Source organism: Undibacterium sp. WLX3042 (genome assembly GCF_049544825.1).
Taxonomy (GTDB): domain Bacteria; phylum Pseudomonadota; class Gammaproteobacteria; order Burkholderiales; family Burkholderiaceae_D; genus Undibacterium.
In genome coordinates, this window is sequence record NZ_CP186698.1 from 2478799 (window position 1) to 2536469 (window position 57671).

Below are 57671 nucleotides of genomic sequence, written 5' to 3' on the forward strand. Positions count from 1 at the left end.
AAGTGCGGGAACTGATCGTATTTATGGAGTTGCATCTGGAGTTACTCGCACGTGAATTGTATCCGCAGGCTTTTTTTGGCGGACAGGTGTCGGAAGAAGTCAGGAACCGTGTGGAAAAGCAGCTGGCACGCCATATTTCTGCTTTTTCTCAACTGGCAAAATTTGATTCTTTTATCGCCGGCGATACTTTTACCATGGCCGATTGCGTCGCAATATGCCATCTGCCATTGGTCTCCATGGCGACGAAAATAATTTATGGACGTGATTTCCTCGCGGATTTGCCGGTCAAGGATTATCTGGCAAGAATCAGCGCCAGACCGCACATGCAGACCGTGAACGCCGACCGTAAAGCGAATCAGGCTTTGTTTGCGAGTAAGAAGAAATAGTCAGTAATCAAGCGGGGCAATAAAAAAAAGGAAGCCAATCTGGCTTCCTTTTTGATTTCAGCTCTTTAATCTCAGATTGCTCTGCGCATTTTTTGTACGGTGTAGGTTTTAACTTCTGCCGGCGGCACGACTAATTTCACAATCGCGAATGTACAGTTGTCTCCACGTGGTGCGCCACGGTCCCGGGCTTTTCTGATCAGTAATTCAGAGGCTTGTCTTGGTGAATTTGCGGCAACAGCCGCAGAAAGCTCTGCATCGTCGAAATAATGCCAGAGTCCATCAGAACATAACAAAAAGCTGTCGTTGGCTTTTAAGCCTTCGTACTGACCAAAAGTGATATACGGCGGAGTCGTGGTGGAACCCAGCACATTCGTCAGTATGTTCGACAGCTTATGGGTTTTCGCTTCTTCTGGAAGAATCTTTCCTTCTTCAACCAGTTGTTCTACATAAGAATGATCACGCGTTTTTTCGGCAAAATTCGGACCGCTGAAACGGTAAAGACGTGAGTCGCCGGCATGTGCCCAGATCGCTTGTTGCTGCGGTGTGATGACCATTGCAACGAAAGTGCTGTGTGGTTCTTTTTCAGATGAGACGGCAGACAGTTTAATAACGGTGTGCGCTTCGTTGAGTATGTTTTCGAGCAGGACACGAACATCATTACCCGGATAGAAATCATCAAATAATTGTTTAGCCGTACGGACTACCTGTTCTGCTGCAAGCGCACCGCCACTTTTCCCGCCCATGCCATCGGCGACCACAGCCATCATATAGCCTGGTGCATTGGCAGCGGCAAATAAGCCGACACGGTCTTGTTGTTCCTGGCGGTCACCGATATGTTGTCCGGTACCAGCTTCGATCTTATATTGGCTCATACGTCTCGGTAGATTACACTAACGGAAATCAGCTCGTGCTGATTTCCAAGAATTCATCCTATTTTACTTTAAGCTGAAGGCTATGAGCCATCCTGAACAAGTGCGGCAACGAATAATTGAGTTAGAACTAGAACATCGCGATCTCGATATGGTGATTAACACCTTGTCCACAGACCCCGCACATGACGAGCTGCAGTTGCGTCGCCTCAAAAAACGTAAATTACAGCTCAAAGACCATATTACTCTGCTTAAAATGCAAATGATGCCGGATGTGCCTGCCTGAGTTTTTTTGCCAATAATATTTCTGTTTTAGCTTCTGATTGCCTCATTTTGATTGAAAATACCCTTCCCAGTACGATAAATCCCGGCGTATCGCACGATGCCGAAGTAGAGCAGATTTTTGGTCCGACAGGGCCGCTCAGTACCAGCATCGCGGGCTACCGGCCTCGTCAGGCACAGACAGAAATGGCAAAGGCAGTTGCAGCGGCGATCGCCGGGCAGAGTACTTTGCTGGCAGAGGCGGGCACTGGTACAGGGAAAACCTATGCGTATCTAACGCCGGCTTTGCTGTGGGGTGGGAAAGTAATTGTTTCAACTGGTACAAAAAACTTACAAGATCAGTTGTTTTTACGTGACATTCCTATGATCAAAAAGGTCTTGCGGGCACCGGTTTCGGTCGCTTTGCTCAAAGGCCGGGCCAACTATCTGTGCCATTATCATCTGGAACGAACCTTGCAAAACGGGCGCCTGAGTTCGCGCGAAGATGTCGGCTACCTGCGCGACATCGCACGTTTCATTAAGACCACCAGTAGCGGTGATAAATCTGAACTGTCGCGTGTCCCTGAAAATGCCAGCGTATGGAGTCTGGTGACATCGACTAAAGATACCTGCATGGGATCAGAGTGTCAGTACTACCAGGATTGCTTCGTCATGAAAGCACGTAAGGAAGCGCAGCAGGCAGATGTGGTGGTAGTCAATCATCATTTGTTTTTCGCCGACGTCGCACTGAAAGACACCGGCATTGCTGAATTGCTGCCGTCGGCCAATACCGTGATTTTCGATGAAGCCCATCAGTTACCGGAAACCGCGACGCTGTTTTTTGGTGAAACCGTTTCTACGTCGCAGGTACTGGAGCTTTGCCGCGACGTTCTTGCTGAAGGCTTGTCACATGCCCGTGACGGTGCTGAATGGGCCAAGCTGGTGGCACCTGTTGAACGCGCGGCCCGCGATTTACGTCTCGCATTTCCGCAGGATATTGTGCGTCTTTCTATCGATCAGATCGCGCCATCGAGTCCGTTTTTTGAAACCCTGGATACGCTCAAAGCCACGATGAGCGACATGATCGCTGTACTGGAAAAACAGGCCGAACGCGCCGAAACGATAGAACAATGCCGCACCCGCGCGATCCTGCTGCAGGATCAGATCGATAACTGGAATGCTGAGCCGAAAGACAAGGAAAAAGCGGGTGACTACGTTTTATGGGTCGAAGCTTTTTCTGTCTCATTACAACTGCATCGCACTCCGCTGTCGATTGCGCCGATATTCAATAAGCAGCGTGAAGGTGTTCCGCGTGCCTGGATATTTACTTCCGCGACGATGGCGGTGAAAAATGATTTCAGCCATTTTGTCTCGCAAATGGGATTGTGGAATGAACCCGCACATACCTGGCCGAGCCCGTTTAATTATCAGGAACAGGGTTACTTGTATGTGCCGAACGGCATGCCTGAGCCAAATTCACGGGACTATGCAGAAGCGGTGGTCGAAGCGGCATTGCCGGTGATTGCTGCGGCAGGTGGTCGCACGTTTTTGTTATGCACCACGCTCAAAGCGGTGAAATTCAGTGCGGAACGCCTGAAAGAAGAATTTGAAAAACGCGGTTTGAATTTTCCCTTGTTTGTGCAGGGCGACGCTGGGCGAACCGAGTTACTCGATCGTTTCCGGGCTGCCGGGAATGGTGTGCTGATCGGCAGTCAGAGTTTCTGGGAAGGTGTGGACGTACGCGGTGAAGCGCTGTCATTGGTGATTATCGATAAATTGCCATTTTCCCCGCCGGATGATCCTGTACTGGCTGCCCGTATCACAGCGATGGAAAAGAAGGGGCTGAACGGTTTTGTGCATCACCAGTTACCTGAGGCGATTATTAATCTGAAGCAAGGGGCAGGGCGCCTGATACGCGATGAAACCGATCGCGGTGTGCTGATGATCTGCGACCCGCGACTGATTTCCAAACCTTATGGTCGACGCATCTGGCAAAGTCTGCCTTCGTTTGCGCGGACCCGTGCAGAGGCCGATGTGGTCAGCTTTTTTGAGAAACTGCACGTTGCCAGAACATCCACCGTAACACAGGGATAAAGCATTTCACCCGATATCATCGAACGAATTGAAAAGGATACGTCATGTTTCTGACTCTTTTGCTGGTCACTTTTGCAGTAGCCGTTGCCGTTGCTTTGCTCGTTTCCCGTATGTTCACGCAGCCGATAGACATGATACTGAAGCGTATCATCGCCGACGCAATCAGCGCTGCGTGGCTGAAATACATGAAATTTGCGATTCTGGTGGTCGGCATTTCTTCAGGCGTGCGAATTTACGAGCTCGAAAAATACATCGTGCCAGCGAGATTTGATAAGGAAAACAAACTGCTGGAACTGACTTCAGAACGCTGGATACTCGAAATTTACCGCACCATTATCGCCACCTTGCAGGGCATTGCGTGGATGCTGCTGTTATTCTTCGTTTGTGCGCTGATTGCATATGTGGTTGTCCGTGTCGCTGAAATGCGTCGACGCCAGGCCGACGGTGAGTCAACATAAATCTGCCATGTGAACACATGGCGCGTGACGTAAATAAAACAGGAATGAATAAGACGTAATGAAGGCGATAGTCGGGGCGGAAATCCGGGATCAGGACAGGTTTGCCGCATGGCTGCCAGTATTGCAGGCGTGGGCTGCGTGTCACGTTGAATTTGCGCAGCAAGTCGATGATGCGGCCTACTGGTACACCGAGCGCAGCAATGTCGGCATACTGGCGCAGGCAGCCTGGCGTTCAGGGCGAGTGGCGCTGGAAGAATATCAGGCCAGAAAATCCCGCCAGCACGGTCATGCAACCAAAGAGTGGCTGGGGCGCTGTGATTTGTGGATTTCAGATGCGCAGGGCGGCGAGCTGATCGAGGCGAAACAGGAATATCTGGCGCTGCGTTCACGGCAGGCTGTTTTTCTGGCGAATAAAGTTCTGGCGTCAGCAGTCAAAGATGCCAGTCATACTCTTAATGGCATAGACTCAGCGGCCTGCGGCGTCGCATTTTTACCGGTCTATTTGCGGGCAAGCTGTGCGCCGACAGCTGAGCGACTTGAGGCGGATATTTTTGCCCTGATCGCCGCTTTGCGCACATCGGAGGCAGGCATGATGGCGTGGAGCTTTCCAGCCGAAACCCGCGAATACCTTGGTGCCGATGGGCGCAATCTGATTCCGGGAATTATCTTGCTGGGTGCTGCTGCGCCAGCCTGAATCAATCAGGCGTCAAGCTGAAACCACCCTGAATATTCCGGAAAAAATGGATTTTCAGGGGAGTATCTGCGTTTTTAGCCTTCATGTCCTTATAAATAAAGGGCTTTAAAATATACTCCCCCAGTATTATTTTTCTCATATTTAGTCTTTATCGAGCCGCTGGCGTGTGTCACGTAGACGTTGGACAATTCAGACACTTCGCACGCTATGTCTGCTGACAGGCAAATTCAGTACTTCAGACAAAAAAAGCCGGGCATATTTTTATACCCGGCTTTTCATATTGAACTGTCGCTGCCGCTGTTATACGGCAGTGTGACAATCAGCTGACTGATTACCAGATCGACACGCGTTCTGCTGGCGGCAGATACATCTTGTCGCCTTCTTTGACGCCGAACGATTGATAGAACGGGGTCATATTACGCAGTGAACCATTGGCGCGGAATTCGCCAGGGGAGTGCGGATCGGTCTTGATACGGATGATCGCTTCCTGTTCGCGCAATTTGCCGCGCCAGACCTGACCAAAACCCATGAAGAAACGCTGGTTACCGGTTAAGCCGTTAATGACTGGCGCAGGTTTGCCGCCAAGCGATAACTGATAAGCTTTGTAGGCAATTGCCAGACCGGAATTGTCGGCAATATTTTCACCCAGCGTCAGTTCGCCATTGACGTTGTAGCCGGGAACCGGGCTGAATGCATTGTACTGTTTGACCAGTGCGGCTGTTTTCGCAGCGAACTTGACGTGATCTTCTTTTGTCCACCAGTCACGCAGATTACCCGCGCCGTCATATTGTGCACCCTGATCGTCGAAGCCGTGGCTGATTTCATGTCCGATAACGGTACCGATACCACCGTAGTTCACGGCATCGTCCGCTTTCGGATTGAAGAACGGTGGTTGCAGGATCGCAGCCGGGAAGACGATTTCATTCATCTCCGGGTTGTAATACGCATTCACGGTTTGCGGTGTCATGCCCCATTCGTCGCGGTCAATCGGTTTGCCGAGTTTATTGAGTTCGGTTTGTGCAGCGAAACTACGGATAGCACGCAGATTGCCGACCGCATCGCCTTTGGTGATGTGTAGCGCGGAGTAATCTTTCCACTTATTCGGATAGCCGATTTTAGGCATGAACGTTGCCAGTTTTGCCTGTGCTTCTTTCTTCGTTTCCGGGCTCATCCAGTCCAGCGTATCGATACTTTCCTTGTACGCTAACAACAGATTCGCGACCAGTTTTTCCATTTTCGCTTTGCTTTCAGCAGGGAAGTACTTGGCGACATACAGTTTGCCTAAGCTTTCACCCATGCCGGAATCGACCAGGCGAACACCGCGTTTCCAGCGGATTTCCTGTTCAGGAACACCGCGCAGTGTTTTTGAAAAAAACGCGAAATTCTCGTCGCTGTATTGCTTAGGCAACTGGCTGGCGACCGAGCTCAGCAAATGCCATTTGAAGTACGCCTTGATCGTGTCGAGCGATGTTTCCTGCAATACCTTGTTCATGCCAACCAGATAGCTGGGCTGGCTGACGATGACATAATCAATTTTGCCGGTGACGCCGAGTTCTTTCAGATAGGCATTCCAGTCGTAGCCTGCAGTGAGTTCATTGATTTTGCTGATCTCGACTTTATTGTAAGCCTTGATCGGATCGCGCAAATCGACTTTGGTCCATTGTACTTTCGCGAGTTCTGTTTCAAATGCGAGAATCGCCGCCGCATTTTTTGCTGCTTCTTTGTCGCCCGACATCGTCAGCATGGTTTCGATATGCTTCAGATATTTGCTGCGAGTATCTTTCAGCTTGGCGTCGTCGTCTTTCAGGTAGTAGTCACGGTCAGGTAAGGCCAGACCGGATTGAGCGATGTCGAGCACGTATTTGGTCGAATCTTTATTGTCCTGATGCACCTGAATATCGTAAGGCGCGGTGACGCTGATGCGATTGAGCCACGCCATCAGGACAGGAATTTGCTTTTTATCGGTCAGCGCATCGATTTTGGCAAAATCCGCCTGCAATGGCTTCAGACCAGCAGCTTCTATGCTTTTCGTATCCATGAAGCTGGCGTACAGATCGCTGATTTTCTGCGCATCTGATCCGCTGGCATTCTTGGCTTTTGCCAGCCCATCGATGATAGCGTGCAGACGTGGCACAACTGCTTCGCGCAAATCCATGAAAGCACCGGCAGAAGAACGGTCTGACGGGATCTGGGCATTTTTGAGCCAGGTGCCATTGACGTGACGGTAAAAGTCTTCTTGTGGTTTGACGGATTTGTCGTTGTACTGAACGTCAATACCCGATTGCAGTGGCGCGGCTTTGGCAGGTTCTGCCGCAGATGCACTGGCAGCCCCAGCGATCAGTAATGCAATGGCGCTCACAATCTGCGCTTTGAATGTTGGTGTTTTAATTGCTTGAGTTTTCACTTTTGGTGATCTCCTGTCGGTGGGTGGAACTAAAAATATCGTCGCCTGGAGGGCGGGATAGAACTGTGACAGATAAAACGCAAGTGGTCACGTTTACCGTCGGCGTTGCCTGTCGCTGACCCAGGCGCTTGCTCATTTCAAAGGACTGAGTATCTTCGTGAGCCGGTCCGGATGACTGTTGTCACGTATTAATGCCGGATATTTTAATCCTTCAAAATAATCGAACCTGACTGTGCGGTAGTAGTCGCCATGTCTGACGATCAGCTCAATGGCTTGCTTTTGCGATTTGGCATTGGTGATTGCTGATTTCAGTGCCTCTGCTTTATAGCTTTTGCCATTAACGGCGATGATCAGGCTGCCGCTCAGGATATTCGCTTTACCGGCAGGGCTGTTTAATAGCATGCGAGTGATTTTGCCGGTTTTATCCAGACTGAATCCGAGCGAATACAGAAAGTCACCATCCTGCGCATCTTCTGTTGCTTTTGCATACTCTGACGGTTTCTCGGTGTACACCAGTTTCCAGCCAGCCAGTTCCAGACTCGCAGTCGGTGTTTTGCTTTGTAAACCTTCGACACGCTCTTGCAGGAAATGCCCCCAGTCAAATGGCTGTATTTCATTGAGGGTGTTGATCACGTCGCTCAATTGATAAGCTAGCGGGCGTATGCTGCCATCATTGACGCCAAAAAACTTGCTGGCAAAATCATTCAGCGAGCGTTTTTCTTGCGAAAGTGCGCGTAACTGCGCATCAACTTCCAGCCAGAGTAATGCGCCTTCGCGGTAATAATCTTCATCCCGCTGAAAATCGCTCCAGGCCTGACTGCGGCGGCTCACAAACACGGGATTATTAGTCGTGTCCTGCAAATTGCGCCAGCTGCGCCCGCTCTGATGATCGTAATAAGCGGCCATGTTTGCCAGCACGTCGCGAATATGTTCCTGCTTCATCAATCCCGAACGCGCTGCCAATACATAGCCCCAGTACTGAGTCTGGCCCTCATACACCCACAACAAGCTATCCTGCATTGGTGTGTTGAAGTGCGGCGTCAGCAGATCTGCGGGGCGGCGGAATTTTCCGTTCCATGAATGGGTGTATTCATGCGCGAGCAAATCGCGGCCACTGGATTTTTTTGCCCAATCGCTGAAGTAACCCGGGCGCACGCCATTTTCGCTGGACTGGTGATGTTCAAGCCCTATGCCGGAAAATTCATCGCTGAGCGCCAGTAAAAAATCGTAATGGCGATAATGTTGTGAGCCGAACAGGATAGTCGCTTGCTGCACCAGCGCCTTATGCGCTGCGATTTGTTCGGGCGTGGCATTCAGTGATTCAGGTTTATCCGCCACCACATTCAGATGCACAGGTACTTTTGCGCCGGGATTGAGATCAAAACGTTTGAAATATTTCCCTGCAAATACGGGCGAATCAACCAGCTCCTCCAGCGTGACAGGCTTGAACTGAAACTCGTTTTGGCTTTGACTTGGGCTCAGGTTCTCACTTTTTTCTGCCAGCTTCAGTGCGCTGCCGAATTGAAATCCGGCTGGCAAAATCAGGGTAGGCTGAATCTGTATCTGGTCAGACGCTGCGCCCGCCGGATACAGAATCATGTTATTCCATTGCACACCGATAATTTCCGGCGTGATCGTAACGCGGCCGAATTTATCATCCGTCGGTGACAGGAACTGATATTCGGCTTTGAGCTGACTGACGCCTGCAGGAATTTGCAGATGAAACGCATACATATTCAATGGGTCACGTTTCCAGGCGATGGATTGCTGGTTGCCGCTGAAGTGCAGCCCTGCAAGCTGGTTCAAGGCTCCGTTTGTGCCATGTTTGCCTGGCAGCCATTCGGGGAAATATAGTGTTAGCGGGCCAGTTTGTACCGGAATACTGGCGCGGATGTTAAAAATTTTCCTGTCCAGATCGCTGGCATCAACGGTCAGTTGCACGATGCCCGGATAAGCTTTGTTGCCAGCAGATTTCCCTGTGCTGACCTGAGTCTTGTCGGTAGCAACGTTTTCTGTCGCAGCAAGAGCGCAATTCAATGTAAAGAAACCGCTGAGGAATAATCCGAATAAGGGGAGCAGTGCGGTCGCTGATGATAAAGGTTTGCTGGCGGGCAATCTCATGTAATTGTTTCTTTTCGTCTTTCAGGTCTTTGAGGATCTTTTTTGGTTTTTGATTTGGGTAATATTGGTTACCTATCAATACATGGACTGCGTAAATGAAAATTAGTTTCCAAAACTAAGTTACTATTTAATTGAAAATTAGTCAAAACACAGTCGAAACATAGTCAAAACTGAATTAAACCTGAAACGATAGAAACATGACTTATGTCGTCGATTTTCCTGCCGGTAGCGGTCCTTTTCCTGCAATCGTGATTGTCCCGGGATTGCGTTATGCCATGCACAGGGAGTTATTCAGCTTGCTGGCGGAGAAGGCGGTCGCAGCAGGATTTGCGGCAGGGCGTCTTAACTGGCGTTTCAACGGATCCGCTCGCCGGCCAGCCATCATTTGCACTACAGGATGAGTTGCAACAGCTAAAAGAAGTAATAGGGCAGTTACGGGCAGAGTCACGCATATTGTCAGCGCAAGTACATATCATTGGAAAATCATTTGGCAGCCTGATTGTCTGGCAGGCATTGTGCGACGACGTAGAATTAAACAGCGGCGTGCTGATCACGCCTTTGTTCGATGAAATGCAGGATGGTAAGCTGTGCGATGTCCGCGCCACATATTACCCGGGTCTGCTCGCAGAAACCCGCCCTTTGCAGATCGTTAGCGGCGACAAGGATCCTCATTGCACGGTTGCGAGCCTGCATCGTATTGTGGATCTGGCGGCAGCAAACTTCACTCTGAGGCTGCTGCGCGGTGATCATCTGCTGCAAATTCATACGCCGGATATGCAGTTGCTCCCAAATGCATCAGCAGAAAACTTGGCGCTGGCAGCAGATGCCGTCGTGCAGTTTTTGCTAAGTCAGCATTCAATATGCTCGACCAGCAACTGAACTCTGGTGACACCGTTGTATTCATTGGCATCGAGCCTGAATGCGACATGCACATGTTCGCTCAGATTGTCGGTATGACCAAACCAGATCGCGTCATAACGAACACCATTTTTCTCCAGCACCAGTTTTAAATGGCGTTCTTTCAGGATGCGTTGTGAGATCAGTTTAAAGTCATCGCAGAACACCGGTGGCGGAAAACCCTGACCCCAGACCTGACTGTCCATTAATGCGATAAAGTCGGTGCTGAAATAGGCTTCTTCGAGTGGGCCATCGGTTTCTATGATGCGTTCCAGCTGATGTTGTTGCAACCAGCTTTTTCCTACGGCTTCAAACGCTTGCTGGAATGCGGGTAAATCTTCATGGCGTAAGGTTAGCCCAGCCGCCATTGCGTGCCCGCCGAATTTTTGTATCAGCGTCGGGGCATGTTTCGAAACCAGATCAAGCGCGTCACGCAAGTGAAAGCCGGGAATGGAGCGGCCCGAACCTTTGATCAGGCCATCGTCACCCGGCGCGAAAGTAATCGTCGGACGATAAAACTTATCTTTGAGTCGCGAGGCGACAATGCCGATCACACCCTGATGCCAGCTTTCGTCAAAAACGGTAATCGTATGGCTGGTTGCAGGCTCAAACTGATCAAGATGCAGCATCGCGACGTCCTGCATGTCGCGTTCTATGTCTTTGCGTTCGGCATTGATGCTATTGAGTTCCTGAGCGATTTGCCACGCACGGCCTTCGTCGTCGGTGGTCAGGCATTCTATGCCCAGCGACATATCGGCAAGACGGCCAGCGGCATTTAAGCGCGGGCCAAGTGCAAAGCCCAGATCAAACGGGCTGGCGTTGCGAGGCTCGCGACCAGCGACCCGGAATAACGCTGCAATGCCCGCGCAAACACGTCCTGCTCGCATGCGTTTAAGTCCTTGCGCAACGAGAATACGATTATTCGCATCAAGCTGCACGACGTCGGCAACAGTGCCGAGGGCGACTAGATCGAGCAGGGTATCGAGCTTGGGCTGTTGTTGCTGGTCAAATACGCCGCGCTTGCGCAATTCTGCCCGCAGTGCGAGTAACACATAAAACATGACGCCGACCCCCGCCAGATGCTTACTGCTGAAATTGCAATCGGGTTGATTCGGATTGACGATGACTTCTGCATCGGGTAACCGCTCGCCGGGTAAATGATGATCGGTCACAAGGACGGCGATACCCTGCGCCTGCGCTGCGGCGACGCCGTCAACACTGGCGATGCCATTGTCAACGGTGACGATGATATCCGGTGATTTTTCGCGTATAGTCAGCGCGACGATTTCCGGTGTCAGGCCATAGCCGTACTCAAAACGATTCGGCACGATGTAATCCACATTCGCGCCCAGCATACGCAAGCCGCGAATGGCAACCGCACAGGCCGTTGCACCATCGCAGTCATAGTCGGCAACGATTACCAGCTTCTTACGTGCGGCGATCGCATCTGCCAGAAAAACCGCTGCTTTCTCTACCTGCAATAAGCCTGAAGGCGGCAACATGGCGCTTAATTCTGTGCTCAGCTCCGTTGCGCTGTGTACGCCACGCGCAGCATACAGACGTGCCAGTACCGGGTGCATGCCGCTTTGTCGCAGCATTTCCGATTCGCGCAGGGAGTAGGGGCGGGTGGTAATGCGGGTCATGTCGGCTTCAGTGTGAAAAGTGCTTGCAGGCTGGGTTTGATCCAGAATTTGCGTAGCGACCACGGCGTCAGCCGAAAGCTGGTTAGCCGATGTGCATCAGAGCAGAACAGCGTGACGCTGTCGAGCTGGCGGTTTTTTAATGTGGCGAGTACAGGCGCAAACCAGTCGCTTTCCAATGTCTGCATTTTCGTCAGCCATTGTCCCCAGTCACTGTTAATCGCGGATTCGCTTAACTGTTCAAGTAAGACGCATACAGTGTCTGTAGAGCTTGCATCTGAACCGGTAAGTAAGTCACCAAATGAATGCGCTGTATGTGTCAGTTTATTTTGCGTCATCAATGTGTCGGTACCACCAGACAGCCAGACTGAGTTGATGACTTTTTTACCCAGCGCTTCGCGCTCATCATTCAGCGTATGTGCGAACCACAGCATCTGAATTTCATTTTGCAGTTTGCGCCAGGCTCTCGCATGTTCGCCATCCGGCATCCAGATATCGACATTATGGCCGCAGGCCGCGTCAGCGCTGGCTGTTGTTAAGCCAGTCCAGTTATCCGCACGCAGGAACCATGTCAACGCATCGCCGTACAGTAACGTCATTCCCGCTTCCTCAGTCGCTGTTTTTGCAATGCCATATAAGACGCGCGACTCTTGTTCTGAGATGTCGAGTCGCCGCTGGTCAGTCAGAACAAGATGATCGCGGGCGATATGGATATGAACAGGTTGCAGTGTGAACCAACGTCCCTCAGTTGGTCGCAAACCCTTCTCCTGCATGCGGTTTAACGTGACTGACGGATCGCAGTCGTGTGCACCCTCCAGTTCGTCTGCCAGCAAATATTCATGCACCAGTGCTTTGGCAAACGGATCAATGTTTTTGACGGTGGAGCGTTTTGCAGAGGCAATCAGACGCGCCAGGGCAGGCGTCTGCATCGCTTTAATCAGATCGTTTTCCAGTCCGGACGGGGGAATGCTGAACGGCAATATCAGTTCTAAATTTTTCATAGCGCGTATTGTATGGCAAACTTCTGTCTGCCTTAATTCTTTGAAACGACATTTGCAGTGAAAAATCTCTCTTTTGAATGGCTGGTGGGGCTGCGCTACACGCGCGCCGGACGTCGCAGTGGTCGTAATAGTTTCATTTCCTTCATTTCCATGATCTCTATGTTCGGCATCGCACTCGGTGTTGCTGCGCTGATTATTGTGCTGTCGGTAATGAACGGATTTCAGAAAGAAGTCCGCGATCGTATGCTATCGGTGCTGTCGCATATTGAAGTCTTTGATGCCGCCGGTTCCATGCCGGACTGGAAAAATACCGCACTGCAGGCCCAGAAAAATTCTTCAGTAATTGCCAGTGCGCCGTATGTCGATGGGCAGGCGATGATTATCCGCGACGATGTGATGCGCGGCGTGATTCTTCGTGGCGTATTGCCTGATCAGGAACCTAAAGTGTCGGAAGTGGCGACGAAAATCAAAGTCGGAAGATGGGAAGATCTGAGACCCGGAGAATTTAATATCATTCTGGGTACGGCGCTGGCGAGCAGCCTGCATGTCAGGGTTGGCGATAAGGTGACGCTGGCGGCACCCGAAGGACAGATGACGCCTGCAGGCATGGTGCCGCGTCTGAAAGCATTTAATGTGGTCGGCATTTTTGATGCCGGACATTATGAATTTGATTCAGGCATGGGATTTATGCAGATCGAAGATGCACAGAAATTTTTCCGTCTGCCTGCACCTTCCGGTTTGCGTCTGCGTATCAAGGATATGTTAAAAGCGCCGCAGGTCGCGCTGGAATTGTCGCAAACCTTGACCGGTGATTTACTGATACGCGACTGGTCGCAACAGAACCGTAACTATTTTTCTGCAGTTAAAACAGAAAAAACGATGATGTTCATTATTCTGGCGCTGATTGTGGCGGTCGCTGCGTTTAATCTGGTGTCCACGCTGGTGATGACCGTTACCGACAAGCAGGCGGATATTGCGATTCTGCGAACCCTGGGGGCGTCGCCCGGATCGATTATGAAAATATTCATGATACAAGGCGGACTCGTTGGTCTGATCGGTACCGGTTTAGGTGTCGCGCTCGGCGTTCTGGTGGCCTTGAATATTGATGTGATTGTGCCCGCGATCGAACATTTGTTAGGCGTCAATTTCCTGCCGAAAGATTTGTATTTCATCAGTGCCTTGCCATCGGATCTGCGTTGGGCCGACGTCTGGCAAATCAGCAGCATGGCGGTTGTACTGGCGTTTGCCGCAACTATTTATCCCAGCTGGCGAGCAGCCTGCGTTAAACCGGCGGAGGCCTTGCGTTATGAGTAATTTCACAGACAAAGCGATTTTAAGTTGTACCCAGCTTGGCAAAACCTTTAATGAAGGCGCGGAAGCGGTCAAGGTATTGCAGGGAATTGATTTGACCGTCAATGCCGGTGAACGGGTGGCGATTATCGGTGCTTCTGGCTCAGGTAAATCGACGTTATTGCATCTGTTAGGCGGCCTCGATACGCCGACCACAGGTCAGGTTTGTCTTCTGGGTGAAGATCTCGCAAATCTGAGTGAATCTGTGCGTGGCGTGATGCGTAATCGTTCTTTAGGTTTTGTATATCAGTTCCATCATTTACTGCCGGAATTTTCTGCGCTCGATAACGTCGCCATGCCCTTGCTGATTCGGCGTATTCCACGTGCGGAGGCACGTCAACAGGCACAGGTGATGCTGAGCAAAGTCGGGCTGGAGCACAGAGTCACGCATGTGCCCGGTGAATTATCCGGTGGCGAGCGACAACGGGTTGCTCTGGCACGTGCGCTGGTGACTCAGCCAGCCTGTGTGCTGGCAGATGAACCTACGGGCAATCTCGACAGTGGTACCGCGCAACAAGTATTTGCACTGATGTTGGAATTATCCAGAACATTGGGTACCGCTTTTGTGATTGTGACCCATGACGCCGGGCTTGCCGGACGTTGCGATCGTGTGTTCCGTCTATCGGAACAGGGTCTGCAACAGCAATGAGACTGCTGAGTCTATGAAGCGGACGGCGACGCAGTTCAATAGCAAGTGCAAAAAAACGGGCATGGCTTGTTTGTTGGCACTGAGCTCATGGCCTGCGTTCGCGACCACGGAACTGGTGCTGCAATTAGAAACGTCACTCTCTAGGGATACGAATCCCTTCCGCTTTTATGACGATCAGGCCGGAGGTGGGCAAAAGCGGGAACAGATACAGCGACTGACCGAGGCTGTGAATGCAAGCGATATCCGCGCCGGAGCTATCATCCCTTTGCTATCTGATCAGACGCGCCTGACTCTCAGCGGCTCTCTCGGCAATCGACATTACAAGGAATACCGCCAGCTTGACCATCAACCCGGTGCGGCTGATGCTGTTTTCGATTGGCAGGCGGGGCAATCCCTTAGTGGCAGGGTGTATGCGGGTAAGGATCAACGCTTATTTCAGTACATCAATGGCAGCCTGACGGAGCGGGATATCGCGCATACGCGCCGTGCCGGTGCCGACGTCAGAATAAAATCAGATGACGACTGGATGCTTAGTGCGAGCCTGTTTCGGAATGCGCTGAACTACGATCTGGACCTGAACCAGTTATATAACTTTGACGAACGCGGTCAGCAACTAGGTTTGCGTTATATGTCGCCAACGGGTTCCAGTATCGAAGCGGGGACGCGTTTATCTGAGACCCGTTTTGCCGACAGAACGCCAGAGCAAGTGCGGGATCTGGATAAAAAATACAAAGAAACGGAGTTGTATCTGGATGGTGAGTGGCGCTATAGCATCAAGGCTATCACCAGCGCCCATCTGGGGCTGATACGTCGCCGCTATGATGTTCTGAATGAACGTGATACCCGCTTATTTAATGCGATCTGGCGTGGCACTTATCATTATTCAACGATGCTAAGGCTGGATTTGCAGCTATTCGACAGACCATTTACGATCGTTGATCCATCTATTCTGTATGTGGTCAGCAAAGGCGCCCGCGTTGATGCGTTGTGGAAGTGGTCGGATAAAACAAACGTCAATTTTTCAGCCTTGCTGCAGAATAGTGATCAGGAACTCATTCCCAGATTAGTCAGACCCGACAATAATTCGTCCCGCAAAGAGAAATTACAGCGCATCGGTATCGGCGCGAGTTACCAGTTTGAACGCGGTTTCCGGCTGTTATTTGATAGCTTTTACGAAAAAACGGACAGAGCTGCCGATGACATCAAACTCAGGCAGACCGTTGTCCGCTTGGGCTTAGAATATACATTTGAAAATCTTCCCGGCAGCGCTGCACGATTGGGTTTGCAGCGTTATCAACAATCTTTGAGCGCCACAGAACCGATACGCGAATGATGTCCCTGTATAAAAAAGCCAGCCGCTTTGCCGCACGCCATCTCGCCGGGCGCTGGATCAATTTAAGCAAGCAACAAGGTGTCGTCAGTTTTTCATTTGATGATGTACCAGCCAGCGCTTGCCATGCCGGCGCAGAAATTCTCGAGCGCTATCAGGCACGTGGCAGTTTTTACGTCTGCGGTCAATTAACTGACCGTACAGAGCAGGGGCAAACCTGCCACAGCGTCAAAGATTTGCAGAAACTGGTTGCGAACGGCCATGAAATCGGCTGCCATACTTATTCGCACATGAATTGTGCCAATCACTCTCTTTCTGCGCTACGACAAGACTGGCAGCGGAATCAGGCATTTTTTGAAGAACACCATTTGCCAAGCAGCGGCTTTGCTTTCCCATTTGGTGCTTATGATTTGCCCAGCAAAATAGCTGCTTCAGAACGATTCCTGTATAACCGCATCACCGGTGGCGGCACACACATAGGAAAAGCCGATTTATATGCTTTGCGCGCGCAGGCTTTGTATGCGGACAAGACAAACGCGGATACCGTATTACAACTGATACAGCAAACTGCGAATGAGGGTGGCTGGCTGATTTTTTATTCTCATGAAGTCAGGAGCAATCCGGGACCGTGGGGCACAACTCCGGAGCAACTGGAAATGGCATTGCAGATCGCAACACAATCCTCTTGCCGCGTTCTGACTGTCGAAAAAGCGATCGCTTTTTTTCAATCGTAAATCGCGTGCCAGTCGTCTGACGGTATGTCGGGTCTCTGCCAGCTATCTGCGTGGGATCTGCTTTCAGACGGCATGATACGTATATGTCATGCCATGACTACTGTGCTTACAGATTCTTACTTAAATTGCAATCCTGTAAGTTACAATCTTAATCTTCATTTTCGTCAATTTTAACGAGCAACTTTATGAGCCAACATAGTCAGTTCGCGCTGCTTACCCAACGACGTTTTGCACCATTTTTCTGGACGCAATTCTTTGGTGCATTTAACGATAATTTTTTCAAAATAGCGCTGTTGACGATATTGACCTACGACGCGTTGAACTGGGCGAATACGGATATTGATTTGCTGAATAATCTGATCCCTGGTTTATTCATCCTGCCATTTGTCTTGTTTTCTGCGACATCGGGGCAGTTTGCCGATAAGTTTGAAAAAGGCAGCATGGCGCGGAAAATCAAGTTGCTCGAAATCATTATCATGCTGATCGCAGCGTATGGCTGGATGAGCCACAATCTGTGGGTGCTGATTGCGGCAGTGGCCGGTATGGGCATACATTCAACTTTGTTTGGTCCGGTTAAATATGCGTATTTACCACAGCACCTGCAAACTGACGAGCTGGTCGGCGGTAATGGCCTGATAGAAATGGGAACGTTTGTCGGTATTTTGTTGGGAGAAATACTGGGCGCGATGCTGGTTGTCTACAAACCTTGGGGGATAGAGCTGGTTGCTGCGGGTGCTGTGATTGTCGCGATCATCGGTTATATCTCGAGTTTGAAAATTCCGTATTCGCCAGCACCGGAACCGGAGTTAAAGATTAACTGGAACGCTGTCACCGAAACGGTGCGTAATATCAGTTTCAGCAAGCAGAACCGACCGGTATTCCTTTCATTGCTGGGTAATTCCTGGTTCTGGTTTTACGGCGCTATATTGCTCGCGCAATTTCCTTCGTATGCCAAAAATTATCTGCATGGCGACCATAGTGTTTTCGTGCTGTTACTGACTTTTTTTTCGTTCGGGATAGGCGCTGGTTCCTTATTATGTGAGAAGCTCTCCGGTCATAAAGTTGAAATTGGTCTGGTGCCGTTTGGCGCTATCGGTTTATCGGTGTTTGGTTTTGATCTATATTTATCCAGCGTTGCTTACATCAATGCCTCCGGCGTTGATTTTTTGCAGTTCCTCAAGCAGACCGGCAGTCTGCATATTCTGTTTGATATCGTCATGATTGGGATCTTCGGTGGTTTTTATATCGTCCCCTTGTTTGCCTTAATTCAGACCCGCTGCGACCCGAAACATCTGTCGAGAACGATTGCCGGCATGAATATTCTGAATGCCCTTTTCATGGTCGTTGCATCACTCTCGGCCATGCTGCTGCTCAAAAAGGGATATACGATCCCGCAGATTTTCATGGTAACCGCTGTTCTGAATGCGCTTGTCGCCATTTATATATTCAGTCTGGTGCCGGAGTTCCTGATGCGTTTTGTCGCATGGTTGCTGATCCAGACTGTGCACAGAGTCAAAACCGTCAATACCGACAGGATTCCGCTGGAAGGCGGTGCGGTGCTGGTCTGTAATCACGTGTCGTATATGGATGCGATTGTGATCGGGGCCTCCAGTCCGCGTCCGATACGCTTTGTGATGGATCACAGAATTTTTAAAATTCCGTTTTTGTCATGGATATTCCGTACGGCGAAAGCGATACCGATCGCACCGGCAAAAGAGGACCCATGGCTGATGGAAAAGGCCTATATCGATATCGCACAGGCACTGCATGAAGGGGAATTAGTTTGTATTTTCCCTGAGGGCAAGCTGACGCATACCGGCGATATGAATGAGTTCAAAGGCGGAATTATGAAAATTCTGGAGCGCTCGCCGGTACCGGTTTATCCGATGGCCTTACGAGGATTGTGGGGCAGTTTTTTCACGCGCGACAAAGGCAATCCATTCGAACGTGCGTTCCGGCGCGGGCCATTCTCAAAACTGGAATTAGTAGTTGGTGAAGAAATGGCGGCGTCAGAAGTAACGCCGCTGGTGCTGCAGGCAAAAGTAAAACATTTGCGTGGCGACTGGAGATAAAAAGATGGCTGGCCTGATCAAATCAATATGCGCGTTTGCCACTTTGTTCACCATCGGCAATCTGCCGGTTGCTGAAGCAGCAACGATAACGCGTTTTACGCCGCAAGGTGAAGTCGCTCAGATCAGGCAGGTCAGAGCAACTTTCTCAGAAGCCGCCGTAGCCTTCGGTGACCCGAAAGCCGGGGAGCCATTTAACATCAAATGCAGTGGCGAAGCCGTCAGTGGCATTGGTCGTTGGGCCGATGAGCGTAACTGGGTTTATGATTTCAACCAGGATTTGCCGGTCGGCAGCCAGTGTTCATTTACGCTGAAGACTGAGTTTAAAACGAAGTCGGGAGCGGGGCTGACAGGTAAAACCGGTTTTCAATTCAATACCGGTGGGCCGGCAGTGGTACGCACCAATCCGTATGCACAGTCGGATATTGAAGAAGACCAGATTTTCATTCTCCATCAGTCGGGAGCAGCCACTGAGGCTAGTCTGCGCCAACATGTGTACTGCGAAATTGAGGGCATACACGAGCGGGTTCCGGTTAAATTCGTGACTGGCGAGACACGTCATCTGCTGCTCAAAGAGTTTGCCCAGAAAGCGGATGCCAATAAAATTTCGACTATTCAATGCCAGCAAAAATTTCCCGCTGAAGCCGGAGTGAAAATTGTCTGGGATAAGGGAATTGTCAGCACCAACGGTATCGTCTCTACGCGTGCACAAAGCTTTCAGTTTAAAGTGCGCCCGGCATTCACTGCGAGTGTTTCTTGTGAGCGTGAAAATGCCAATGCTGCTTGTACGCCGATTTTGCCGATACGGATGAATTTCAGTTCCGGCATACCGCGCAAGTTTGCTGAAAAAATCCTGCTAAAAAGTGCCAAAGGATCTGTAAAACCTGAATTGCCCAAAGAGAATGGTGAAGATCTGATCACTTATCTCAGTTTTAAACCACCTTTCGCAGAAAAATCTGAACTCAGCATTGAGTTGCCGTCCGGACTTAAAGACGATAGCGGTCGTAATTTGTCGAATGCGGGACAGTTTCCGTACAAACTGATGACGGCTGATTTTCCGCCGTTGGCGAAATTTCCCGCAGCACCGTTTGGCATCGTTGAGCTCAATGCTGATGCGACCTTGCCTGTGACCCTGAGAAACGTTGAGTCGTCATTAGTGGCACGTTCGGCGAATGGTAAAGTCGCCCCAGGTCAACTGGCAAATTTGAAAGTCGATGAAGATACCGCGATTATTGAATGGTTGAGTAAGCTGAATCGATACCATGAATCGACGGTCAGTAAAAATAATCAATTGATAGAAACCCGCAGCATAGGCTTGTTGAGTAAAGAAGCAAAAGCAAGCAAGCTGGAATTACCGGCAATGAAAACTGACAATGTGCGCCCATTTGAGGTCGTCGGCATACCGTTCAAAGCGCCGGGTTTTTATGTGCTTGAGCTCGAGTCGCAAAGACTGGGCGCTGCGTTGCTCGGAAAGCCAGCACCGATGTTTGTACGTACCAGTGCCCTGGTGACCAATTTGGCCGTACATCTGAAATCCGGAAGGGAAAATGCCGCGGTCTGGGTCACCCGACTCGACAACGGTAAACCAGTGGCAAATGCAGATATACAGATTTCTGATTGTTACGGTCGTTCAGTCTGGAAAGGGCGGTCCGATGTCAATGGCATCGCAATGCTCGCAAAGCCACTCAGTGGGTGTAAAAACAATGAGGTTGACAGCGAAGGAAAGCGCAGCGAGTTAAAAATTAATGGCTATTTTGTCAGTGCACGTAAAACGGATGAGAAAGGCCGCGCTGATATGGCTTTCGTATTATCGTCGTGGAATAACGGAATTGAATCCTATCGCTTCAATTTGCCAACAGATCTCAATTCTGCCACATCGGTAAAAGCACACACAGTATTGGACCGCAGTTTATTTCGTGCCGGTGAAACAGTATCCATGAAGCATTTGATCCGTGCAGAGACCATGCATGGTCTGGCTTTAGTCAAAACAGAACAATTGCCAAATCGTTTGCGGATTGTGCATCAGGGAAGTAATCAGGAATTTCAGTTCCCAGTTGTCTGGAGAGGTCGAAATGCAGCTGAGAATACCTTCACCATTCCTGCGCAGGCAAAATTAGGTCGCTATGACATTATCCTTGATAAAGGGAACGTTAAACTGGCGACGACCAATGATGAAGGTGGCAACGAGGATTACCGATATAGTGATCAGACGTATTACACCGGTGGTTTTCGTGTTGAGGAGTTTCGTCTGCCACTGCTGCAAGGGCGCGTGATTCCGGCCAAGGGGCCGCATATTACACCGAAAGAGTTACCACTGAGTCTGCAATTGAATTATCTCAACGGTGGCGGCGCATCCGGCTTATCGGTACAAGTGACCAGTCTGTTACGTAACCGTATGCTGCACTTCCCAGATTACGAGCAGTTCTCTTTTTATACCAATGACGGTAACGAAGATGAACAAAAAATCGTCGCGAATAAGCTTCCCGTTACGCTGGATAAAAACGGCAGCGGGAAAACAGTATTGAGCGCTTTGCCTGAGATACGGCGTCCGCAGGAGTTACTGACTGAAATGACGTATTCCGATCCGAATGGAGAAATACAGACGATCAGTAGCGTGATTCCTGTATGGCCTGCTGCTGTGGTGGCCGGAATCAAGAATGAAGACTGGGTATCAGTAAAAAACAAAACCCGCTTTACTGCAATTGCACTCGATACCAATGGCAAGCCCGTGTCTGACGTGCCGTTAGTCATTACAGGTATTGCGAGACACAACGATTCACATCGGCGTCGTATTGTCGGTGGTTTCTATGCATACGAAAATACAGAATCGAGCAAGGAATTAGGTCAGCTGTGTAAAGGCAAATCAGACGCTCGCGGATTACTGATCTGCGAAGTTGAGATGACAGAATCCGGCAATATCGAATTACAGGTCAAAGCGTCTGATCAGCAGGGGCGGAGTTCTTATGCGAAAACCTCGCTCTGGGTCACAGGCAAAGGTGAGGTCTGGTTTGATGGTGAGAATCAGGATCGCATGGATGTATTACCTGAGAAAAAACAGTATAAGGCTGGCGAGGTTGCGAGCTTTCAGGTGCGTATGCCTTTCCGCTCAGCGACTGCATTGGTTGCGGTTGAACGCGAAGGTGTGATCGACACCATGGTGGTGGAATTGAATGGCCGTGATCCGACCATCAGGGTGCCAATCAAAGCCAGTTATGGCCCGAACGTCTATGTGTCCGTGTTGGCGGTGCGGGGGCGTATGCGTGAAGTGCCGTGGTATTCCTTCTTCAGTTGGGGATGGAAAGAACCTCTCAACTGGTGGAGTGAATTCCGTGAGTATCAGGCGCCAGGTGCGACGGTTGATCTGGCGAAACCCGCGTATAAATATGGCATTGCGGAAATCAATGTCGGTATTGCCGCTCAGCAGTTAGCTGTTACCGTCAGCAGTGATAAACCTGCCTATCCGATACGGGCAACATCGAAAGCCAGCATACAAGTCAGACTGCCTGACGGTAGGCCTGCGGCTGGTGGTGAAGTTGCCATCGCTGCGGTGGATGAAGCCTTACTGGAACTACAACCAAACGACAGCTGGAATGTACTGACAGCGCTGTTGCAACGCCGCAGTTATGGCGTTGAAACTGCCACTGCACAGATGCAGGTGATAGGCAAGCGCCATTACGGGCGCAAAGCCGTGGCTGCTGGTGGTGGCGGCGGAAAATCTCCGACCAGAGAGTTACTTGATACCTTATTGCTCTGGAAGCCTGCAGTACAGCTTGATGCCAATGGCCGGGCACAAATTGATGTGCCACTCAACGATGCCTTAAGCAGTTTCCGGATTGTGGCTGTCGCACAAAGTGGTGATGGCATGTTCGGTACCGGAACAACCAGTATCAAGGTAACGCAGGATCTGCAAATCGTCTCGGGATTGCCACCGCTGGTACGTGAAGGTGATCATTACAATGCAATGCTGACGGTGCGTAACACCACAAGCCGAGCGATGAAAGTGATGCTGCAAGCCAAAACCAACGGTGCCTCGGCATCATTGCCTGCACAAGAGTTACAGATACCGGCAGGCGAGGCACGCGAAGCGAACTGGCTGATAGAGGTGCCGCTACTCGGTGCCGATGTGCAAAGTCAGCAATTGCAGTGGGAATTTAGTGCGCAGGAGCAGGGGGCAACTAATCAGGGCGCGAAAGATAGTCTGAAGTTCGTGCAAAAACTGATTCCTGCAATACCGGTGACAGTGCAGCAAGCGACCTTGATTCAGTTGGATAAGCCTTTGAGTTTACCGGTGGTCAAGCCAGCAGATGGTTTACCCGGTCGAGGAGGCATTGCAGTTTCCTTCCTGCCCAGCCTGATCAGTGGGAGTGATAGTTTACGCCGTTATTTTGAAAACTATCCGTATATCTGCCTGGAACAAAAGACATCCAGAGCCATCGGCTTGCGTGATGCGGGAATGTGGCAGAAAGTCGTCAATGAATTGCCTACATATCTGGATGCTGATGGCCTGGCGTATTACTACCCACCAACAGACAGTGGACAAAGGCTGGGCAGCGATACGCTGACGGCCTACCTTTTGTCGGCAACGCAGGAAGCAGGCTATGCGATACCGGAATCCATCAGAGATAAGATGCTGCAGGGCTTGCAAGCGTTCGTGGAAGGAAAAATTACCCGCGATTTCTGGTCGCCGCGCAAGGATTTAGATGTACGTAAACTGGCTGCGCTGGAAGCTTTATCCCGTTATAACCTTGTCCAACCTAGAATGTTGGGTTCGGTGCAAATCACGCCAAACCAATGGCCAACTGGTGCGGTGTTGGATTGGTATCTGATACTGCAAAGAAGCAGCACATTGCCACAACGGACTGTGGCAATGAAAGAAGCAGAACAGGTCTTAAGCAGCCGGCTCAACTATCAGGGTACGCGCATGGGCTTTTCCAATGAGCGCGATGATTACTGGTGGTGGCTGATGGGGAATAGCGACGTCAATGCAAATCGTTTATTGCTGGCGATGATGGACAATCCGGCCTGGCGTGATGATTTGCCTAAGATACTCAATGGCACATTGCAAAGACAGGTACGTGGTCATTGGATGACGACAACGGCGAATCTATGGGGATTGCTCGCGTTAGAAAAATTTTCGAAAAAATTTGAAGCTGAAAAAGTCAGCGGTTCCAGCCGCATCAGTTTGCAGCAGGGAGCAAATCCGGCATTGAATTCGCAAACTTTTAACTGGCCAGCGAATGGTGGCGGTAAGCAGCTGTTACCGTGGCCGCAGACAATTGCTGCTGATACGAACCTGAAAGCGACACATGATGGTAAAGGCAAGCCGTGGTTGCAGTTGCAAAGTCTGGCAGCCGTACCGTTAAAGACAGCATTTTCCAGCGGTTACCGGATCACGAAAACGATAACGCCTGTGGAGCAGAAACAAGCCGGGAAATATCAGCGCGGCGATATATTGCGGGTCAACATCGATATTGATGCGCAAACCGATATGACGTGGGTGGTGGCCACCGATCCTATCCCCGCTGGGGCGACCTTGCTGGGCTCAGGTCTGGGGCGTGATTCTGCAATTGCGGCTGCGACCGAACGTAACTCCGGACAGGCTTTGCTGGCATACGAAGAGCGCAGTTTTGACAGTTTCAGAAGTTACTATCAGTTTGTTCCTAAAGGTAAATTCAGTATGTCTTACACGGTCAGACTGAACAACGCCGGTGAATTTCATCTGCCATCGACCAGAGTCGAGGCTATGTATGCGCCGGAGATGTTTGGTGAGTCGCCTAACGCCGTGATGATAGTGAAGTGATACAGACGATAGAAGTGAGTATCAGGTCATATACCCGTGGCGGTAACTACTCGTCAGGTCTGGCGGAAAAAATGCTGCGCCGTTTCTTTTATTTAATAGGGGTATTACTGCTTTTGTATAGCAGTAATGCTGGTGCGGTGCTCAGTTATCAGGAAGTCAAAGCCCGGTATGTATCCTCAGATGCAGTATTGTTGGACAGGCACGGCGCTATTTTGCAGCAGATGCGGGTGGACGCCAGAGAGCGCAAACTGGCGTGGGTCAGCCTGGAAGATATCTCTCCTGCACTCAGAAGCGCACTGATCGCATCCGAAGACAAACGGTTTTATCAACATTCCGGTGTTGACTGGAACGCGGTAGCCGCTTCCGCCTGGGGTAACTTGTGGAATACGAAAACACGCGGCGCTTCCACTATTACGATGCAACTGGCTGGTTTGCTGGAAGAGGATTTACGGCGCCGCTCGTCAGCACGCAGTGCTTCGCAGAAAATTTCACAGGCCATTGTTGCGCAATGGCTGGAACGTCAATGGCGTAAAGACCAAATTCTGGAAGCGTATCTGAATCTGGTGCCATTTCGCGGTGAAATCGTAGGTACACACGCGCTCGCAAGAGTGATGTTCGGCAAGCATCCGAGTGGCATGGATCAGATTGAGGCGGCAATTGCAGTCGCTTTGATACGCGGCCCGAATGCCAGCGTCAGTAAAGTCAGTGAGCGAGCCTGTTATATTTTACGTGAACAAAAACAAGCGGAATTCTGTGCCAATCTGGAAGGACAGACGGCGCTGGCATTTTCTCATCTGAGCAGTAAGTCAGGTGCCACCGTAGCCACGAATACTATCTACACAACGACGCAGAACGGATTCAACCTCGCGCCGCATTTTGCTCGCAGAGTCCTGACGACGGATGCACGTCGTGTCACATCGACACTGGATGCTCGCTTACAGGCTTATGCAAAAGACAGTCTGGTCCGTCAATTATCGGCACTCGTAGATCGCAATGTCGAGGATGGCGCTATTGTTGTGCTGGATAACGCCAGTGGTGATGTTCTGGCATGGGTGGGTTCCAGCGGCAGCTTATCCGATGCAGCCCACGTTGATGGCGTGGTCGCACTCCGTCAGGCCGGCTCTACCTTAAAACCGTTTTTGTATGAGCAGGCCCTGGAGATGCGTTTGATTACTGCAGCCTCGGTAATCGATGATACGCCGGTCAATCTGACGACAAGCAATGGTTTATATATCCCACAGAATTACGATAAACACTTCAAAGGGCTGGTCAGTGTGCGGACGGCATTAGCGTCGTCACTGAATATTCCTGCTGTCAGGATGTTGATCAGTGTTCAACCTGAAGTGTTTTTCAGACGTTTGCAAGCGCTGGGTTTTCAACTCCGCGAGTCTGGTGATTATTACGGTTACAGCCTCGCCTTGGGTAGCGCGGACGTGAGTTTGCTGAGTCTGACAAATGCATATCGCAGTCTCGCTAACCAGGGAAATTTTAGTCTTCCGCGATACAGAAATACTGATCTGCATCCTCTTTCGGTGAAGGTAATGGATACCGCAGCATCGTATATTGTGAGTGATATTCTCAGTGACAGAGCGGCGCGGGCAATGACTTTTGGATTAGAAAACGCACTTGCGACGCGTGTGTGGAGCGCAGTGAAAACCGGTACCTCTAAAGATATGCGTGATAACTGGTGCATAGGATTTTCTGAGCGTTATACCGTGGGCGTCTGGGTAGGCAACGCTTCCGGTGCACCGATGTGGGACGTCTCCGGCGTGACCGGTGCTGCGCCAGTCTGGCAGGAAATTATGCATTACCTGCACAAGGATTTCCGGCCCGAAGGGGCAGGGAAGCGCCGCTTACCTGAAGGTGTAGAGCAGCGTCTTGTCAGTTTTTCGGAAGGGATTGAGGCGCCCAGAAACGAGTTGTTTTTAAAAGGAACGGCACAGGACAAGATAGTCCGGGCGCGTTCAGATCAGATACAGACAAAAATTATCTATCCCAAGTCAGGAATGATCGTTGCGGTCGATCCGGACATACCACCAGAGCGACAACGCATGCGGTTCATTTCCGCGGGTGAGGGACAGTTACTGGTATTGGATGGGAGACACTTAAAAACGATTTCTGTGGCTACTTCACAGCAGGATAAAACCTTGCGATATGACTGGTTTCCTGTCCCAGGCAAGCATGTACTGAGTTTGTTGACGCCTCAAGGTCTGTTGCTGGATCAGGTTAGTTTTGAAGTGCGTGGCGCAACGCTGGTCGCAAATAAAAAAACGGGCCAACGCTAGTTGACCCGTATCTGGTTTAATGTGCGCCACCTGCATCTACCGGTGCTGATGATTTCTTTGGTTTAGTCAGCCAGACCAGTGTGATCAGGCCGAGGAACATGAAGGCGGAAAGATAAAAAATATCTGTTGCAGCCATAGTGCTGGCTTGCACGCTGATGGTTCTGTCCAGAACCGCGTAGGCTGCCTGATCGCTCATCCCTTGTTGTGTAAAGCCTTGTATGCTTTGCACGAAAGCGGAGGAGGCATATCCGCTGCTTTCAGTGATATGCGCGTGATGCATCGTACTACGGCTGTCCCACATCGTTGTCATGATTGAGGCACCCATACCGCCGCACATAATCCGGACAAAATTAGACAGGCCGGAGGCCGCAGGGATCTTTTCCGGTGGCTGACCCGATAAGACGATAGATGTCAGCGGAATGAAAAACATCGACATGGCGGCACCCTGAATCAGGGTTGGTATCATCAGCGTCATGGTATCAACTTCGGTGTTGAAGCGCGCCCGCAGAAAAAATACCAGTGCAAATCCGAGAAACGCAAGCGATGCCACTTTGCGGGCATCTACTTTCGGTAAAATTTTCCCGATAACCGGTGATAACAGAATCGCGAAAATACCCACCGGTGCCATTACTTTTCCTGCTTCAGTCGCGGTATAAGACAATTGGGTCTGTAGCCACAGCGGCATAATGACCAGACTGCCGAAAAACAAACCATAGCCCACGGAAATCGCAATGACACCTGCGGAGAAATTTCTTCCCTTGAACAAAGACAGATCAACAACCGGATGATCTTGCCCATTTTCCCAGATAATGAAATAAATCAGTCCGACCACTGCGATCACTGTCAGCAAAATAATTTCGCCCGAATTGAACCAGTCGAGTTCCTTGCCCTTATCCAGCATCAGTTGTAAAGCGCCGACCCAGATCACCAGCAGAAACAGGCCAACCTTATCAATCGGTAACGCCCTGATGGTTGATTCGCGTTTGTGATAAATCGACCATGTCGCCCATGCAGTAAACAGCCCGACTGGAATATTGATATAGAAAATCCACGGCCAGGTGTAATTATCTGAAATCCAGCCGCCAAGCAGAGGCCCCATAATCGGCGCAACCAGGGTTGTCATGCCCCATAGTGCAAGTGCCATTGAACTTTTGGCCGGGGTGTAACTCGATAACAGCAAGGATTGTGACAGCGGAATCATCGGGCCAGCAACCGCACCCTGCAAAATACGCGCCGCGATCAGTATTTCGATATTCGGTGCGATACCGCACAGCCAGGACGATAGAACGAATAACAGGATGGATGCCATAAACAATCTGACCTGCCCGAACTGCGTGGTCAGCCAGCCCGTTAACGGAACCGAGATTGCATTAGCGACAGCGAAGGACGTGATCACCCAGGTACCTTGTTGCGGCGAGACTCCAAGGTTGCCTGAAATGGCCGGAATTGATACGTTGGCAATCGACGAATCAAGCACATTCATGAACACCGCCAGAGACAGTGCAAGTGTGCCCATTGCCAGTTGGGTACCTTTCAGCGGCGGATGTGCTACGTGAGCTGCGCGGGATGCTGTACTCATTACTTTGCCTTGGTGTTGGCCGTATTGTTAGCCGAATTTGCGGCCGATAAATTTGCATTGATGATCGAAGTAATGCGTTGCTCGACATCTTTGCCGTTTTGTTCAAATACAGCCGTTTGATACGCTGGCGTTGCGCGGGCTGCCGCGCTTGCTGCGACCGGTGCGCCTTTTTGCTGAGAGATATTCACCTGCACCTGCATAGAAACGCCGATCCGCAGTGGATGTGCCTCTAATTCTTTAGGATCGAGAGAGATGCGCACAGGAACACGTTGCACAACTTTAATCCAGTTGCCTGTTGCATTCTGCGCTGGCAGTAATGCAAACGCAGAACCTGTGCCAGCGGACAAGCCGATAACTTTGCCGTGGTATTCGACATCGTTGCCGTACAGATCTGAATGTAAGGTGACATCCTGACCTGTGCGCATGTGAGCTAACTGTACTTCTTTAAAGTTCGCATCGACCCACAGCGAATTCAGCGGAACGATGGATAATAATGGCGCTCCCGCATTGACTCGCTGCCCGACCTGTACGGCGCGCTTCGCGATATAACCACTGACGGGAGCTGGCAACGTGCTTCGGTGATATGTCAGCATCGCTTCGCGGACTTTAGTCGCAGCACGCAGCACATTCGGGTGCTGAGTGATAGTCGTATTTTCTGTCAGCGCGCGGTTTGAGCTTAACTGTTCGCGCGTCGCTTGTAATGCTGCTTCTGCTGTCTTCAGCGCATTTTTAGCATGTTCCAGTTCTTCGGCGGAAATTGCCCCTGAGCTGAGTAATGTCTGACGACGCGCCAGATCGGCCTTCGCCCGTTCAACCTCAGTGCTACGCACGTCGATATTGGCCTGCAGGCTGGCGTTATTGGCGAACAGAACTTTTACTTCACGCACCGTTTGCGCCAATTGCGCTTCCGCTTGTTCGAGAGCGACTTTGGCGTCTGTTTTATCGAGCTCAATCAGAGGTTTACCGGCCTGTACCAGTTCTGTATCGTCGGCATGAATCGCAACGACAGTGCCGGTAATTTGCGGTGTTACCTGGATGATATTACCTGCGGCGTAGGCATCTTCCGTATGTTCAAAATTACGGGCGACCAGCGCCCACCATACACCATAAGCGATCGCAGCGATCACGATGATAGCGGTAACAACGAGCAGCCGACCGCGGCGCTTGCTTTTGTCAGGCGCAGCTTCGATTGCTGGAGTGGCAGGGGAGTTAGAGTTTTGTGCTGGAGCGTTCATTGCGCTGCCTCCGGTTTGTTAGATGCTGTAAAAGTGTCTGATGTTGCATTTGCCAATGCGGTGTTGCTGGCTTTGCTGTCATAGCCGCCACCCAGTGCTTTGATCAGATTAATCTGACTGTCAGCGCGGCGAATGGCTATGTCCATTGATAATTTTTGCTGTGCGAGCAGCGCCGTCTCTGCGGCTAAAACAGGAAGCATATTTGCTGTCCCTGCTTTTTGTCGTTGCTGAGCGAGTTGCAAAGCTGTTCTGGCGGCCTGTTCTGCGATGGTTTGCTGTCTGGCCTGGGCTTCGTTGGTTTGCAGAATCTGCAACTGATCTGCGACTTCATGCAGTGCATCCGTCAGACTCTGATTGTAGGTCGCAACCGCGACGTCATACCCCGCCACTTTATTTTTTAATTGCGCACGCAGACGGCCGCCTTCGAAAATCGGCAGACGGATTGCCGGGCCGACGCCAACGATACTGCTCCCGCTCTTGATGAAATTATCTAAACCCAGGCTGGATAAACCGGCAAAGCCAACGATATTGATGTTCGGATAAAACTGATTTTTTGCCAGATCAATCTCGCTCTGACCAGCTTCGACGCGCCAACGCGCGGCAACGATATCCGGTCTTCTTGAAATTAATTCCAGTGGCAGATTGGCCGGCGCTGCAATCGCCATGTTTTCCTGAAAACGCGGTACCGGAATCTGCTGTCCGCGCTCTGGTCCTGCACCCAGCAAGGCGGCGAGTTGATTGCGGGTCAATGCGATAGCTTCTTTCCAGCCGGTGATTTCGTTTTTGATGCCGGAGATTTGCAATAAGCTTTGTTGTAGTTCGGATTTTGTCTCTAATCCTGCTTTCAGTCTTTGCAATGTCAGCTGATCGATTTTTTCGCGCACGGCAAGCTGTTGTTCGCTCAGCGCGAGTTGCTGATATTGACGTGCCAGTTGTAACCAGCTGCGGGCAATCGCGCTGCTCAGCAGCAGGCGGGCACTTTGTTTTTCCGCTTCAGCGACTTTTTCCTGCGAGACTGCAGTGCGCATTTCTGCGCTGTGTTTGCCCCAGAAATCAAGTTCATAGCTGGCATTCAGTGCTAGCTGATTATTGCTTTCGTAACTACCGGCCAGCGGTCTCGGAATCAGCCCATTCTCGGTAAAACGCTGATAAGTGCTGTCCAGACTCGCGTTGACAGTCGGCAGCGAATTTGCGCCGACGGCCGCAGTTACCGCCCGCGCTGCATTGATACGCGCGCTTGCTACTTGCAGGGACGGATTGTTACTCAAGCCTGCGTCAATCAGGGACTGCAATTCTTTGCCGCCAATCGCAACTCCCCAGTCACTCGCAGGCCACAAGCCTTGCTGTTGCGCAAATATGCCGGAATTTGCTTCACCAGCAATTGACTTGAGTTGCGATTGACTTTGTATGCCGTCAAAGCTGACACATGCGGAAAGTAGTGCCAGCACTCCGGCAGCAATTGCATGATAAGCAATATGCTTGCTGTTCATCTTTTTTATCTCAGGAGGTTTCATTTGGTTTGGGTGTTCACAGTTGGTATGGCTGCTGATAAATTTAATTGACTATGCAATGATTATTTTATTGCGTCTAATAACGGTCGGTTCGCGAGGGCTTTGCGCAGCAGGCACTTCAGGAATCCGAGTTCTTCTTCCGTAAATCCTGTAAAGCCGATGTTCAGGACTTCTTTGTAAATCGGCGGCAGTTGAGCCGCCATTTCCTTTCCGCTCTCGGTCAGTTCGAGTTTAAACAGGCGTTTATCTGCCTGGTCTGGTGTTCTGCGCAGAAACCCCTTTGATTCCAGCTTGTCCAGCGTCCTTTTCATTGCAGCAGAGTCGATGAATAAATCACGCGACAGGTCTGCCGCGGTATGGCATTTTCCTAGCCCCAGCATTAAAAATACACTGGCTTGTGAATGGGTGATGCCGCGCGAACGCAAAGCGCCATCAGCGGCGCGGGATAACATCGTTCTGGTTCTTGCGATCAGATAACCCACGCTGTCTTCAACGTGGCTTACATCAAACTGCAAGGAGGATTTTTCGTCTGTCATTTCAATAAATAATCATTGCTTAGTCAATAGTTTATCTCAGGTAAAAAATAATTGCTGGACATAAAAAAAGCGCTGCCATAGCAGCGCTTTAAAAAAACCGGTAATTCCTTATTTACAGGATCTCACTGGCGTGATCTGCCAGACGTGAACGTTCGCCGCGGGCTAAAGTCACGTGACCACTGTGTGACCATCCTTTGAAACGATCAACGACATAGGTCAGACCGCTGGAGCCTTCGGTCAGATATGGTGTGTCAATCTGCGCGATATTTCCAAGACAGATGATCTTTGTGCCTGGGCCAGCTCGTGTCACCAGAGTTTTTACCTGTTTCGGTGTCAGATTTTGCGCTTCGTCGATAATCAGGAATTTATTGACGAAGGTACGACCGCGCATGAAATTCAGTGATTTGATCTTGATCTTTGAACGAATCAGATCCTGCGTGGCAGCACGTCCCCAGTCGCCGGCATCATTGTCTGACTTATTCAATACTTCGAGATTGTCGTCAAACGCGCCCATCCATGGCGACATTTTTTCTTCCTCTGTACCTGGCAGGAAACCGATGTCTTCGCCAACTGGCACGGTGACACGGGTGACAATGATTTCGTTGTAGGTTTTGGTTTCCAATACCTGCGCCAGACCGGCAGCGAGCGCGAGTAAAGTTTTACCAGTGCCGGCCTGACCCAGCAGCGTGACGAAATCACATTCCGGATCCATCAACAGATTCAGGGCAAAATTTTGTTCACGATTACGCGAAGTGATGCCCCAGACACTGTTCTTGACGTGACCGTAGTCGCGCAGCGTCTGCAATACGGCAGTTTTGCCATTAATCTGTTTTACTTGTCCGTAAAATGAAGCTTCACCATTATTCGGTTCAAGATAAACAAACTGGTTAACCAGCAAAGACGGAATCGCCGGGCCCGTGATACGGTAAAACGTAGTGCTGAGTCCGTTTCTATTTTCTTGCCAGGTTTCTATGCCTTTGCCGTGTTTATTCCAGAAGTCATCAGGTAACTGAACAATACCGGAGTACAGCAAATCGCTGTCTTCCATGACATGGTCATTGAAGTAGTCTTCCGCTGGCAAGCCGAGCGCGCGGGCTTTGATGCGCATATTGATGTCTTTTGACACCAGCACGACAGGGCGTCCCGGAAATTCCTGTTCCAGCGCCTGCACAACGCCCAGAATCTGGTTGTCCGCTTTTCCTTGGGGCAGACCGCGCGGTAATTCACCGACTTGCAGCTTGGTCTGGAAATACAGATGCCCCTTTGCTTCTTTATTGCCTAATTTCGATAAGGGAATGCCTTTTTCTATATCTTGATGATCGATGTCACTGACCAGCGCGTCGAGTGAGCGGGAGATCTGGCGTGCGTTGCGCGCCACTTCAGACATGCCTTTTTTATGATCGTCAAGCTCTTCCAGCGTGATCATGGGCAGATAGATATCGTGCTCTTCAAAACGGAATAAAGAGGTAGGATCATGCATCAGGACATTTGTGTCGAGCACGAACAGCTTGATGACGCCCGATTTATCGGCGGCACGGCTGATGCTGGATTTAACGCGGATATCCGGAATTTTTGTTTCGATGACTGTCGTCGTCATTGCCGGAGCAGCAATCTTCTCCGCTGCCTGCACAGATGTGCGAGGTGCTTTAGTTGCGGCCGTCTTTTGTGTTGAGCGAGAGGTTTTTGCGCTACCAACGGTGGTCTGCGTTTTTTTGGCTGCAGGCGATTTATCTTCAGACACTTTGTTTTTTTCAGTACGAGCGACTTTTACCGCTTTGCCAGGCTTGCCTGTCTCCGCTTTCGGATAGTCTTTTGGCGATAATAACGCTGCGGGTTTAGTCGGCATTTTTGGTAATGGCATGAATACCTCAATCAAAAAGTGAGAGCTGTAAAATCAAAAAGCCGCTGTGGCGATCCCGGCTGATTGCCGGTTCTGCCCATGGCGGCTTCTGAGTAAAGAAAATTGGTAGAGTTCAATTAAGTTTTGGCGCTCACGAATTCGAGTACTTCATCAACGTGACCTGCTACTTTGACACCTCTCCATTCTTTCACTAATTTACCCGTGGCGTCAATCACAAATGTACTGCGTTCTATCCCACGAACCTGTTTGCCGTACATGTTTTTCATTTTCATGACGTTAAACAACAGGCACAGAGTTTCGTCCGGATCGGATATCAGCTCAAATGGCAGATCGAGTTTCTTTTTGAACCCTTCGTGCGAACGCAGGCTATCGCGGCTGATGCCAAAAATTTCTGTGTTTGCAGACTCAAATTGTGGATATAAATCGCGGAAAGCAAGACTTTCAGTTGTGCATCCCGGAGTATTGTCTTTCGGGTAAAAATAAATCACCAGATTTTTACCCTTGTAATTACTCAGATGAAATTCCTTGCTGCCTGTCATTGCAGCAGAAAATTCTGGCACCTGGCAATTTAAAGCGGAAAGCATGTCAGCCACTGTAATCTCCTTGGTTAGTGGTGGCGAAGTTGTTGCTGACAGGCTAGATCAGGGCAACAAGTTCTCCGGACCTTCCGGGCAAACTGGCCCATGAAAGAGGATGTGTCGGCAAATTTTTATCTTTGATAGCGTCAAAATAATCAGCCATGGATATGCAACGATAACCTTGCTTATGCCAGCCCGTCAGCAGTTGCTCGAATATGGGGGCAAGTTTTTGCCCTTCAAGTTCTGCATGCAGGGTAAATACATGGTCTCTGGGCTTTTTTGTCAGATCCAGTATATGTGCTGCAATTGTTGAGGTAGTCAGTTCCTGTCCGTTGACTGTCCGCCCCAGCAGTTCGTCGAGAGTAGGCAGGGTAGTCGGCATTTGTACGCATGACTTTACCTCATTACCTACTTTTAACCGGTAAGGGCCTGCTTCTGGATTGGCAAGGCTGCCATCGTCAGTCAACATGGCGCGGCCATCAGACGCGTATTGCATTCCAAACTGATCAAGCTGGGCAAATGCATGTTCGTTCATTTGCCAGCCAGCTGCTCCATGTGTTGCAGGCTGATGGCCGAAAATTTGCTGAAACTTTTGCTGTGCTCGTTGCATCTGTCCGTACGTCCAGTCCTTGCCTCGCTGCCGGACATTGTCGTGCCAGACGACGTGATCCCAGGTGTGAATGCCGCATTCAAAGCCGGCATCAGCAACCGCGCGCATTTCTGTCGTGCAGCTACCGATGTCGGGCGCAGGAAGAAACACGCCATACATCAGAGTCTTGATGCCGTAATGTTCGACGACCGAAGTACGGGAAACCTTTTGAAAAAAACCGGGGCGAAATACTCGCCGCAAGGCCCAGCCGGTATGATCTTTTCCAAGCGAAAACAGAAAAGTTGCTCCGGCCTGATGTTGCTTGAGTATCCGCACCAGATTTGGTACACCTTCTCTGGTGCCGCGAAAGGTATCAACGTCGATTTTGAGAACAATATTCGGCATGTTGACCCGGATCAGTCCATCAGGGAGCGTGCTTCAGCGACCTGCGAACGATAAGCATCAAAAATATTGCGCATCGTGTCTTTCATTCCGGTTGTCGGTGCCCAGCCTAATTCTTCACAAGTATTGGTGATCTTTGGCACACGATTCTGTACGTCCTGATAGCCTGCACCATAGTAAGCGCCGGATGTCGTTTCTGTCAGTTGTACTTTTTTCGCTGTTTCAGCATATTCAGGATACTCAGCAGCAAGCGCCAGCATCATGTTGGCGAGTTCACGGATAGAGTAGTTATTGCCCGGATTGCCGATGTTGTAAATTTTGCCGGAAGCGACACCATTTTTATTGTCGATGATGCGCATCAGAGCATCAATACCATCATCGATATAAGTGAACGCGCGTTTTTGCGCGCCACCATCGACCAGCGAGATATTTTCGCCGCGAACAATATGACCAAAGAATTGTGTTACCACACGTGAGCTGCCTTCTTTTGGTGTGTGGATATTGTCCAGGCCAGCACCGATCCAGTTAAACGGACGGAATAAAGTGAAATTCAGGCCTTCCATGCCGTAGCCCCAGATCACGCGATCCATCAGTTGTTTCGCGCAGGAGTATATCCAGCGAGGTTTGTTGATCGGACCGCAGATCAGTTCAGACGCTTCCGGATCAAATTCTTCATCATGGCACATGCCGTACACTTCGGAAGTCGAAGGGAAGACCAGATGTTTGCCGTATTTTGCAGCAGAACGCACGATAGGCAGGTTGGCTTCAAAGTCCAGTTCAAACACGCGCAGCGGTTGTTTGACGTAAGTCGATGGTGTCGCGATCGCAACTAGCGGCAGAATCACATCGCACTTCTTCACGTGATATTCAACCCATTCTTTATTGATGGTGATATCGCCTTCAAAAAAATGCATGCGTGGATGATTGATCAGGTCGCCCAGACGCTCGGTTTGCATATCCATGCCGTAGACTTCCCAGTCTGTCGTTTCGAGAATACGTTTGGACAGATGGTGACCGATAAAACCGTTCACGCCGAGAATGAGGACTTTTTTCATGGTGAGTTCTTCTTAAATGTAAATGTTGGGAGCTATGCCGGATAACGTTACCTGATTACCTTCAAACAACGCCTGTCAATTGCTTCAGTTCGTTGACCTGAATCGGCTTTCCGTCACAGTGCAATTCAATTATACGTAAGGCTTTGCCATCGCCGCATACGCCAAGGGCAACATTATCTACTACATGCAAGCCTGTCGGCAAATTTCCGGTCGGTAAATTGGTTAAACGTGCTTTTTGAATAATGAAATGATGCCCTGACTGCTCGAAAAATGCCCCCGGATAAGGTGGTGCTACGGCCCGGTGCAGGTTATATACCTGTTGTGCCGACTGCGACCAGTCTATCCGGCCATCTTCAGGTTTGCGGCCACCGAAATAACTGCCTTCGCTGAGTTTGTTTTCTAATGCTTTATATTCGCCACTGATCAGGCCGGGCAGCGCGTACCAAAGCGTTTGCTCAGCAGCGACAGTTAATTTTCCGAACACTTCATAGGCAGTGTCATCCGGCAGGATGGGCACGGCTGTCTGCGCAATAATTTTGCCGGCATCCGGTTTGGCCGCCATTTCATGCAAGGTGGCGCCAGTTTCCGTTTCGCCATGCAGGACCGCCCAGTTAACCGGGACACGTCCACGGTATTTCGGCAATAAAGAACCGTGCAGATTGTAGGCGCCGCGTTTGGCCAGCGCGAGCAGATCCAATGGCAACATGTGGCGATAATAAAAGCTGAAAATGAAGTCAGGCGCTATCGTAGCGATACGTTGCGCCAGGTCGGCGGATTTAGGATCTGCAGGCGTGATGCTTTCGATGCCGTGTTCCTGGCATAAAGCGGCGACGGATTCAAACCAGATCGTTTCTGCCGGATTATCTTCGTGCGTGACGACCAGAGCGATATGTACGCCGCGGGCGAGCAGGGTTTTAATGCTGCGTACACCGACGTTGTGGTAGGCAAAGACGACGGCAGTGGGCTGGGAACTCATGTCAGTTTTCCTTCGCTGCACTAGCAGGCAGATCTTGCAAAATCGTTTGCACCACGTAACGCGGGCGACCTCGTACTTGCTGATAAATGCGCCCGATGTATTCGCCAAGCAAGCCTATGCCAAACAGAATCACACCCATCAGGAAAAAAGCGATGGCGAAAAGGGTGAACAGCCCTTCGGCTTCCGCGCCGAAAACGAAACGGCGTATCAGCAGCAAAGCAACTAAACCGCCGGAAAGCAGCGACAACATCATCCCAAGCATGGAGAATATCTGCAAAGGCATGATGGAAAAGCCAGTCATCAGGTCGAAATTCAGACGTATCAGACTGTATAGCGAGTATTTGGATTCACCCGCAGCACGCTCCTCATGCTCCACCACGATTTCTGTTGGTTTGCGTGAAAACGTGTAGGCCAGCGCAGGTACGAAGGTGTTGACTTCGCCGCACTGATTAATCAGATCAATCACGTTCCGACCGTAGGCACGCAGCATATTGCCCTGATCGGTGATTTTGATGCGGGTGATTTTTTCGCGCAGGTGGTTCATCGCTTTTGACGCATAGGTTCGCCAGGCAGAATCCTGACGCTTGCGTCGTATCGATCCTACATAGTCGTAACCTTCGCGCATTTTGTCGACCAGTGCGCCGATTTCTTCCGGAGGATTTTGTAAGTCAGCATCGAGCGTGACCACAATCTCGCCACGGGTTGCTTCAAAGCCAGCCAGAATCGCCATGTGCTGGCCGTAATTACCATTGAACAGTACGACGCGTGTGACGTCGGGGCGAAGGCGGAACTGGTCGGATAAAATCGCCGCGGTATTGTCGCGGCTGCCATCGTTGACGAAGACGATTTCATAGCTGATGCCGCGTGCCGCCAGCGTATCGAGAGCGGGATAAAGGCGGCTGAACAACTTGGCGAGGCCTGCTTCCTCGTTGTAAACAGGAATGACCACTGAGAGTTCGGGTTTCATCATAAGGCGTGCCAGATTCAAAGAAGGCGGGATTTTACCGCAGACACGACGCGTTCGACATCGGCCTTTGTCATTGCCGGGAACAATGGCAAAGTCACGATCTGATTGCCAATACGTTCAGCAATCGGGAACATGCCTTCTTTAAAGCCACGGGCGCGGTACATGGTGAACAGATGAATCGGACGATAGTGGTAGCCGAGACCAATCTGCACGTCCAGCATCTGCTGCATGAAGACTGCGCGGTTTACACGTTCCGGCAGCACGATGTGGAACATGTGCCAGTTGGAGTTGGTGAAGTCCGCGACCGGCAGTTCGGCACCGGTCTGCGCTTCAAAGTCCGGGCCGAATTGTTCGAAATAATATTGGGCGAGTTCTTTACGTCTGCCGTTGAATTCCGCCAGATGTTTCATCTGACCGAGGCCGATTGCTGCGGCGATGTCGGTCAGATTGAATTTTCCGCCCAGCACATCTACGTCGATACCATCCAGGCCGCTGCGGGTCACGCCTTGTAAACGGTATTTTTCGGCAAGGCGTGCTTCTTCTGCATTATTCAATACCAGACAACCACCTTCACCGGTCATGATATTTTTGTTGACCTGAAAGCTGAACGACACAAAATCGCCAAACGAGCCTATGCGTTTCCCTTTCCAGGTTGAGCCTATGGCCTGCGCTGCATCTTCGACCACGCGCAAATGATATTTGTCGGCAAGCTCGTACAATTTATCCATGTCGCAAGGCAGGCCGCACATGTGCACAGGAATGATTGCTTTTGTGCGTGGTGTGATCGCGGCTTCAACCCGGTTCAGGTCGATGTTATGCGTTTTCGGATCGATATCGACAAACACTGGCGTTGCGCCGGTTTCAATAATCACGCTGGCCGTGGCGACCCATGAGTTCGGCGTCGTGATCACCTCGTCACCAGCGCCGATGCCGGCGATGCGCAAAGCGATTTCCATGGTGCAGGTGCCGGAGTTAAACGTACGTACCGGACGGCCACCGAAGTATTCTGATAACTGCGCTTCCAACGCCTGCACTTTTGGTCCGCTGGCGAGCCAGCCGGAGCGCAATACTTCCGAGACAGCCGCAATGGTTTCTTCATCTATGCTGGGTTTGGTGAAAGGCAAAAATGGTAAAGAGTCGCTCATATTGATCCTTTAATAGCGTCTGAGACGCGTACGTACTGCATGTTTGCTACGTGTCTGGTGCAATTGGTGCTGCATCAGGATGTTTATATACTGGGTGGAGTATATCCGGAAGCCCTTTGTTTCCGCAGGGAATAGGGCGATTTTTACACATACTCCCCCAATTTCTCTAATTAACTCTTCATTAGTAAAGCCACGCCGATGATGATGATGCCGATCGCCAGCATACGTTGCAAGGTCATGGCTTCGCCGAGGAAATACCAGGCACCGATCGCATTGACGATGTAACCGATCGACAGCAGAGGGTAGGCGATCGTCACCGGTATGCGTGACAGACCGATGATCCACACCACAACAGACAGCCCATAACACGCGAGACCACCGATGATGGGCAACTGGGTTGCGATCTGTATGCCGATATGAAGCCAGTTGCTGGCATTGACGTGGATTTCACCGATGGCATTCGTGCCTTTTTTCAGCAGCAATTGTGCTAACGCGTTCAGCAGAATGCCGGTAATGATGAAGCCGAAAGTATTAATATTCATTGTGATTCTGATGTTTTTCTTTTTTTTTAAGGATGTATCGTCGCGATAATCACACGGCGCGGATCTTCACCAATCACGCGCATAGGCAGATGTTGCTGTTGGAATTCCTTGTAAATATCGGTGCGGACAATGGCAACAGCCGCTTCGCCGCGCTGATTATGCGCCCGCCAGCGTGCAACGAAATCGGCGCGGTCAGGTATCCATAATTCCGGTTGCTGTTTCAGACCGAATTCCATTTCATCCGGAAATTCTACCAGTGTCAGCGTACGTTCCAGATAAAACGGCAGCGCCTGTTCATATCGCCCGACGGCGTACAAAGGGGTATCCGGTTTTGTTAGTTCCGCTTTCATCGCAGGCACATGCGCAGAGCCGGCGATATATTTACCCCAGGGATCGTGACCGAGAAAGGCGACTTGTCCGGCGATAAATCCGGCACTCGCCAGCAGAATCACGGACCAGTCTTTGCCAGTGGCACCTTTGCCTGCAACAAACCAAGCGCCAAGACCGCCAGCCAGCGTCATGCCTGCGGCGACAAAAAGCCATACGGCATAACCCTGATTCAGCGAGATTTCAATGGGATTAGAGCCCAGTCCTGCTGCCTTATTTACAAACAGCAGACCGACCAGTCCCAACAACGCAAACAGAAGAGCCGCTATCTTCAGATCACGCGCCTGACATTGGTCAACATAATACGCAATCAGCAGAGCCAGCGCCGGGAAAATCGGCAGAATATAGCCCGGCAATTTAGAACCGGAAATACTGAAGAAGAAAAAGAAAAACACTGCCCAGACCAACAGCAGTTTACGCGGTTGAAAGCCTGTCGATGGCTCTTTGACGCCAGTCCACAAACCCTGCAGCAATACGCCTAGCCAGGGCACGATACCCAGCAACAGGAAAGGGAAGAAGTAATACCAGGCACCGCCACGATTGTGTACACCGCTGGTGAAACGCTGAAAGTGCTCGTGGATGAAAAAGAAGTGCGGATGTTCCGGATTTTTCAGTGCAATTAAAATGAACCAGGGTGCCGTGATCGCAAAAAACAGAATCAGACCTTTGCCCATGTGCAAGCGTGCCCACAAAGCCCAGTCTCTGGTCAGCAAGGTGTATATCACCAGTACTGCACCCGGTAAAACAAAACCTATCAAGCCTTTTGACATTGTTGCTAATGCCATGCCCGTCCAACACACCAACATGGCGTTGCGGCGTTCAATGTCACTGACGCCATCGCGTTGCCCGACGATAAGTCCGCACATGCAAAGCACCATCATGCCGGATAAACCCATGTCCAGCGAATTGACGTGCCCCATACCGGCCCAGTAAAAGCAGGAACCCAGTACCAGTGCGGCGATAATGCCGACGCGACGGTTAAATAATTTATTTCCGGTATAAGCGACAGACGCAACGCCGATCAGACCGCAAAGCCCGGTCCATAAACGTGCCTGCCAGTCACCGAGGCCAAACACGGCAAAGGTGAGGGCGTTCATCCAGTTTTGCAGTGGCGGCTTTTCGAAATACTTGATGCCGTTCAGGCGCAGCGTGATCCAGTCGCCGGTGGCCAGCATTTCTCGTCCCATCTCGGCGTAGCGGCCTTCATCAGTCGGCACCAGGGTTCTGGCGCCCAGCATATAAAACCAGATAATCAGGAAGCCGATCGCCAATACCCATAAGGTTCGCGGCGACTCGAACGGCGATTGTGTATGTTTGTTGATGTTCATGCCTTCTCCATCACCAGCGCCAGTGCAACCTTGCGGCCTTCCGCCATCAGAATGTTATAGGTGCGGCAAGCTGCCTGATTATCCATACATTCAACACCGATGCGTTGCGCTGTCAGTGCCGCAATCAGGCGAGGATGAATGAAACGTTGTTTGTTGCCCGTTCCTAAAATCACGACATCAGGTTTGGTGGTATCAATTTGCGCAAAATCATCAGCGCTCAGGTCATCAAAGCTGCTGACTGGCCAGACGACAGGCTTAGTTTCAGGCAAAACAATCAGACTATGAGTGTAGAGAATCGCGTTGATTTCAACGCTGTCCTTTTCGTAGCCTGTAACGGTTTGGTATTGTTGTGTCGGTGTCGAATGCAGCTTCATCTTTTTTGCTCTGTCTTTGGTGTACGCCTTGTGAGTGCAGCATTGTAACTTTTTTTACAGAATTTCTGACATCGATTGATCAATTCTGAAAAGCAGTCAGGTGCTTTAGCCGTACCGGGAACAAACTAACCGCTTGTTTTTTTGGGTCTTATTCCTCCGCAGGCCAGATTCTTGCAGTCAAAAAAAAAGCGGACAAAAATTTGTCCGCCTTGAGTGACTGTCTTGCTTGCGAAGCAGACGATTGAATTGCTGTGATCTGACTATGTGCAGTGATTCTCCCGCGTACGTGAGGTGAAATCTGACTGACGCAAGCGATACCTTACGCAATCAGAACTCCTCCCACTGATCCGCCTCGTCCTGTTTCTGGGCCTGGGATGTGATCGTTTTCTTCGCCGGGAGCGCTTTGTTTATCGTTTGTGATTTCGTCTGTCCCACGGAGCGGTTTGGGCTTGCCGCGCGCACCGCAGCTGGTCTGGCTGGTGCAGGTCTTGCCGCCACAGGCGCAGCAGCATCCGTCTTTAACTTGAAAATGCTGACTTCGCTGAGCAGGTGGGCCGATTGCTCCTGCATTGCGGCCGCCGCCGCCGCTGCCTGTTCGACCAGCGCAGCATTTTGCTGGGTGACGTTATCCATTTCTACAATCGCCAGATTAACCTGGGAGATGCCAGAACTTTGTTCGGATGTCGCCGCAGAAATTTCCGCGATCACATCGGTTACTTTACGCACACTTTCGAGAATCTCGTTCATGGTTTCACCAGCCTGATCGACCAGCTTGCTGCCGTGATTGACGCTCTCTACGGAGTCATTGATCAGCGCTTTGATTTCTTTTGCCGCTGTTGCGGAGCGTTGCGCCAGATTGCGGACTTCCGATGCGACAACGGCAAAGCCGCGTCCCTGCTCGCCTGCGCGGGCTGCCTCGACGGCAGCATTCAATGCCAGGATATTGGTCTGAAAAGCAATGCCATCAATGACGCCGATGATGTCGACAATTTTTTGCGATGAGGCATTGATGACTCCCATGGTGGATACAACCTCGGTCACAACGGCACCACCTTTTCTGGCAACTTCTGACGCATTCAGAACCAGTTGATTTGCCTGCCGCGCATTATCGGCGTTGTGTTGTACAGTGCTGGTCAGCTCTTCCATTGATGATGCCGTTTCTTCAAGCGAGCTGGCCTGCGACTCAGTTCGGGATGATAAGTCCATATTGCCTGATGCGATCTCGGTCGATGCGCTGGAAATCGCTTCTGTTCCGGTACGTACGTCACCGATGATTTTTGCGATGCTGTCACGCATGGATTGTATGGAGTACAGCAGACTGGACTGATCGCCGGATCTGAGCTGGATATCCGTGCTCAGATCACCTTGCGCAATCTGGCTGGTAATTTCCGCTGCATAGCTTGGCTCGCCGCCCAGTTGCTGCAGCAGACTTTTGGCAATCACGAGCGAAATCAGTAATAAGATACCGGTCAGTATCGCTGCGCCGACAGAGAATGACAGCAGGTGTTCATAAAATGTGGCGTTAACCGAATCAATATAGACACCCGAACCGATAACCCAGCCCCAGGGTTTAAATCCTTTGACAAATGAGACTTTTTCTACCGGTGCTTCACTGCCGGGTTTAGGCCACATATAGAACACAAATCCTTCGCCATGTTCTTTCACCGTCTGCACCATTTCGACAAAAAAAAAGTTTTCCCGTGGGATCTTTGTTATCGGATAAATCAGTGCCGTCAAGTGCCGGCTTAATCGGATGCATGACCATGCGGTTATTCATGTCATTAATCCAGAAGTATTCGTCCGCACCGTATTTCAATGCGCGTACAGCATCTTTCGCAGCTTGTTTGGCATCCGCTTCCGGCATCTTGTTTTTGGTCGCCAGATCGTGATAGTGCGCAACCAGTTTCTCAACGGTTTCTACGGTTTGCCTGACATTGCTCTTACGTTCTTGTAACAGCATGGCTTTTTCGGAGAAAAGAAACAGCCCTGTTAATACAACGATGCCCAGAACTGCGCTGACGATAATGATGCGCAGTTGTCTGGCGATACTCAATTTTTGTATAAATGATGTTACTGACATAGTCCCCCCCTCATCGCAGATTTTTTTCAGTAGTAGCATATCCTCGCCGGATTTGATACTACTCCGCTTTTGTAAATCAGAATAAACAATTAACAATCTGTGGCAATTTCTGTGTAATTTCGAATATTCGTTTGTTTTGATGTTGGCGTGGTATTAAAAACATCGGTTATTTGCACGAAATCATGTTTGTGACAGCGATTTATTGAAAACGAATTGATCAAACCGGATGCCCTGTGCAAAAATGTTTCGTTTCGCATTGCAGCAAAATAGGGTGTTCTGATTTTGCTGGCTTGCACGCTTATCATAGAAGGAATTTTCCAGTGCGTCCGATACAAAAATCACAAAAGTTAGCGAACGTTTGTTATGACATCCGTGGACCGGTGCTGGAAAAAGCCAAGCAGATGGAAGACGAAGGGCACAAGATCATTAAGCTCAACATCGGCAATCTGGCGGTGTTTAATTTTGATCCGCCGGATGAAATTGTGCAGGATATGATCCGTAATATGCATAACGCGGCCGGCTATACGGATTCCAAGGGCATGTTTGCTCCGCGAAAATCCATCATGCATTACACGCAGGAAAAATTCATCCGTGGCGTGACAATAGAAGATATCTATATCGGTAATGGCGCATCTGAGCTGATCGTGATGGGCATGAACGCATTGCTGAACAGCGGTGATGAAGTTCTGGTGCCTGCACCGGACTATCCTCTGTGGACTGCTGCCGTAAGTTTGTCCGGCGGTAATCCCGTGCATTATGTGTGCGATGAAAGTGCCGACTGGATGCCGGATATCGACGATATCAAGAGCAAGATCACTCCGAATACGAAAGCGATTGTCGTCATCAATCCGAATAATCCTACCGGCGCCTTGTATCCGGTCGAAGTGTTGCAGCAGATCGTCGAAGTCGCCCGTCAGCATCAGTTAATTGTGTTTGCGGATGAAATTTACGATAAGACTTTGTATGATGAAGCCGAGCATGTGTCGATTGCTTCGTTAGCGGATGACGTATTATTTCTCACCCTCAACGGTCTTTCAAAAAATTATCGCTCTTGCGGCTATCGTGCCGGCTGGATGGTGGTTTCCGGTGAAAAACGCCATGCCAAAGATTATATTGAAGGCCTGAATATGCTGGCCTCGATGCGCTTGTGTGCGAATGCGCCGGGGCAGTTTGCGATTCAGACCGCGCTGGGTGGCTATCAGAGCATCAAGGATCTGGTCGGGCCTGGTGGTCGTTTATTGCGCCAGCGCGATCTTGCGCACAAATTGCTGACGGCGATCCCCGGCGTCAGCTGTGTGAAGCCAAAAGCAGCGTTGTATATGTTTCCGAAACTGGACCCCGAGATTTATCCGATCACGGATGACCAGGAATTCATACATGAACTGCTGACCGAGCAGCGTGTATTGTTGGTGCAGGGAACAGGTTTTAACTGGATCAGACCTGACCACTTCAGGGTGGTATTCTTGCCAAACGCGGATGATCTGACTGAAGCATTCGGACGTATCGATTATTTCCTTGAGGGATATCGTAAGCGTCACGGTACTAATTAATTCCAATTTACTGTTTAAAAATCATATGAAACCCATCAAAGTAGGTCTGTTAGGTATAGGCACTGTCGGTTCCGGCACTTTCAACGTCTTGAAGCGTAATCAGGAAGAAATTACGCGTCGCGCTGGCCGTTCAATTGAAATTGCGATGGTGGCAGATCTGAATATTGAGCGGGCACGTGAACTCACAAATGGTGAAGCGGAAGTCGTCAATGATGCCAATCTGGTGGTGAACAATCCTGACATCGATATCGTAATTGAACTGATCGGTGGTTATGGCATCGCCAAAGATCTGGTGCTGAAAGCGATTGCGAATGGCAAACATGTGGTAACGGCAAACAAGGCATTGCTGGCAACGCATGGCAATGAGATTTTTAAAGCGGCGCAGGAAAAAGGCGTGATGGTTGCCTTTGAAGCGGCTGTCGCCGGAGGTATTCCTATCATCAAAGCGCTGCGTGAAGGCCTGACGGCCAATCGTATTCAATGGATCGCTGGCATCATCAATGGCACCACCAATTTCATTTTGTCGGAAATGCGTGACAAAGGGCTGGACTTCAATTCCGTGCTGAAAGAGGCGCAGGCATTAGGCTACGCGGAAGCGGATCCAACCTTTGACATCGAAGGTGTGGATGCGGCGCATAAAGCGACCATCATGGCCTCAATTGCGTACGGCATTCCTATGCAATTCGATAAAGCCTATGTCGAAGGCATCACCAAGCTGGAAGCCAGCGACATCCGTTATGCCGAAGATCTTGGCTATCGCATCAAATTACTGGGTATTACCAAGCGTACGCCGGAAGGCATAGAGTTGCGCGTGCATCCGACGCTGATTCCTGAAAAACGTCTGATTGCGAACGTGGAAGGGGCGATGAATGCCGTGCTGGTGCAAGGCGACGCCGTCGGTGCGACTCTGTATTACGGCAAAGGTGCGGGCGCAGAACCAACCGCTTCAGCGGTGATTGCGGACCTGGTGGATATCACGCGTCTGGCGACCGCTGACCCGGAACATCGGGTGCCGCATCTGGCGTTCCAACCGGCTGCGATCAGCGATCTGCCGATTTTGCCGATGTCAGAAATCGTGACCAGCTACTATCTGCGCATGCATGTCGAAGACAAACCCGGTGTGCTGGCTGATGTAACCCGTATTCTGGCTGATCTGTCGATTTCTATCGATGCGATGTTGCAGAAAGAACCGGGTGAGGGCGAAACCCGTACCGACATCATCATCCTGACGCATCAGACCAAAGAGAAAAATATCATCGCTGCGATAGAAAAAATCGAAGCACTGGCCACTGTTACCGGCTCAGTCATCAAACTGCGTCTGGAAGAGTTGAGTTAAGTTACACCGTATAAGATTATTGATGACTGTCACCACGAAATAGCCGTCATCGCAGGTGTCGCACAGAAAAAGCGCGTTCATGAAATAATGAGCGCGCTTTTTTTCGTCGATCTGATCCTTGATCCGATGCGGACGCATAGACGATGAACTCAAACTGAAAGAGACGTGCAGGTGAAAGTTTTTTCGCTCCCCAGATTGCTGGCATATGGTTTGTTTGGCTTTCCACTGGCCTTGCTCGCCTTGCCGATTTACGTGTACGTGCCACAGTTTTATGCCGAGCGCTTTGGCATGTCGCTGAGTCTGATTGGCTCTGCACTGTTGGTCTCGCGTGTGCTCGATGCGTTCCTTGATCCCTTGCTCGGCGCATGGATAGACAAACGTCCAGCGAATCAGGGATACGGCCGCTTTATTCTGTATTCACTGCCTTTGCTGATCCCTGGTTTTTACGCGTTGTTTCATCCGCCAGCAGCGACGGCGGTTTCACCAATGCTCTGGTTTTTCTGCGCCTTGCTGATGGTGTATGCCGGATATAGTCTCGCCAGTATCGCCTTTCAAAGCTGGGGCGTAGCGCTGACGCAGTTTCCGGGAGAACGTCTGCGTCTGACTGCGACGCGTGAACTCTGTGGCGTCGCCGGTGTCGTTACTGCTGCATTGTTATCGCAATTCGCCGATATTTCGTGGTTGTCTGCGGTGCTGATTTGTAGCTTACTGATCTGCGCCTTTTTGCTGCTGCGTTTTACCCCAGACTTGCTTAATCGCCATCTGGAACAGCACACTCGCTTGCGCTGGCGCCATTTGTTTTCGAATTCCTATTTCCGCTCATTATTCTTGGTCTTTGTGCTGAACGGAATTGCAGCGGCAATTCCAGCGACCTTGTTTTTATTTTTCGCCAAAGACCGCTTGCAACTGGCGTCGTATTCTGGCGTATTGTTGCTACTGTATTTTGTCGCTGCGGCGATGTCATTGCCGTTGTGGGTACGAATTGCGCATCGCATCCATGAAACCCGCGCATGGTTGCTGGCGATGCTGTTATCGGTGCTGAGTTTCATCTGGGCTTACAGTCTGCAGGCCGGTGATCTGACTGCCTTTGCGGTGATTTGCGTTTTATCCGGCCTGTGTCTCGGTGCTGACCTTGCTTTGCCTCCGGCATTGCTGTCGGGCGTGATACGGCAGGCGGGGCATAGTGAACGCTATGAGGGGAGTTATTTCGGCGCGTGGAACTGGGCCAGTAAAATGAATCTCGCACTTGCTGCGGGTTTGTCGCTGCCTTTGCTGGATTATCTGGGCTACACGCCGGGCATCAGCACTGGCGGCGGTTTGCATGCATTGTCATTCGCCTACGCAGTGTTGCCCTGCGTTCTGAAATGCCTGGCTGCTTTGGTGTTGTGGCGAGCGCCGCTGCGTAAGGTTTGATACCTTATTTTTGTCACTACAATCAACTCAGCGCAGGATTTTTTCGTGAAACTCTGCCGGGTAATCCTGATGTAGTTTGGCCAGAGTTGAAACGCGGGTGCCATAGTTGGGTGAGACGATGCAGGGGGCGGAAAGCAGGCGTTCCATTTCAAACGAGACGCCGGTATCCGGCAGGCAGCAATCGGGGGCCGGATTCGTATTGGCCAGCATTTCGAAGAACGCGTCTTCTGGAGCTAACTGACAGAGCAGACTGCAGAATTCTGCTTTGGTCTTGATGACTTTGTGCCAGCAGGTGTCTAAGGCGGCGTTGGAGATGCCGTAAATGCCAGGTGCCAGCGGCAGACCGTTACGCGGATCATCGGTGTGGCGATTCGAAAACCAGATCAGATCCTGCGCGTCACCGACGAGCAGGTTAAAGCCATTGTAGTGATCGACCTTGCCGCGTAATTGATCGACATAATCCTGCGCAGCCATGTCATTTTGCAGATACTCAGAAACAAGACCGCCACGCGAAGGTGCATCGTCACGTTTTTCAGAAGGTGCGCGGACGTTGGTGATGGCAGCAAATTTTCTGGCAGGCGCATCGGCTTGCGGGCTTTGTATTCCCAGCCAGGTGCCGCCGGATTGCAGATCGCGCCCGGCATAAATCTGCGGATGATCTTGCCACCAGCCTGCGGGTGCCGCCGGGCGGTCATAGTATTCATCGCGATTGGCTGCGACCAGTAGCGGCGTGGCGGGGAGTAACTTCCATGCAAAAACGATCAGGCACATACATCTACATCCAAAAAATATTCAGTACGACGTTCACTGTACTGCAATTCGGTTAAGCCCGTTTGCTGCACCAATATTTCCAGCTGCGCGGAGAAATCGTCGGGCACATTCGCGTACACCTCCATCCAGGTGTGCAGATCATTCGCCAATTCAGGGCGTCGTTGCAATTTCCCCCTGATTCCCAATCGCGCCAGTACCAGTTGTTGCAGGGATTTTTCTGCCGCGATCACTTTTTCCTCCAGCGCGGCTCCGGCTTTGAAATAAATATAACAATCCATCTTGTGTTTTAAGGAAAAAGGGGGAGTATCTGCCAATTTAACGCTAATGTCCGCATAGAATAAGGGCTGTAAAAAATACTCCGGGGAGTATATTTTTGCCCTGAAATCACTTTTCTGAGCTTGTTTTGCGCTTATTTTGTGCGGACGAGGTCTGGATCAACAGCAGATTTAACGCGTAATATCGGTGATCTCGTAGGGTAATGGCAAGAGTTGTGCCAGCGGACCGTCTATGCTGCCGCAACGGATTGCGCCGCTTTCCTGATCTGCCAGCGTCATTTCGATTAAGGCCAGAGTGCTGCTCTCATTGATTTGTTCCGCATTCACAATCACGCCGCATGGCTGTTTGTTCTCGCCAGCATTGGTCTCGTCGCCATCGTTGACATTAAAAACATCCATGCCGTCTGTCAGTCCGACACCGGGAATCTGCGCCAGTGTCATGCGGCGTTTCAGCTTGCCCAGATACTGGCTGCGGGCAACGATTTCCTGCCCCGGATAGCAGCCTTTTCTGAAGTTCACGCCGCCGACCAGTTCAAAGTTAATCATTTGCGGCACAAATTTTTCCTGCGTAAGCTGATTGATGTGCGCGATGCCTGCCTGAATATCGCTCAGATTCCAGTCAGCGGTATTGGTCGGCTGCAATTGTAAGCTGAGGGTAGCCCAGACCGCTGCGGCTTTGTCGGCAGGGCATAACCACTGATAGCGGGCGACGTTCATTACATCAGTGAAACGGATCAGCGTACCGGATTCATTGCTGATCTGCGCGTTGGCCGCTGGCAAGTCAGGAAACCAGTTGGTCAGCACCTGTGCTGCCTGTGCGCCACCGAGCCCGAAACTGACATACTGATCGCTGACATCGCTGAGTTTTACTTTGGCGCGCAACACAAACATGCTCAGCCGTTTTTGTACCGCTGTTTGTATCGAACGGGATAGCTGCAAAATGATTGCACTATCGGTTTTCCAGTACACAAAGCTGGCCAGCATCCGCCCCTTAGGTGTGCAATAGGCGGCGCGACGAATTTCACTGGTGGATAAATGTTCTACATCATTGCTGAGCTGGTTGTGCAGAAAATGCGCGGCTTCCTCACCCTCGGCACGTATCAGGCCGGTGTCCGGCAGCAGGGTGACAAAGCCTTCCTGAAACGCTGGTTTATTCCAGACGGATGCTTGTCCGCTCAATTTGCCATTGGTGATTGGTAGATGCTGTTGCGCTGTAAATTCTTGCCACATGATATCGATTTGCTTTCTGCTGAACTGAATGAAAACCGGCGACATTGACACTGACTATGCCTGTCGCCCGCTGACAATGCTTTGGACGAATTATAGTAGTCTCAGCAAATCTTGGTGCAGCAGGGGTGTTTTTTTGCGTTCCGTTACGGGTCTCAGCAGCAAATAGCATGGTGACTTGCGTTACACTACGCGCCTCAGATTTAATCTGCATATCATTTCCCGTATTTTTTTTCGCCATCTTTTTGTCACCAACACCACGCGCTTGTATGAGACTCATCAAAATTCTTTTTCTGTTATTTTTATTAACAGGCGCCGCAGCAATTGCAGGTTTCATTTACTGGAAAGAGCAACCGATAGTGCTGTCATCAGCCTCGGTGGAGTTCACGATCAAGGCTGGCAGCGGTGTTCGCAGCGCCGCGAAACAGATGCAGGACGCTGGCATTCCGCTACCGCCGTTTGCATTTGAAATGCTGGCGCGCGTGACCGGTAAAGCCAATAAACTGAAGGCAGGATCTTATGAACTGCTGTCAGGGAAAACTCCGGTTGAGTTGCTCGATAAAATTGTCAACGGCGATTTTTCTCAAGGCTCGGTCGCGATTATTGAAGGCTGGACGTTTGCGCAGATGCGTAAGGCAATCGACGCCAGTACAGCGTTAAAGCACGATACCAAGGGGCTGACGGATGCCGAGCTGATGAAAAAAATCGGCGCCGAATTTGTCGCGGGCGAAGGAATGTTTTTTCCGGACACCTATTTATTTGCCAAGGGTAGCAGCGATATCCAGGTCTATCAGCAGGCGCATGCGAGTCAGTTGAAGCGGTTGAATGAGGCGTGGGAAGCGCGTGCCGCGAATCTGCCTTATCAATCGAAATACGAGGCGCTGATCATGGCATCAATCATCGAAAAGGAAACCGGTCAGCCGTCGGAACGTGCACAGATTGCTGCGGTATTTGTGAATCGTCTGAAAACCGGCATGTTGTTGCAGACAGATCCAACGGTGATTTACGGTATGGGAGACAAATACCAGGGCAAAATTTATAAGCGAGATTTGCTGACCGATACGCCGTATAACACATATACCCGTGCCGGTTTGCCGCCGACGCCAATTGCCTTACCCGGACTGGCATCCATTACAGCAGCATTGAATCCGGCACGCAGCGATGCTTTATACTTCGTGGCACGCGGTGATGGCACCAGTCACTTTTCAGAAAACCTGAGCGAGCATAACCGTGCGGTGAATAAATATCAGCGCTAGAACTGTGTCGTTAGCAATGCCAACAACGATGCCGGCACGTCTGTCACGTGGATGGCAAGAACCAATATCAATAAAAAGAACAAATGAAAGTAACTGGAAAATTTATCACGTTTGAGGGCATCGACGGTGCTGGCAAATCGACGCATATTGCTTATGTCGCCGAGCGACTCAGACAAGCGATGTCGCCCCGCGGCATTGATGTCATCACTTCACGTGAGCCAGGCGGTACGCCGCTGGGAGAAACGCTGCGCGAGGTATTGCTGCAACAAAAAATGCATCTCGAAACAGAAGCACTGCTGATGTTTGCAGTACGGCGTGAACATATTGCACAGGTCATAGCACCGGCACTGGAGCGCGGCGACTGGGTGATTTCTGATCGTTTCACTGATGCGAGCTTTGCATACCAGGGCGGTGGCCGGCATTTGTCGCTCGACAAACTGAATGCGCTCGAACAATGGGTGCATCCGGATTTGCAGCCCGATCTGACCTTGTTGTTCGATGTGCCGCTGGCGGTGGCGCGGGCGCGTCTGGATGCGACCCGCGAGCTGGATAAATTTGAACAGGAAAAAGCGGATTTTTTCGCCGATACCCGTAACGAATATCTCCGCCGCGCTAAAGAATTTCCGCAGCGCTTCCGCATTATCGATTCGACACAAAGTATAGCTGCGATCCGTAATGAAATCGATGGCATTATTGATGCCTTATTAGCATCTGCTTCGGAACAGAATCCAACGAATCAAGTAAAGACGAGTATCGCCTGATATGAGTAATCCGCTATTTAGCTGGCAAACCTCTGCATGGGATTATCTGCAATCATTGCAGGGCCGCATGCCGCATGCTTTCTTGCTGTACGGACCTGAAGGCATAGGAAAAACCGTGTTTGCCGAACACATGGCAAAGTCTTTGTTGTGCGAGCAGCCGGATGCCGGCGGACATGCCTGTGGGCGCTGTGGTTCCTGTGGCTGGTTCAGTCAGTACAGTCATCCTGATTACCGTCGTGTCAGGCCCGAACTGCTGGATGAGGAAGAAGCGTCTTCGGCTGACGCTGATAGCGAGCCCGCTGCGAAAACGAGTAAAGCGAGCAAAGCGCCATCGAAAGAAATTGTGATTAACCAGATCCGTGCTCTTGCGGATTTCATGAATTTGTCCACGCACAGACAAGGGCGGCGTGTGATCGTGTTATATCCGGCTGAGGCGCTGAATATTCCTGCGGCGAATGCTTTATTAAAATCGCTGGAAGAACCCGGTGCAGATACGATATTTATTCTGGTTTCCAACAGCATCGATAAGTTGTTGCCGACGATACTATCGCGTTGCCACAAACTGCCGATGGGGATGCCGGAACAGTCAGTTGCACTCGCGTGGCTCAGACAGCGCGGCGTCAGTGATGCGGATGTCTGGCTCGCACAGCAGGGCGGTGCACCCCTTGCCGCGCTGGCGACGGCAGAGTCCGACACGCGTACGGAACTGGATGAATTTTTACGTCAGCTGGCGCGCCCCGGCGTGGATACGAGCCTGAAACTGGCCGATAAAATGCAGAAAACGGAGATGCCGGTAACGATTGCCTGGATGCAGCGTTGGCTCTACGATATATTTTCTTACAAACAAAGCGGGAGAATCCGGTATTATCCTCGCTATGAGAAAGAGGTAAGGGCGTTGGCTTCTGTTGTATCCAGTGAGGCCTTGCTGATGTTGATCAAGAGCTGTAACGAACGGCAGGCAATCGCGACGCATCCTTTATCGCCGAAATTATTTTTAGAAGATATGTTGCTTGAGTATTCTGCACTCTTCGCATAACCGCAGCGAAAGCACACTATGTCAGATTTAGCATTAGAACCGATGCACCATGCACCTAATCGCCCGTCCGTTTTATCTCTGGCGATCAAGGAAAAAGCCGCATTATTTGCTGCTTATATGCCGTTTCTGAAGAACGGCGGAATTTTTGTTCCTACCAATAAGGCGTATCGTATCGGTGACGAAATTTACCTGATCCTGACCTTGCTTGATGATCCGGCCAAGTATCCGATTGCGGGTAAGGTTGCGTGGGTGACACCCGCGGGTGCCGGAAATAATAAATCCCAGGGTATCGGCGTTCATTTCCCCAGCGATGAAAGCGGAACAAGAATACGCTTGCGCATCGAAGATGCACTTGGTGCCGCGATACGCTCAAGTCGGCCTACGCACACAATTTAATTTATCATGTCGGATCATTTTTCATACAGAATCGCCAATTTTGACGATTTACCGGCGATTGTTGCCATTTACAATTCAACGATCGCCTCCCGCCAGGTGACCGCTGATACGGAACCTGTCAGCGTGGAGTCCAGGCATCAGTGGTTTTATGATCACGCTCCCGAACGCCGGCCTTTGTGGGTCAGCGAACAGGATGGTCAGATTACCGGCTGGTTGTCGTTTTCTAATTTCTACGGTCGTCCGGCGTATTCCGGGACGGCAGAACTGTCGATTTACCTGCATGAGGGCGCGCGTGGTAAAGGGCTGGGAAAACGCTTTCTTGAACTCGCCATAGCACATGCACCAACAATCAATGTGCATACGCTGTTAGGATTTATTTTTGGTCACAATACGCCGAGTCTGAAATTATTTGAAAATTTTGGATTTGCAACCTGGGCGCATATGCCACGCGTTGCAACTCTGGATGGGATAGAGCGCGACCTGATTATTGTTGGCAAGCGCGTCGCCTGACATCCCTGTCAATGGCTTAGTTATCATGGCAATCTGCGCAGGCAGGTTGCCTTTCATTTTTTATAGGAATTCAATTCATGCTCAGTTATCGTCACGGCTTTCATGCCGGCAATCACGCCGACGTACTTAAGCATCTGGTCTTAATTCAGTTGCTGCAATACATGAATCAGAAAGAGGCTGCCTACACATATATCGATACCCATTCCGGCGCAGGTTTGTATGCGCTCGACAGTGGTTACGCGATGAAAAACGCAGAATATGAGACCGGTATTGCCCCTTTGTGGGACAAAAAAGACCTGCCGCCGGCACTGGCCGAGTATATGGCGCTCATCAAGGATCTGAATCCCAGTGGCAAAATGCGCTATTACCCCGGATCACCGTATTGCGCAGATAAGGTCATGCGTGAGCAAGACCGGCTGCGTTTATTCGAGTTGCATCCGAGTGAAATCAAGATACTCAGTGAAAACTTCCGTAAGCTTGATGCACATGCTGCTGAGCAGGGGCGCCGTCCGACGGTACGTGGCAAGCGCGTGATTATTTCTGACGGCGATGGTTTTGAAAGCATGAAGGCTTTATTGCCGCCACCGTCGCGCCGCGGACTGGTGCTGATTGATCCACCATATGAGGTCAAGGACGATTATCGCCGCGTCAAGGTTGCACTCGAGGATGCACTGAAACGGTTCCCGACCGGCGTCTATGCTGTATGGTATCCGGTACTGCAGCGCCAGGAGTCGCGGCAACTGCCGGAAAAACTGAAGCGGCTGGCGGCGAAAGATTGGCTGCACGTCACCTTATCGATCAGCGGACCATCGCCCGATGGATTCGGCTTACACAGCAGCGGCATGTTTATCCTGAATCCGCCGTGGACTCTGATGGCAACCTTAAAAGAAACGATGCCGTATCTGGTTGCCGCATTGGGGCGTGATAAAGATGCCCGCTTTGAACTGGAGAGTGGTGTACCGTTGACAGGGATGAGCGCAAAAGCGCAGCGTCCGCAACGTGGGTGAAGTAGAAATAAGGCCGGGGAAACAGTAGTTATTTGCATAGCAGCAATAATCTTTGTATTTTAATTAAAAGGGTGATGGATCGTACGGGTCTGTCGCCCTTTTTTTTATGGTCTCAGCAGCAGCTTATTTCCTCCATTTTTGCGCACCGCAATATGCTGAAAACCATTGTCAGGAAAGGCTTATTTAAAAATAGAGGGAGTTCTCTAGGAGCTAATGTTGCTACGCAAAAAAAATAGTGATTGACGGATTAGTACGGTCGTACAAAAATCAGTCAACAATGCGATTCAGAAAATGCAGTTAAAAACAAATTCAATCACTTAGCAGTTAACCAGAGGAGAACAAATGTCAGCGTACCCTAAGAGTCCGGTCATGGGCCAAATGATGGAAAAGCCTATGCTTATCTCAAGCATTATCGAGCACGCGGATCGGTATTTCGGACAAAGCGAGATTGTTTCTCGCCGAGTAGAAGGTGATACTCATCGTTACAACTACACAGAATGCCACCTCCGTTCGAAAAAGCTGGCAAATGCCTTAGCTGGATTCGGTATCAAAATCGGCGACAGAATTGCGACGCTGGCATGGAATGGCTACCGTCATCTAGAGGCTTACTATGCAGTATCCGGTTCAGGTGCCGTTCTACACACGATCAACCCTCGTCTGCATCCTGATCAAATCACTTATATCGTCAATCATGCTGAAGATCAGTATCTGATGTTTGACATCACGTTTTTACCTATCATCAAAGCGATTGCAGCACATTGCCCGACGGTAAAAGGCTTCATCATGATGTGCGGGCGTGAACACATGCCGCAAGACAGCGAGGTGCCGAATCTGTTGTGCTATGAAGAGTTGATAGACGCGAACACGGACGATTTTGTCTGGCCGCTATTTGATGAAAATTCTGCGTCCAGCCTGTGCTACACATCGGGCACTACAGGTCATCCTAAAGGCGCCTTATATTCTCATCGTTCCACCATTCTGCACTCGTATGCATCAGCGATGCCGGACGGTCTGAATGTTTCTGCGCGGGATTCTATCGTTCCTGTGGTTCCTATGTTCCATGTGAATGCATGGGGGCTGCCATATTCCGCACCGTTGACCGGTGCAAAACTGGTTTTCCCTGGCCCGCATCTGGATGGCAAATCACTGTATGAATTGTTCGAAGAGGAAAAAGTCACATTCTCTGCCGGTGTTCCGACGGTATGGTTAGGTTTGCTGAATTACGTAGAGCAAAATAAGCTGAAGTTCTCGACGTTCAGACGTACTGTCATTGGTGGTTCTGCCTGTCCTCCGGCGATGATGCATGCATTCCGTCACAACTACCATGTGGACGTTGTGCATGCCTGGGGTATGACAGAAATGTCGCCACTGGGAACAGCTTGTTCTTTGCTGACCAAGCATATGGAGCTGAGTGAGCCGGAAAAAGAAGCTGTGCTGACCAAGCAGGGACATGTGTTGTATGGCGTCGATATGAAAATTGTCGGTGATGATGGCAAAGAGTTGCCGTGGGATGGCAAAACCTACGGCAACCTGTTGGTCAAAGGTCCGTGGATTATCAATTCGTATTATAAAAATGAAGGTGGCGAAGTGCTGGAGGATGGTTGGTTCCCGACCGGTGACGTTGCCACGATAGATGCCGATGGCTTTATGCAGATCACCGATCGTAGTAAAGACGTGATTAAATCTGGCGGAGAGTGGATAGGTACGATCGATCTGGAAAACGTCGCTGTTTCTCACCCGGCGGTGATGCAGGCAGCGTGTATCGGCATTTTCCATCCTAAATGGGATGAGCGTCCTTTATTGCTGGTAGTGAAAAAAGCGGGCGCAGAAGTAACGAAAGAAGAACTTTTAAAATTCTTTGAAGGTAAGGTTGCCAAGTGGTGGCTGCCGGACGACGTCGCATTTATCGATGCATTGCCATTAGGAGCAACCGGTAAAATTTTGAA

General features: G+C 50.5%; 47 protein-coding genes and 1 pseudogene (2 of these 48 only partly in view). 24 read left to right on the forward strand and 24 right to left on the reverse strand.

All coding sequences use genetic code 11. The features are described 5' to 3' along the window. Positions 1-386 carry the 3' portion of a glutathione S-transferase family protein gene (locus ACPAOP_RS11260; protein ID WP_423679515.1) on the forward strand. 262 nt of this gene lie to the left of the window's left edge, so only the last 386 of its 648 coding nucleotides appear in the window; its start codon lies beyond the left edge, outside the window; the stop codon is at positions 384-386. 71 nt (positions 387-457) lie between these two features. Here the strand turns inward: ACPAOP_RS11260 and ACPAOP_RS11265 are convergent, their stop codons facing one another. Further along, the gene (locus ACPAOP_RS11265) at positions 458-1258 is read right to left on the reverse strand and encodes a PP2C family protein-serine/threonine phosphatase (protein WP_423679516.1); all 801 of its coding nucleotides are present in this window, start codon (positions 1256-1258) and stop codon (positions 458-460) included. A gap of 82 nt (positions 1259-1340) precedes the next feature. Here ACPAOP_RS11265 and ACPAOP_RS11270 point away from each other — a divergent pair, with 82 nt between their 5' ends. The 4 genes from ACPAOP_RS11270 to ACPAOP_RS11285 are packed head-to-tail and all read left to right on the forward strand — an operon-like array spanning position 1341 to position 4762. Then, the gene (locus ACPAOP_RS11270; RefSeq protein WP_423679517.1) at positions 1341-1541 is read left to right on the forward strand and encodes a YdcH family protein; all 201 of its coding nucleotides are present in this window, start codon (positions 1341-1343) and stop codon (positions 1539-1541) included. A 44-nt stretch (positions 1542-1585) separates the two neighbouring features. Beyond that, entirely contained in the window at positions 1586-3610 is a 2025-nt protein-coding gene (locus ACPAOP_RS11275; RefSeq protein ID WP_423710009.1) for an ATP-dependent DNA helicase, read from the forward strand. A gap of 44 nt (positions 3611-3654) precedes the next feature. Then, the gene (locus tag ACPAOP_RS11280; protein ID WP_423679518.1) at positions 3655-4068 is read left to right on the forward strand and encodes a hypothetical protein; all 414 of its coding nucleotides are present in this window, start codon (positions 3655-3657) and stop codon (positions 4066-4068) included. A gap of 58 nt (positions 4069-4126) precedes the next feature. Next, the gene (locus tag ACPAOP_RS11285; RefSeq protein ID WP_423708062.1) at positions 4127-4762 is read left to right on the forward strand and encodes a hypothetical protein; all 636 of its coding nucleotides are present in this window, start codon (positions 4127-4129) and stop codon (positions 4760-4762) included. Positions 4763-5093: 331 nt separating this feature from the next. Here the strand turns inward: ACPAOP_RS11285 and ACPAOP_RS11290 are convergent, their stop codons facing one another. Further along, entirely contained in the window at positions 5094-7166 is a 2073-nt protein-coding gene (locus tag ACPAOP_RS11290) for a M13 family metallopeptidase (RefSeq protein ID WP_423679520.1), read from the reverse strand. A gap of 132 nt (positions 7167-7298) precedes the next feature. Next, on the reverse strand, positions 7299-9287 hold the full coding sequence (locus tag ACPAOP_RS11295) for a M61 family metallopeptidase (RefSeq protein WP_423708064.1): 1989 nt from the start codon (positions 9285-9287) through the stop codon (positions 7299-7301). Between the two features lie 197 nt (positions 9288-9484). On the opposite strand from ACPAOP_RS11295, the gene ACPAOP_RS11300 reads away from it, so the two are divergent. Then, a complete protein-coding gene (locus ACPAOP_RS11300; protein WP_423708066.1) occupies positions 9485-9688 on the forward strand; it encodes a hypothetical protein in 204 nt (67 codons plus the stop codon). Between the two features lie 52 nt (positions 9689-9740). Next, positions 9741-10166 carry a hypothetical protein gene (locus ACPAOP_RS11305; protein WP_423708067.1) on the forward strand — a complete coding sequence of 142 codons (426 nt, stop codon included), beginning with the start codon at positions 9741-9743 and terminating at the stop codon, positions 10164-10166. On the opposite strand, the gene recJ is transcribed toward ACPAOP_RS11305, so the two are convergent. After that, a complete protein-coding gene (recJ, locus tag ACPAOP_RS11310; protein ID WP_423708069.1) occupies positions 10136-11827 on the reverse strand; it encodes a single-stranded-DNA-specific exonuclease RecJ in 1692 nt (563 codons plus the stop codon). The two genes, ACPAOP_RS11305 and recJ, sit on opposite strands and share 31 nt — an antisense overlap. Continuing rightward, entirely contained in the window at positions 11824-12825 is a 1002-nt protein-coding gene (locus ACPAOP_RS11315; RefSeq protein ID WP_423708070.1) for a hypothetical protein, read from the reverse strand. Before ACPAOP_RS11315 ends, recJ begins: the two co-directional genes overlap by 4 nt. A 57-nt stretch (positions 12826-12882) precedes the next feature. On the opposite strand from ACPAOP_RS11315, the gene ACPAOP_RS11320 reads away from it, so the two are divergent. From ACPAOP_RS11320 to pbpC, 7 genes are all read left to right on the forward strand, one after another. Further along, a complete protein-coding gene (locus ACPAOP_RS11320; protein ID WP_423708071.1) occupies positions 12883-14139 on the forward strand; it encodes a lipoprotein-releasing ABC transporter permease subunit in 1257 nt (418 codons plus the stop codon). After that, positions 14132-14824, forward strand: a complete 693-nt coding sequence (gene lolD, locus ACPAOP_RS11325) for a lipoprotein-releasing ABC transporter ATP-binding protein LolD (RefSeq protein ID WP_423708073.1) — start codon at positions 14132-14134, stop codon at positions 14822-14824. Before ACPAOP_RS11320 ends, lolD begins: the two co-directional genes overlap by 8 nt. Before the next feature lie 61 nt (positions 14825-14885). Continuing rightward, complete coding sequence (locus ACPAOP_RS11330; protein WP_423708074.1) at positions 14886-16157, forward strand: hypothetical protein; 1272 nt, start codon at positions 14886-14888, stop codon at positions 16155-16157. After that, positions 16157-16888, forward strand: coding sequence for a polysaccharide deacetylase family protein (locus ACPAOP_RS11335; RefSeq protein WP_423708075.1), 732 nt, complete (start codon positions 16157-16159; stop codon positions 16886-16888). The genes ACPAOP_RS11330 and ACPAOP_RS11335 overlap by 1 nt, the downstream gene beginning before the upstream one ends. A gap of 185 nt (positions 16889-17073) precedes the next feature. After that, entirely contained in the window at positions 17074-18960 is a 1887-nt protein-coding gene (locus ACPAOP_RS11340; protein WP_423708076.1) for an MFS transporter, read from the forward strand. Positions 18961-18964: 4 nt separating this feature from the next. Further along, complete coding sequence (locus ACPAOP_RS11345; RefSeq protein WP_423708077.1) at positions 18965-24757, forward strand: alpha-2-macroglobulin family protein; 5793 nt, start codon at positions 18965-18967, stop codon at positions 24755-24757. A gap of 71 nt (positions 24758-24828) precedes the next feature. Next, positions 24829-27042 (forward strand): penicillin-binding protein 1C, encoded by a 2214-nt coding sequence (gene pbpC, locus ACPAOP_RS11350; protein WP_423710010.1) that lies wholly within the window; start codon positions 24829-24831, stop codon positions 27040-27042. 16 nt (positions 27043-27058) lie between these two features. On the opposite strand, the gene ACPAOP_RS11355 is transcribed toward pbpC, so the two are convergent. The 15 genes and pseudogenes from ACPAOP_RS11355 to ACPAOP_RS11425 all read right to left on the reverse strand — a co-directional run bounded on the left by ACPAOP_RS11355 (position 27059) and on the right by ACPAOP_RS11425 (position 44187). After that, a complete protein-coding gene (locus tag ACPAOP_RS11355; RefSeq protein WP_423708078.1) occupies positions 27059-28621 on the reverse strand; it encodes a DHA2 family efflux MFS transporter permease subunit in 1563 nt (520 codons plus the stop codon). Next, positions 28621-29856, reverse strand: coding sequence for an HlyD family efflux transporter periplasmic adaptor subunit (locus ACPAOP_RS11360; protein ID WP_423708079.1), 1236 nt, complete (start codon positions 29854-29856; stop codon positions 28621-28623). The genes ACPAOP_RS11355 and ACPAOP_RS11360 overlap by 1 nt, the downstream gene beginning before the upstream one ends. Continuing rightward, positions 29853-31346 (reverse strand): efflux transporter outer membrane subunit, encoded by a 1494-nt coding sequence (locus ACPAOP_RS11365; protein WP_423708080.1) that lies wholly within the window; start codon positions 31344-31346, stop codon positions 29853-29855. Before ACPAOP_RS11365 ends, ACPAOP_RS11360 begins: the two co-directional genes overlap by 4 nt. 83 nt (positions 31347-31429) lie before the next feature. After that, positions 31430-31903, reverse strand: coding sequence for a MarR family winged helix-turn-helix transcriptional regulator (locus ACPAOP_RS11370; protein ID WP_423679535.1), 474 nt, complete (start codon positions 31901-31903; stop codon positions 31430-31432). A gap of 112 nt (positions 31904-32015) precedes the next feature. Continuing rightward, on the reverse strand, positions 32016-33764 hold the full coding sequence (locus ACPAOP_RS11375; RefSeq protein WP_423708082.1) for a PhoH family protein: 1749 nt from the start codon (positions 33762-33764) through the stop codon (positions 32016-32018). 116 nt (positions 33765-33880) lie between these two features. Further along, positions 33881-34348, reverse strand: a complete 468-nt coding sequence (locus tag ACPAOP_RS11380) for a peroxiredoxin (protein WP_423710011.1) — start codon at positions 34346-34348, stop codon at positions 33881-33883. Positions 34349-34400: 52 nt separating this feature from the next. Continuing rightward, the gene (locus ACPAOP_RS11385; protein WP_423708083.1) at positions 34401-35336 is read right to left on the reverse strand and encodes a polysaccharide deacetylase family protein; all 936 of its coding nucleotides are present in this window, start codon (positions 35334-35336) and stop codon (positions 34401-34403) included. An 11-nt stretch (positions 35337-35347) separates the two neighbouring features. After that, the gene (locus ACPAOP_RS11390) at positions 35348-36388 is read right to left on the reverse strand and encodes a bifunctional UDP-4-keto-pentose/UDP-xylose synthase (RefSeq protein ID WP_423679538.1); all 1041 of its coding nucleotides are present in this window, start codon (positions 36386-36388) and stop codon (positions 35348-35350) included. Between the two features lie 61 nt (positions 36389-36449). Further along, positions 36450-37364, reverse strand: coding sequence for a formyltransferase (locus tag ACPAOP_RS11395; protein ID WP_423679539.1), 915 nt, complete (start codon positions 37362-37364; stop codon positions 36450-36452). Position 37365: 1 nt separating this feature from the next. Then, positions 37366-38331, reverse strand: coding sequence for a glycosyltransferase (locus tag ACPAOP_RS11400; RefSeq protein ID WP_186883762.1), 966 nt, complete (start codon positions 38329-38331; stop codon positions 37366-37368). Positions 38332-38348: 17 nt separating this feature from the next. Then, positions 38349-39476 carry a DegT/DnrJ/EryC1/StrS family aminotransferase gene (locus tag ACPAOP_RS11405; RefSeq protein ID WP_423708085.1) on the reverse strand — a complete coding sequence of 376 codons (1128 nt, stop codon included), beginning with the start codon at positions 39474-39476 and terminating at the stop codon, positions 38349-38351. Between the two features lie 170 nt (positions 39477-39646). Then, positions 39647-40018 carry an EamA family transporter gene (locus ACPAOP_RS11410; RefSeq protein WP_423679541.1) on the reverse strand — a complete coding sequence of 124 codons (372 nt, stop codon included), beginning with the start codon at positions 40016-40018 and terminating at the stop codon, positions 39647-39649. Between the two features lie 26 nt (positions 40019-40044). Beyond that, complete coding sequence (locus ACPAOP_RS11415) at positions 40045-41733, reverse strand: glycosyltransferase family 39 protein (RefSeq protein ID WP_423708087.1); 1689 nt, start codon at positions 41731-41733, stop codon at positions 40045-40047. Then, positions 41730-42107, reverse strand: coding sequence for an Mth938-like domain-containing protein (locus ACPAOP_RS11420; protein ID WP_423679543.1), 378 nt, complete (start codon positions 42105-42107; stop codon positions 41730-41732). The genes ACPAOP_RS11415 and ACPAOP_RS11420 overlap by 4 nt, the downstream gene beginning before the upstream one ends. A gap of 327 nt (positions 42108-42434) precedes the next feature. After that, a pseudogene (locus ACPAOP_RS11425) lies at positions 42435-44187 on the reverse strand (methyl-accepting chemotaxis protein). A gap of 320 nt (positions 44188-44507) precedes the next feature. On the opposite strand from ACPAOP_RS11425, the gene ACPAOP_RS11430 reads away from it, so the two are divergent. The 3 genes from ACPAOP_RS11430 (at position 44508) to ACPAOP_RS11440 (ending at position 48486) form a co-directional block, all read left to right on the forward strand. After that, positions 44508-45737 carry a pyridoxal phosphate-dependent aminotransferase gene (locus tag ACPAOP_RS11430; RefSeq protein WP_423679545.1) on the forward strand — a complete coding sequence of 410 codons (1230 nt, stop codon included), beginning with the start codon at positions 44508-44510 and terminating at the stop codon, positions 45735-45737. Between the two features lie 25 nt (positions 45738-45762). Then, on the forward strand, positions 45763-47073 hold the full coding sequence (locus tag ACPAOP_RS11435; RefSeq protein ID WP_423679546.1) for a homoserine dehydrogenase: 1311 nt from the start codon (positions 45763-45765) through the stop codon (positions 47071-47073). A gap of 171 nt (positions 47074-47244) precedes the next feature. Further along, positions 47245-48486: an MFS transporter gene (locus tag ACPAOP_RS11440; RefSeq protein ID WP_423708088.1), complete on the forward strand. Its 1242-nt coding sequence runs from the start codon at positions 47245-47247 to the stop codon at positions 48484-48486. Positions 48487-48513: 27 nt separating this feature from the next. Here the strand turns inward: ACPAOP_RS11440 and ACPAOP_RS11445 are convergent, their stop codons facing one another. The 4 genes from ACPAOP_RS11445 to ACPAOP_RS11460 form a co-directional block, all read right to left on the reverse strand. Then, positions 48514-49257 (reverse strand): NRDE family protein, encoded by a 744-nt coding sequence (locus ACPAOP_RS11445; protein ID WP_423708090.1) that lies wholly within the window; start codon positions 49255-49257, stop codon positions 48514-48516. Then, a complete protein-coding gene (locus ACPAOP_RS11450) occupies positions 49248-49535 on the reverse strand; it encodes a DUF4936 family protein (protein ID WP_423708091.1) in 288 nt (95 codons plus the stop codon). Before ACPAOP_RS11450 ends, ACPAOP_RS11445 begins: the two co-directional genes overlap by 10 nt. Before the next feature lie 168 nt (positions 49536-49703). After that, positions 49704-50711, reverse strand: a complete 1008-nt coding sequence (locus tag ACPAOP_RS11455; RefSeq protein WP_423708092.1) for a YgfZ/GcvT domain-containing protein — start codon at positions 50709-50711, stop codon at positions 49704-49706. Continuing rightward, on the reverse strand, positions 50683-51039 hold the full coding sequence (locus ACPAOP_RS11460; protein ID WP_423708093.1) for a hypothetical protein: 357 nt from the start codon (positions 51037-51039) through the stop codon (positions 50683-50685). Before ACPAOP_RS11460 ends, ACPAOP_RS11455 begins: the two co-directional genes overlap by 29 nt. Here ACPAOP_RS11460 and mltG point away from each other — a divergent pair. From mltG to ACPAOP_RS11495, 7 genes are all read left to right on the forward strand, one after another. Beyond that, positions 51029-52015, forward strand: a complete 987-nt coding sequence (mltG, locus tag ACPAOP_RS11465; protein ID WP_423679551.1) for an endolytic transglycosylase MltG — start codon at positions 51029-51031, stop codon at positions 52013-52015. The two genes, ACPAOP_RS11460 and mltG, sit on opposite strands and share 11 nt — an antisense overlap. An 83-nt stretch (positions 52016-52098) precedes the next feature. Further along, complete coding sequence (tmk, locus tag ACPAOP_RS11470) at positions 52099-52776, forward strand: dTMP kinase (protein ID WP_423708095.1); 678 nt, start codon at positions 52099-52101, stop codon at positions 52774-52776. A gap of 1 nt (position 52777) precedes the next feature. Next, positions 52778-53812 (forward strand): DNA polymerase III subunit delta', encoded by a 1035-nt coding sequence (holB, locus tag ACPAOP_RS11475; RefSeq protein ID WP_423708097.1) that lies wholly within the window; start codon positions 52778-52780, stop codon positions 53810-53812. A gap of 18 nt (positions 53813-53830) precedes the next feature. Continuing rightward, on the forward strand, positions 53831-54208 hold the full coding sequence (locus ACPAOP_RS11480) for a PilZ domain-containing protein (RefSeq protein ID WP_423679554.1): 378 nt from the start codon (positions 53831-53833) through the stop codon (positions 54206-54208). Positions 54209-54214: 6 nt separating this feature from the next. Then, the gene (locus tag ACPAOP_RS11485) at positions 54215-54718 is read left to right on the forward strand and encodes a GNAT family N-acetyltransferase (RefSeq protein ID WP_423708098.1); all 504 of its coding nucleotides are present in this window, start codon (positions 54215-54217) and stop codon (positions 54716-54718) included. 77 nt (positions 54719-54795) lie between these two features. After that, positions 54796-55725: a 23S rRNA (adenine(2030)-N(6))-methyltransferase RlmJ gene (locus ACPAOP_RS11490; RefSeq protein WP_423708099.1), complete on the forward strand. Its 930-nt coding sequence runs from the start codon at positions 54796-54798 to the stop codon at positions 55723-55725. A 342-nt stretch (positions 55726-56067) separates the two neighbouring features. Next, a protein-coding gene (locus tag ACPAOP_RS11495) for a 3-(methylthio)propionyl-CoA ligase (RefSeq protein ID WP_423708101.1) crosses the window boundary here: on the forward strand, positions 56068-57671 show its 5' portion. Its footprint extends 49 nt past the window's final position; the window shows 1604 of its 1653 coding nt (coding positions 1-1604); it begins with the start codon at positions 56068-56070; its stop codon lies beyond the right edge, outside the window.

What these genes read in the sequence shown, in the direction of transcription:
- ACPAOP_RS11330 (WP_423708074.1), top strand. Translation starts at nt 14,886, where the DNA reads ATGGCTTGTTTGTTGGCACTGAGCTCATGGCCTGCGTTCGCGACCACG.
- ACPAOP_RS11485 (WP_423708098.1), top strand. Translation starts at nt 54,215, where the DNA reads ATGTCGGATCATTTTTCATACAGAATCGCCAATTTTGACGATTTACCG.
- tmk (WP_423708095.1), top strand. Translation starts at nt 52,099, where the DNA reads ATGAAAGTAACTGGAAAATTTATCACGTTTGAGGGCATCGACGGTGCT.
- ACPAOP_RS11410 (WP_423679541.1), bottom strand. Translation starts at nt 40,018, where the DNA reads ATGAATATTAATACTTTCGGCTTCATCATTACCGGCATTCTGCTGAAC.
- ACPAOP_RS11265 (WP_423679516.1), bottom strand. Translation starts at nt 1,258, where the DNA reads ATGAGCCAATATAAGATCGAAGCTGGTACCGGACAACATATCGGTGAC.
- recJ (WP_423708069.1), bottom strand. Translation starts at nt 11,827, where the DNA reads ATGACCCGCATTACCACCCGCCCCTACTCCCTGCGCGAATCGGAAATG.
- ACPAOP_RS11380 (WP_423710011.1), bottom strand. Translation starts at nt 34,348, where the DNA reads ATGCTTTCCGCTTTAAATTGCCAGGTGCCAGAATTTTCTGCTGCAATG.
- ACPAOP_RS11450 (WP_423708091.1), bottom strand. Translation starts at nt 49,535, where the DNA reads ATGGATTGTTATATTTATTTCAAAGCCGGAGCCGCGCTGGAGGAAAAA.
- holB (WP_423708097.1), top strand. Translation starts at nt 52,778, where the DNA reads ATGAGTAATCCGCTATTTAGCTGGCAAACCTCTGCATGGGATTATCTG.
- ACPAOP_RS11360 (WP_423708079.1), bottom strand. Translation starts at nt 29,856, where the DNA reads ATGAACGCTCCAGCACAAAACTCTAACTCCCCTGCCACTCCAGCAATC.
- mltG (WP_423679551.1), top strand. Translation starts at nt 51,029, where the DNA reads ATGAGACTCATCAAAATTCTTTTTCTGTTATTTTTATTAACAGGCGCC.
- ACPAOP_RS11345 (WP_423708077.1), top strand. Translation starts at nt 18,965, where the DNA reads ATGGCTGGCCTGATCAAATCAATATGCGCGTTTGCCACTTTGTTCACC.
- ACPAOP_RS11280 (WP_423679518.1), top strand. Translation starts at nt 3,655, where the DNA reads ATGTTTCTGACTCTTTTGCTGGTCACTTTTGCAGTAGCCGTTGCCGTT.
- ACPAOP_RS11300 (WP_423708066.1), top strand. Translation starts at nt 9,485, where the DNA reads ATGACTTATGTCGTCGATTTTCCTGCCGGTAGCGGTCCTTTTCCTGCA.
- ACPAOP_RS11285 (WP_423708062.1), top strand. Translation starts at nt 4,127, where the DNA reads ATGAAGGCGATAGTCGGGGCGGAAATCCGGGATCAGGACAGGTTTGCC.
- ACPAOP_RS11435 (WP_423679546.1), top strand. Translation starts at nt 45,763, where the DNA reads ATGAAACCCATCAAAGTAGGTCTGTTAGGTATAGGCACTGTCGGTTCC.
- ACPAOP_RS11405 (WP_423708085.1), bottom strand. Translation starts at nt 39,476, where the DNA reads ATGAGCGACTCTTTACCATTTTTGCCTTTCACCAAACCCAGCATAGAT.
- ACPAOP_RS11400 (WP_186883762.1), bottom strand. Translation starts at nt 38,331, where the DNA reads ATGAAACCCGAACTCTCAGTGGTCATTCCTGTTTACAACGAGGAAGCA.
- ACPAOP_RS11420 (WP_423679543.1), bottom strand. Translation starts at nt 42,107, where the DNA reads ATGAAGCTGCATTCGACACCGACACAACAATACCAAACCGTTACAGGC.
- ACPAOP_RS11460 (WP_423708093.1), bottom strand. Translation starts at nt 51,039, where the DNA reads ATGAGTCTCATACAAGCGCGTGGTGTTGGTGACAAAAAGATGGCGAAA.
- ACPAOP_RS11415 (WP_423708087.1), bottom strand. Translation starts at nt 41,733, where the DNA reads ATGAACATCAACAAACATACACAATCGCCGTTCGAGTCGCCGCGAACC.
- ACPAOP_RS11385 (WP_423708083.1), bottom strand. Translation starts at nt 35,336, where the DNA reads ATGCCGAATATTGTTCTCAAAATCGACGTTGATACCTTTCGCGGCACC.
- ACPAOP_RS11490 (WP_423708099.1), top strand. Translation starts at nt 54,796, where the DNA reads ATGCTCAGTTATCGTCACGGCTTTCATGCCGGCAATCACGCCGACGTA.
- ACPAOP_RS11270 (WP_423679517.1), top strand. Translation starts at nt 1,341, where the DNA reads ATGAGCCATCCTGAACAAGTGCGGCAACGAATAATTGAGTTAGAACTA.
- pbpC (WP_423710010.1), top strand. Translation starts at nt 24,829, where the DNA reads ATGCTGCGCCGTTTCTTTTATTTAATAGGGGTATTACTGCTTTTGTAT.
- ACPAOP_RS11445 (WP_423708090.1), bottom strand. Translation starts at nt 49,257, where the DNA reads ATGTGCCTGATCGTTTTTGCATGGAAGTTACTCCCCGCCACGCCGCTA.
- ACPAOP_RS11340 (WP_423708076.1), top strand. Translation starts at nt 17,074, where the DNA reads ATGAGCCAACATAGTCAGTTCGCGCTGCTTACCCAACGACGTTTTGCA.
- ACPAOP_RS11335 (WP_423708075.1), top strand. Translation starts at nt 16,157, where the DNA reads ATGTCCCTGTATAAAAAAGCCAGCCGCTTTGCCGCACGCCATCTCGCC.
- lolD (WP_423708073.1), top strand. Translation starts at nt 14,132, where the DNA reads ATGAGTAATTTCACAGACAAAGCGATTTTAAGTTGTACCCAGCTTGGC.
- ACPAOP_RS11365 (WP_423708080.1), bottom strand. Translation starts at nt 31,346, where the DNA reads ATGAACAGCAAGCATATTGCTTATCATGCAATTGCTGCCGGAGTGCTG.
- ACPAOP_RS11315 (WP_423708070.1), bottom strand. Translation starts at nt 12,825, where the DNA reads ATGAAAAATTTAGAACTGATATTGCCGTTCAGCATTCCCCCGTCCGGA.
- ACPAOP_RS11395 (WP_423679539.1), bottom strand. Translation starts at nt 37,364, where the DNA reads ATGAGTTCCCAGCCCACTGCCGTCGTCTTTGCCTACCACAACGTCGGT.
- ACPAOP_RS11390 (WP_423679538.1), bottom strand. Translation starts at nt 36,388, where the DNA reads ATGAAAAAAGTCCTCATTCTCGGCGTGAACGGTTTTATCGGTCACCAT.
- ACPAOP_RS11375 (WP_423708082.1), bottom strand. Translation starts at nt 33,764, where the DNA reads ATGCCATTACCAAAAATGCCGACTAAACCCGCAGCGTTATTATCGCCA.
- ACPAOP_RS11355 (WP_423708078.1), bottom strand. Translation starts at nt 28,621, where the DNA reads ATGAGTACAGCATCCCGCGCAGCTCACGTAGCACATCCGCCGCTGAAA.
- ACPAOP_RS11480 (WP_423679554.1), top strand. Translation starts at nt 53,831, where the DNA reads ATGTCAGATTTAGCATTAGAACCGATGCACCATGCACCTAATCGCCCG.
- ACPAOP_RS11295 (WP_423708064.1), bottom strand. Translation starts at nt 9,287, where the DNA reads ATGAGATTGCCCGCCAGCAAACCTTTATCATCAGCGACCGCACTGCTC.
- ACPAOP_RS11370 (WP_423679535.1), bottom strand. Translation starts at nt 31,903, where the DNA reads ATGACAGACGAAAAATCCTCCTTGCAGTTTGATGTAAGCCACGTTGAA.